At 71.9% G+C, this 57,671-nt stretch carries 43 protein-coding genes, 9 tRNA genes and 1 riboswitch (2 of these 53 cut by a window edge); of the genes, 23 read left to right on the forward strand and 29 right to left on the reverse strand.

The window, feature by feature from the left end; genetic code table 11:
• Positions 1 to 1,497, forward strand: the 3' portion of a protein-coding gene (locus ACZ4V6_RS09165) for a N,N-dimethylformamidase beta subunit family domain-containing protein (RefSeq protein ID WP_467824214.1). It extends 3 nt beyond the left edge of the window; only the last 1,497 of its 1,500 coding nucleotides appear in the window; its start codon lies beyond the left edge, outside the window; the stop codon is at positions 1,495 to 1,497.
• An 84-nt stretch (positions 1,498 to 1,581) separates the two neighbouring features.
• Positions 1,582 to 2,478, forward strand: a complete 897-nt coding sequence (locus ACZ4V6_RS09170; protein ID WP_467824216.1) for a phosphoribosylaminoimidazolesuccinocarboxamide synthase — start codon at positions 1,582 to 1,584, stop codon at positions 2,476 to 2,478.
• Positions 2,479 to 2,528: 50 nt separating this feature from the next.
• On the opposite strand, the gene ACZ4V6_RS09175 is transcribed toward ACZ4V6_RS09170, so the two are convergent.
• The 8 genes from ACZ4V6_RS09175 to ACZ4V6_RS09210 all read right to left on the reverse strand — a co-directional run bounded on the left by ACZ4V6_RS09175 (position 2,529) and on the right by ACZ4V6_RS09210 (position 7,202).
• Positions 2,529 to 2,604 (reverse strand) — tRNA-Gly (locus ACZ4V6_RS09175).
• Between the two features lie 34 nt (positions 2,605 to 2,638).
• Positions 2,639 to 3,253 carry a response regulator gene (locus tag ACZ4V6_RS09180; protein ID WP_467824219.1) on the reverse strand — a complete coding sequence of 205 codons (615 nt, stop codon included), beginning with the start codon at positions 3,251 to 3,253 and terminating at the stop codon, positions 2,639 to 2,641.
• A complete protein-coding gene (locus tag ACZ4V6_RS09185) occupies positions 3,250 to 4,509 on the reverse strand; it encodes a sensor histidine kinase (protein ID WP_467824222.1) in 1,260 nt (419 codons plus the stop codon). The genes ACZ4V6_RS09180 and ACZ4V6_RS09185 overlap by 4 nt, the downstream gene beginning before the upstream one ends.
• Positions 4,510 to 4,553: 44 nt before the next feature.
• Positions 4,554 to 5,369 carry an ABC transporter permease gene (locus ACZ4V6_RS09190; RefSeq protein WP_467824224.1) on the reverse strand — a complete coding sequence of 272 codons (816 nt, stop codon included), beginning with the start codon at positions 5,367 to 5,369 and terminating at the stop codon, positions 4,554 to 4,556.
• The gene (locus tag ACZ4V6_RS09195) at positions 5,366 to 6,337 is read right to left on the reverse strand and encodes an ABC transporter ATP-binding protein (protein ID WP_467824227.1); all 972 of its coding nucleotides are present in this window, start codon (positions 6,335 to 6,337) and stop codon (positions 5,366 to 5,368) included. Before ACZ4V6_RS09195 ends, ACZ4V6_RS09190 begins: the two co-directional genes overlap by 4 nt.
• 135 nt (positions 6,338 to 6,472) lie before the next feature.
• Positions 6,473 to 6,545 (reverse strand) — tRNA-Gly (locus tag ACZ4V6_RS09200).
• An 80-nt stretch (positions 6,546 to 6,625) separates the two neighbouring features.
• Positions 6,626 to 6,697 (reverse strand) — tRNA-Gly (locus tag ACZ4V6_RS09205).
• A gap of 187 nt (positions 6,698 to 6,884) precedes the next feature.
• Positions 6,885 to 7,202, reverse strand: a complete 318-nt coding sequence (locus tag ACZ4V6_RS09210) for an Lsr2 dimerization domain-containing protein (protein ID WP_127894179.1) — start codon at positions 7,200 to 7,202, stop codon at positions 6,885 to 6,887.
• A gap of 340 nt (positions 7,203 to 7,542) precedes the next feature.
• Between ACZ4V6_RS09210 and purS the strand changes: the two genes are divergently transcribed.
• The 7 genes from purS (at position 7,543) to purM (ending at position 15,243) form a co-directional block, all read left to right on the forward strand.
• Positions 7,543 to 7,815, forward strand: coding sequence for a phosphoribosylformylglycinamidine synthase subunit PurS (gene purS, locus ACZ4V6_RS09215; protein WP_467824229.1), 273 nt, complete (start codon positions 7,543 to 7,545; stop codon positions 7,813 to 7,815).
• Positions 7,812 to 8,492: a phosphoribosylformylglycinamidine synthase subunit PurQ gene (purQ, locus tag ACZ4V6_RS09220; protein WP_467824232.1), complete on the forward strand. Its 681-nt coding sequence runs from the start codon at positions 7,812 to 7,814 to the stop codon at positions 8,490 to 8,492. The genes purS and purQ overlap by 4 nt, the downstream gene beginning before the upstream one ends.
• On the forward strand, positions 8,489 to 10,747 hold the full coding sequence (gene purL / locus ACZ4V6_RS09225; RefSeq protein WP_467824234.1) for a phosphoribosylformylglycinamidine synthase subunit PurL: 2,259 nt from the start codon (positions 8,489 to 8,491) through the stop codon (positions 10,745 to 10,747). The genes purQ and purL overlap by 4 nt, the downstream gene beginning before the upstream one ends.
• 162 nt (positions 10,748 to 10,909) lie before the next feature.
• On the forward strand, positions 10,910 to 11,707 hold the full coding sequence (locus tag ACZ4V6_RS09230) for a maleylpyruvate isomerase family mycothiol-dependent enzyme (protein WP_467824237.1): 798 nt from the start codon (positions 10,910 to 10,912) through the stop codon (positions 11,705 to 11,707).
• A 36-nt stretch (positions 11,708 to 11,743) separates the two neighbouring features.
• Positions 11,744 to 12,532 (forward strand): META domain-containing protein, encoded by a 789-nt coding sequence (locus tag ACZ4V6_RS09235; RefSeq protein ID WP_467824240.1) that lies wholly within the window; start codon positions 11,744 to 11,746, stop codon positions 12,530 to 12,532.
• 62 nt (positions 12,533 to 12,594) lie between these two features.
• On the forward strand, positions 12,595 to 14,121 hold the full coding sequence (gene purF, locus ACZ4V6_RS09240) for an amidophosphoribosyltransferase (RefSeq protein ID WP_467824243.1): 1,527 nt from the start codon (positions 12,595 to 12,597) through the stop codon (positions 14,119 to 14,121).
• A 54-nt stretch (positions 14,122 to 14,175) separates the two neighbouring features.
• Positions 14,176 to 15,243, forward strand: coding sequence for a phosphoribosylformylglycinamidine cyclo-ligase (purM, locus tag ACZ4V6_RS09245; protein ID WP_467824245.1), 1,068 nt, complete (start codon positions 14,176 to 14,178; stop codon positions 15,241 to 15,243).
• Between the two features lie 83 nt (positions 15,244 to 15,326).
• Here purM and ACZ4V6_RS09250 read toward each other — a convergent pair whose 3' ends face one another.
• A complete protein-coding gene (locus tag ACZ4V6_RS09250) occupies positions 15,327 to 15,575 on the reverse strand; it encodes a DUF3073 domain-containing protein (RefSeq protein ID WP_077800314.1) in 249 nt (82 codons plus the stop codon).
• Positions 15,576 to 15,921: 346 nt separating this feature from the next.
• Entirely contained in the window at positions 15,922 to 17,016 is a 1,095-nt protein-coding gene (locus tag ACZ4V6_RS09255) for a Leu/Phe/Val dehydrogenase (RefSeq protein ID WP_467824247.1), read from the reverse strand.
• A gap of 219 nt (positions 17,017 to 17,235) precedes the next feature.
• Between ACZ4V6_RS09255 and ACZ4V6_RS09260 the strand changes: the two genes are divergently transcribed.
• Entirely contained in the window at positions 17,236 to 18,087 is an 852-nt protein-coding gene (locus tag ACZ4V6_RS09260) for a DUF8083 family protein (protein WP_467824249.1), read from the forward strand.
• Positions 18,088 to 18,619: 532 nt separating this feature from the next.
• On the forward strand, positions 18,620 to 18,826 hold the full coding sequence (gene bldC, locus ACZ4V6_RS09265) for a developmental transcriptional regulator BldC (RefSeq protein ID WP_003949541.1): 207 nt from the start codon (positions 18,620 to 18,622) through the stop codon (positions 18,824 to 18,826).
• Positions 18,827 to 19,296: 470 nt separating this feature from the next.
• On the opposite strand, the gene ACZ4V6_RS09270 is transcribed toward bldC, so the two are convergent.
• From ACZ4V6_RS09270 to ACZ4V6_RS09300, 7 genes are all read right to left on the reverse strand, one after another.
• Positions 19,297 to 19,533, reverse strand: coding sequence for a DUF6274 family protein (locus ACZ4V6_RS09270; RefSeq protein ID WP_467824251.1), 237 nt, complete (start codon positions 19,531 to 19,533; stop codon positions 19,297 to 19,299).
• Positions 19,534 to 19,853: 320 nt separating this feature from the next.
• A tRNA-Asp gene (locus ACZ4V6_RS09275) sits at positions 19,854 to 19,928 on the reverse strand.
• Positions 19,929 to 20,034: 106 nt separating this feature from the next.
• Complete coding sequence (gene hrpA / locus ACZ4V6_RS09280) at positions 20,035 to 24,003, reverse strand: ATP-dependent RNA helicase HrpA (protein WP_467824253.1); 3,969 nt, start codon at positions 24,001 to 24,003, stop codon at positions 20,035 to 20,037.
• Positions 24,004 to 24,135: 132 nt separating this feature from the next.
• A tRNA-Phe gene (locus tag ACZ4V6_RS09285) sits at positions 24,136 to 24,209 on the reverse strand.
• A gap of 24 nt (positions 24,210 to 24,233) precedes the next feature.
• Positions 24,234 to 24,308, reverse strand: a tRNA-Asp gene (locus ACZ4V6_RS09290).
• A gap of 34 nt (positions 24,309 to 24,342) precedes the next feature.
• A tRNA-Glu gene (locus ACZ4V6_RS09295) sits at positions 24,343 to 24,415 on the reverse strand.
• Between the two features lie 80 nt (positions 24,416 to 24,495).
• Positions 24,496 to 26,112, reverse strand: coding sequence for a metallophosphoesterase family protein (locus tag ACZ4V6_RS09300; protein ID WP_467824255.1), 1,617 nt, complete (start codon positions 26,110 to 26,112; stop codon positions 24,496 to 24,498).
• Between the two features lie 96 nt (positions 26,113 to 26,208).
• Between ACZ4V6_RS09300 and ACZ4V6_RS09305 the strand changes: the two genes are divergently transcribed.
• From ACZ4V6_RS09305 to ACZ4V6_RS09325, 5 genes are all read left to right on the forward strand, one after another.
• A complete protein-coding gene (locus tag ACZ4V6_RS09305; RefSeq protein ID WP_077800320.1) occupies positions 26,209 to 26,559 on the forward strand; it encodes a metallopeptidase family protein in 351 nt (116 codons plus the stop codon).
• 121 nt (positions 26,560 to 26,680) lie between these two features.
• Complete coding sequence (locus ACZ4V6_RS09310) at positions 26,681 to 27,244, forward strand: hypothetical protein (RefSeq protein ID WP_467824258.1); 564 nt, start codon at positions 26,681 to 26,683, stop codon at positions 27,242 to 27,244.
• Positions 27,245 to 27,540: 296 nt separating this feature from the next.
• Positions 27,541 to 29,694 (forward strand): DEAD/DEAH box helicase, encoded by a 2,154-nt coding sequence (locus ACZ4V6_RS09315; RefSeq protein WP_467824261.1) that lies wholly within the window; start codon positions 27,541 to 27,543, stop codon positions 29,692 to 29,694.
• 152 nt (positions 29,695 to 29,846) lie between these two features.
• The gene (locus tag ACZ4V6_RS09320; RefSeq protein ID WP_467824263.1) at positions 29,847 to 31,382 is read left to right on the forward strand and encodes an amino acid permease; all 1,536 of its coding nucleotides are present in this window, start codon (positions 29,847 to 29,849) and stop codon (positions 31,380 to 31,382) included.
• A 142-nt stretch (positions 31,383 to 31,524) separates the two neighbouring features.
• Positions 31,525 to 31,597: transfer RNA gene (locus ACZ4V6_RS09325), tRNA-Lys, on the forward strand.
• A gap of 617 nt (positions 31,598 to 32,214) precedes the next feature.
• On the opposite strand, the gene ACZ4V6_RS09330 is transcribed toward ACZ4V6_RS09325, so the two are convergent.
• The 6 genes from ACZ4V6_RS09330 to ACZ4V6_RS09355 all read right to left on the reverse strand — a co-directional run bounded on the left by ACZ4V6_RS09330 (position 32,215) and on the right by ACZ4V6_RS09355 (position 39,727).
• Complete coding sequence (locus ACZ4V6_RS09330; protein ID WP_467824266.1) at positions 32,215 to 32,721, reverse strand: hypothetical protein; 507 nt, start codon at positions 32,719 to 32,721, stop codon at positions 32,215 to 32,217.
• Positions 32,714 to 34,525 carry an alpha/beta hydrolase gene (locus ACZ4V6_RS09335; protein ID WP_467824268.1) on the reverse strand — a complete coding sequence of 604 codons (1,812 nt, stop codon included), beginning with the start codon at positions 34,523 to 34,525 and terminating at the stop codon, positions 32,714 to 32,716. Before ACZ4V6_RS09335 ends, ACZ4V6_RS09330 begins: the two co-directional genes overlap by 8 nt.
• 9 nt (positions 34,526 to 34,534) lie before the next feature.
• Positions 34,535 to 34,978, reverse strand: a complete 444-nt coding sequence (locus ACZ4V6_RS09340) for a hypothetical protein (RefSeq protein WP_467824270.1) — start codon at positions 34,976 to 34,978, stop codon at positions 34,535 to 34,537.
• A gap of 393 nt (positions 34,979 to 35,371) precedes the next feature.
• Entirely contained in the window at positions 35,372 to 36,643 is a 1,272-nt protein-coding gene (locus tag ACZ4V6_RS09345) for a M20 family metallopeptidase (RefSeq protein WP_467824272.1), read from the reverse strand.
• 60 nt (positions 36,644 to 36,703) lie between these two features.
• On the reverse strand, positions 36,704 to 37,360 hold the full coding sequence (locus ACZ4V6_RS09350) for a trimeric intracellular cation channel family protein (RefSeq protein WP_467824274.1): 657 nt from the start codon (positions 37,358 to 37,360) through the stop codon (positions 36,704 to 36,706).
• A 207-nt stretch (positions 37,361 to 37,567) separates the two neighbouring features.
• Complete coding sequence (locus ACZ4V6_RS09355; RefSeq protein ID WP_467824361.1) at positions 37,568 to 39,727, reverse strand: peptidoglycan recognition protein family protein; 2,160 nt, start codon at positions 39,725 to 39,727, stop codon at positions 37,568 to 37,570.
• A 455-nt stretch (positions 39,728 to 40,182) separates the two neighbouring features.
• Here ACZ4V6_RS09355 and ACZ4V6_RS09360 point away from each other — a divergent pair, with 455 nt between their 5' ends.
• The 5 genes from ACZ4V6_RS09360 to ACZ4V6_RS09380 all read left to right on the forward strand — a co-directional run bounded on the left by ACZ4V6_RS09360 (position 40,183) and on the right by ACZ4V6_RS09380 (position 45,358).
• The gene (locus ACZ4V6_RS09360) at positions 40,183 to 41,316 is read left to right on the forward strand and encodes a dihydrofolate reductase family protein (RefSeq protein ID WP_467824277.1); all 1,134 of its coding nucleotides are present in this window, start codon (positions 40,183 to 40,185) and stop codon (positions 41,314 to 41,316) included.
• A gap of 52 nt (positions 41,317 to 41,368) precedes the next feature.
• Positions 41,369 to 41,442, forward strand: a tRNA-Met gene (locus tag ACZ4V6_RS09365).
• Between the two features lie 179 nt (positions 41,443 to 41,621).
• Positions 41,622 to 42,806, forward strand: coding sequence for a PP2C family protein-serine/threonine phosphatase (locus tag ACZ4V6_RS09370; protein WP_467824280.1), 1,185 nt, complete (start codon positions 41,622 to 41,624; stop codon positions 42,804 to 42,806).
• A 261-nt stretch (positions 42,807 to 43,067) separates the two neighbouring features.
• A riboswitch (cyclic di-AMP (ydaO/yuaA leader) is annotated at positions 43,068 to 43,225 on the forward strand.
• Positions 43,226 to 43,235: 10 nt separating this feature from the next.
• Positions 43,236 to 44,276, forward strand: coding sequence for a M23 family metallopeptidase (locus tag ACZ4V6_RS09375; RefSeq protein ID WP_467824282.1), 1,041 nt, complete (start codon positions 43,236 to 43,238; stop codon positions 44,274 to 44,276).
• 137 nt (positions 44,277 to 44,413) lie between these two features.
• Entirely contained in the window at positions 44,414 to 45,358 is a 945-nt protein-coding gene (locus tag ACZ4V6_RS09380) for an aldo/keto reductase (protein WP_467824285.1), read from the forward strand.
• Positions 45,359 to 45,377: 19 nt separating this feature from the next.
• Here the strand turns inward: ACZ4V6_RS09380 and ACZ4V6_RS09385 are convergent, their stop codons facing one another.
• From ACZ4V6_RS09385 to ACZ4V6_RS09400, 4 genes are all read right to left on the reverse strand, one after another.
• Complete coding sequence (locus ACZ4V6_RS09385; protein WP_467824287.1) at positions 45,378 to 46,739, reverse strand: PrsW family intramembrane metalloprotease; 1,362 nt, start codon at positions 46,737 to 46,739, stop codon at positions 45,378 to 45,380.
• Positions 46,740 to 46,749: 10 nt separating this feature from the next.
• Positions 46,750 to 47,547, reverse strand: coding sequence for a tRNA (guanosine(46)-N7)-methyltransferase TrmB (gene trmB, locus ACZ4V6_RS09390; protein ID WP_467824289.1), 798 nt, complete (start codon positions 47,545 to 47,547; stop codon positions 46,750 to 46,752).
• Between the two features lie 150 nt (positions 47,548 to 47,697).
• Positions 47,698 to 48,933: an L-2-hydroxyglutarate oxidase gene (gene lhgO, locus ACZ4V6_RS09395; RefSeq protein ID WP_467824292.1), complete on the reverse strand. Its 1,236-nt coding sequence runs from the start codon at positions 48,931 to 48,933 to the stop codon at positions 47,698 to 47,700.
• 86 nt (positions 48,934 to 49,019) lie between these two features.
• Complete coding sequence (locus ACZ4V6_RS09400; protein ID WP_467824294.1) at positions 49,020 to 50,444, reverse strand: MFS transporter; 1,425 nt, start codon at positions 50,442 to 50,444, stop codon at positions 49,020 to 49,022.
• Between the two features lie 712 nt (positions 50,445 to 51,156).
• On the opposite strand from ACZ4V6_RS09400, the gene ACZ4V6_RS09405 reads away from it, so the two are divergent.
• Complete coding sequence (locus ACZ4V6_RS09405; protein ID WP_467824297.1) at positions 51,157 to 53,283, forward strand: asparagine synthase-related protein; 2,127 nt, start codon at positions 51,157 to 51,159, stop codon at positions 53,281 to 53,283.
• A gap of 108 nt (positions 53,284 to 53,391) precedes the next feature.
• Here the strand turns inward: ACZ4V6_RS09405 and ACZ4V6_RS09410 are convergent, their stop codons facing one another.
• Both ACZ4V6_RS09410 and ACZ4V6_RS09415 read right to left on the reverse strand, forming a co-directional pair.
• Entirely contained in the window at positions 53,392 to 55,314 is a 1,923-nt protein-coding gene (locus ACZ4V6_RS09410) for a sigma-70 family RNA polymerase sigma factor (RefSeq protein WP_467824300.1), read from the reverse strand.
• A 259-nt stretch (positions 55,315 to 55,573) separates the two neighbouring features.
• Positions 55,574 to 56,365: a TetR/AcrR family transcriptional regulator gene (locus ACZ4V6_RS09415; RefSeq protein WP_467824302.1), complete on the reverse strand. Its 792-nt coding sequence runs from the start codon at positions 56,363 to 56,365 to the stop codon at positions 55,574 to 55,576.
• A gap of 374 nt (positions 56,366 to 56,739) precedes the next feature.
• On the opposite strand from ACZ4V6_RS09415, the gene ACZ4V6_RS09420 reads away from it, so the two are divergent.
• Positions 56,740 to 57,671, forward strand: partial view of an NAD(P)/FAD-dependent oxidoreductase gene (locus tag ACZ4V6_RS09420; RefSeq protein WP_467824304.1) — the 5' portion only. Its footprint extends 442 nt past the window's final position; the window shows 932 of its 1,374 coding nt (coding positions 1-932); the start codon lies at positions 56,740 to 56,742; its stop codon lies beyond the right edge, outside the window.

Consider the following 57,671-nt stretch of genomic DNA (forward strand, 5'->3'; position numbering starts at 1 on the left):
GGGCCCGAGCACATCCGCCGCTGGGAGTCGGGAGCACTCGCACACGCCGTGACGGATCCTTTCGGCCAGGGACCCGTGCCCTGGCTGCGCGGCGGTGAGTCCTACTTCGGCGACACCGGCCAGGTCGTCCCCTGGTACGTGGACCCCGAGCCGGACCCGGCCGGGACCGGGACGGGCCGGCGGGGACCCGGGCGGCGCTCCGACACCGGCGGCCCCCGCGCCGCCGACGACGTCCGCCGCCAGATCAAGGGCTTCACCGCCACCGGGGCCGTGGCGCCCGGCGAGGCCATCGACTTCCACGTCACCGTCGACCCGCCGCAGGAGTTCGGCGTCGACGTCTACCGGATCGGCCACTACGGCGGTGACGGCGCCACCAAGATCACCACCAGCCCCCGCCTGTCCGGCATCGTCCAGCCCGCGCCGCTCACCGCCGACCGCACGGTCTCCTGCCACCACTGGTGGCTGTCCTGGCGGCTGCAGATCCCGTCGTACTGGAACATCGGCGCGTACGTCGCCGTCCTCACCACCGCCGACGGCTACCGCTCCCACGTCCCCTTCACGGTCCGCGACGACCACCCGGCCGACCTCCTGCTGCTCCTGCCGGACATCACCTGGCAGGCGTACAACCTCTACCCGGAGGACGGCCGTACCGGCGCCAGCCTCTACCACGCCTGGGACGAGGAGGGCAGGCTGCTCGGCGAGGCGGACGCCGCGACGACCGTCTCCTTCGACCGCCCCTACGCGGGCGCGGGCCTGCCCCTGCACGTCGGCCACGCCTACGACTTCATCCGCTTCGCCGAGCGCTACGGCTACGACCTCGCCTACGCCGACGCCCGCGACCTGCACTCCGGCCGCGTCGACCCGACCCGCTACCGGGGCCTGGTCTTCCCGGGCCACGACGAGTACTGGTCCGCGGCCATGCGCCGCACCACCGAGCGGGCCCGCGACCACGGCACGTCCCTGGTCTTCCTGTCCGCCAACACCATGTACTGGCAGGTGGAGCTGGCGCCCTCCCCCTCCGGCGTCCCCGACCGCCTGCTGACCTGCCGCAAGCGCCAGGGCCCCGGCCGGCCGGTGCTGTGGCGGGAGATCGACCGCGCCGAGCAGCAGCTGCTCGGCATCCAGTACGCCGGCCGCGTCCCCGAACCGCACCCGATGGTCGTCCGCAACGCCGGCCACTGGCTCTGGGAGGCCACCGGCGCCCAGGAGGGCGACGAGATCGAGGACCTGGTCGCGGGCGAGGCCGACCGCTACTTCCCGCGCACCCCGCTCCCCGCGCACGACGAGCGGGTCCTGCTCGCCCACTCCCCGTACACCGACGTCCACGGCGCCCGGCGACACCAGGAGACGTCCCTGTACCGGGCGCCGTCCGGCGCCTGGGTCTTCGCGTCCGGGACGTTCGCCTGGTCCCCGGCCCTGGACCGCCCCGGCCACGTCGACCCGCGCGTCCAGCGGGCCACCGCCAATCTCCTGGACCGCATCTGCAAACGCGACTGACCCCGTCCGCGGCCACCCCGCACGGAGGCCGGTCGCCGCGTACGGGAGAATCGACGTACTTGGACAGAACCACGGGGAGGAACCGTGTCCGGATTCGTCGAAAAGCCCGAGCCGCTGGAGGTTCCGGGCCTGGTGCATCTGCACACCGGCAAGGTGCGCGACCTGTACCAGAACGAGGCGGGCGACCTCGTGATGGTCGCCAGCGACCGCATGTCCGCCTACGACTGGGTGCTGCCCACCGAGATCCCCGACAAGGGCCGGGTGCTCACCCAGCTCTCCCTGTGGTGGTTCGACCAGCTCGCCGACCTGGCCCCGAACCACGTCCTGAGCACCGAGCTGCCCGAGGGCGCCCCCGCCGACTGGCAGGGCCGCACCCTGGTCTGCAAGTCGCTGCGGATGGTCCCCGTGGAGTGCGTGGCCCGCGGCTACCTCACCGGCTCGGGCCTGGCCGAGTACCGGCAGTCCCGTACCGTCTGCGGCCTCGCCCTGCCCGAGGGCCTCGTCGACGGCTCGGAGCTGCCCGCCCCGATCTTCACCCCGGCCACCAAGGCCGAGGTCGGCGAGCACGACGAGAACGTCTCCTACGAGGAGGTCGCCCGCCGGACCGGCGCGGACACCGCGGCCCGCCTGCGCCAGGCCACCCTGGCCGTCTACTCCCGCGCCCGGGACATCGCCCGCGAGCGCGGGATCATCCTGGCCGACACCAAGTTCGAGTTCGGCTTCGAGGGTGAGGACCTCGTCCTCGCCGACGAGGTCCTCACCCCGGACTCCTCCCGCTTCTGGCCCGCCGACCAGTGGCAGCCGGGCCGCGCGCAGCCGTCGTACGACAAGCAGTTCGTGCGGGACTGGCTGACCTCGGCGGAGTCCGGCTGGGACCGCACGGGCGAGCAGCCCCCGCCGGCACTGCCGCAGCAGGTCGTGGAGGCGACCCGCGCCAAGTACGTCGAGGCGTACGAGCGCCTGACGGGCGTGCGCTGGTAGGACGCGGAGACACGAGGAAGCCCCCGGTCGTGACCGGGGGCTTCCTCATGTGGAGCGAACGACGAGGTTCGAACTCGCGACCTCAACCTTGGCAAGGTTGCGCTCTACCAACTGAGCTACGTTCGCCTGCGCCGCGGGCTTCGCCGTGGTGCGTGAGCCACTATACCCAACCCCGCTCCCGTGCGAGGCGCACCGCCGCGTGCCGGTTCTCCGCGCCGAGCTTCGTGGTGGCCGACGACAGGTAGTTCCGCACCGTCCCCTCGGCGAGCGCGGCCCGCTCGGCGATCTCCGCGACGGGTGCCCCGTCGGCCGCGTGCTCCAGCACCTCGGCCTCCCGCGCGGTCAGCGGCGAGTCCCCGGCGGAGATCGCGTCCGCCGCCAACTCCGGGTCGACGTACCGGTTTCCGGCGTGCACGGTGCGGATCAGCTCGGCGAGCCGCTGGGCGCTGACCGTCTTGGGGACGAATCCGCGCACACCCGCCGCGAGCGCCCGTTTCAGATGCCCGGGCCGCCCGTGACCGGTCACGATCAGCACCCTGCAGCCGGGCAGCTCGGCGCGCAGGGATGTGGCGACCTTCACACCGTCCGCGCCGGGCATCTGGAGGTCCAGTACGGCCACGTCCGGTGCGTGCGCCCGCGCCATCGCCAGGGCCTCCGGACCGGTGGCGGCCTCGGCGACCACCAGGAGGTCGTCCTCCAGGGAGAGCAGGGCGGCCAGCGCACCGCGGATCAGGTGCTCGTCGTCGGCGAGCAGGACGCGTACGGGGCCCGTCACGACGCCACCTCCAGCACGGTGCCGACGGCCAGGGGCAGCGGCACCTCGGCCGTGAGCCGGAACACGCCCCTGCCGACGGGCCCGGCCTCCAGCGTGCCGTCCACGGCGGACAGCCGTTCCCGCAGCCCCGCCAGGCCGGAACCGCCGGAGGCGCCGGCGCCTTCGGGCGCGCCGGGGGAGCCCGCCGCCTCCGGCACCCCGTCGTTCTCCACCGTCAGCACCACACGTCCCTCCGACAGCCGCACCACCACGGCACACGTCCCCGCGTCCCCGTGCCGCAGCACGTTCGTCGTCGCCTCCCGCACCACCCAGCCCAGCGCCGACTGCACCTCGGCGGGCAGCCCGGCCGTGTCCCCGCGTACCTCGCAGTCGATCCCGGCCGCGCCCAGCACGCCCCGGGCACCGGCGAGTTCGGCCTCCAGGTCGGCCTCCCGGTAGCCGCGGACGACGTCGCGGACCTCCCGCTGCGACTCCTGCGCGATGCGCTGCACCTCGATCATCTGCTCCACCGCCTCGGGCCGTCCGCGCCGGGACAGCTGCACGGCCAGCTCGCTCTTGAGCGCGATCACGGCCAGGTTCCGCCCCATCACGTCGTGCAGGTCGCGGCCGAACCGCAGCCGTTCCTCGGCGACGGCGAGCCGGGCCCGGGTCTCCCTGGCCTCGTCGAGCGTGTAGACCGCGTTGAGCAGCCAGACGGAGAAGATCGAGGTGAAGGCGAGGAAGCCGCCGCCCACCAGCACGAAGCACGCCACCATGAGCGAGCCGAGGCCCGGCATGCCCAGGGGGAAGGACACGGCCCCGGCACCGAACGCGAAGCCGCCGACGACGGCGACCACCCGGCGCCGGTCGTGCACGCCGAGCGTGATCGCGCCCGCGCCGAAGCACAGCACGCCCCCGAAGGCCCCCCACGCCGTGGACTCCACGTCCGGTCCGCCCGGTCCGCGCTCGGCGAGACCGATCGCGCCGACGGCGATCACCGCGGTGAGCGCGGCGAGCGCCCACAGCAGCCGGACGGGCTGCGGGCGCAGCCCGCGCGTCCAGTCCAGTGCTCGCGAGGCGACCAGCGCGCAGAGCCCGGAGTGCGCGGCGATCAGCAGGGACAGCCCGGCCGCGAGCCGCGGCCCGACCTGGCCGAAGCCCGGCACCCCCAGCACGAGGAACTCGATGAGCCCGAAGAAGTGGAACGACCACCGCGTGTACGTCTCCACCTTCGCCGGCGTGCTCTTCCGCCGCCACCAGCGCTGCGGCCTGCGCATCTCCCCGCCCACCTCGCTCTTCCCGGACCGAGTCCGCCCGTACGTCAGCGTCGCGGTTCCCAGCGGAACCACCGCCGTACAGCAAACACCGCGACCACCGTCCAGGCCACCGCCGTGGCGAACGCGCCCAGTGCTTCGGACGCCGGCAGGTCGCCGGTCCAGCCGCCGCGCACCAGCGTGACGACGGGCGTCAGCGGCAGCAGTTCGCAGACGGAGGCCAGCCGGTCGGGCAGCAGTTCCAGCGGAACGAACAGGCCGGAGCCGAACATCGAGACGAACGTCAGCGGCAGCGGCGTCACCTGTGCGCTCTCGCCGGTGCGGGTGAAGCTCGCGGTGACCGCGGCGAGCGCGGCGCACATCACCAGGCCCAGCAGCAGGCCGACGACCGCGAGGTGGGGCGCGGGCGGGGCGGGCAGGTCCAGCAGGGCGAAGCAGCCGGCCGCGAGCAGCAGGCTCTGCACGAGCCCGCTCAGGACGGCGGGCATCGCGGACCCGCCGAGGATCTCCGCGTCCCGCAGCTCGCCGGTGCGCAACCGCTTGAGCACGAGTTCCTCGCGCCGGACGACGAAGACGCCGACGAGGGCCGAGTAGACGGCGAACAGCAGGGAGAAGCCGATCGCGGCGGGCAGCACGAGCGTGCCGGTGGTCAGTCCGGCCTCGCCGAGATCCATCTCCTCGGACGCCGAGTACACGCTGAACGGCAGCACCAGCGGCACGAACAAGGCGGCGAAGACGGTGCCCTTGTTCCGCCGCAGCAGGGTGAGTTCGGCACGGGCGAGCGCCGTCATCCGGCTCGTGGGCGTGGTGGCCGCCGGCCTTCCGGCGCGCGGCGCGGATGACTTCGTGTCCGTGGCGCTCATGCCGCGTACTCCTTCGTCGTCGTGGTCCCGGCCGTCCTCGCGGACGCCTCCTTCGCGATCCCGAGGAACGCCTCTTCCAGGGAGGCCGACCGCACGTCCAGGCGGCGCAGTTCCACCCCGGCCCGTTCGGCCCACACGAGCAGCCCGGTGGCCGTGCGCTGCAGTTCGCGGGTGCGCAGCCGGACGAGCCGGCCGTCGGTCTCGTGACCGCTCACGCCCAGCTCGCCGAGCGGCGGCAGGTCTCCCGGGAGGTAGCCCTCCGGCAGCTCGAAGGAGATGCGTGAGGGCTGCGCGGCGGTCACCTCGTCCGGGGTGCCGGTGGCGGCGATCCGGCCCTCGTGCATGATCGCGAGCCGGTCGGCGAGGTTCTCGGCCTCCTCCAGGTAGTGCGTGGTCAGCAGCACCGTCGTTCCGCCGTCGCGCAGCGCGCTCACCAACTCCCAGGTGGCCCGGCGGCCTTCGGCGTCCAGTCCGGTGGTGGGCTCGTCGAGGAAGAGCACCTCCGGGTCGCCGAGCAGGGCGAGCGCCAGGTCCAGGCGGCGCCGCTGGCCCCCGGACAGCTGCTTCACCCGGACGCCGGCCTTCGCTTCCAGTCCGACCAGCTCCAGCACCTCCGCCGGCGGCCGCGCCCCGCTCACGCAGCCCGCCCACATCCGCGCGGTCTCGGCGACGGTCAGCTCGGAGGGGAAGCCGCCCTCCTGGAGCATCACGCCGGTGCGGGGGCGTACGGCGGCCCGCTCGGTGTACGGGTCGTGCCCGAGGACGCGCACCTGTCCGCCGGCCGGTGCGGCGAGGCCCTCGAGGAGTTCGACCGTCGAGGTCTTGCCGGCTCCGTTGGTGCCCAGCAGCGCGAAGACCTCCCCGCGGCGCACGGAGAAGTCGATCCCGCGCACCGCCTCGAACCCGCCCCCGTACACACGCCGCAGGGCGGTGACCTCAATCACGTGTTCGCGTCCGTTCGCTCGCATGACTCGAGCATCCCGGTACCGAGGGCGCCGCGGCAGTGCGGGCCGTCACCGCTCGGCATGACAAATGTCAGACGACGGCCGGGAAGCCGGGACACGAAAAGACCCCGGTCCTGGAGGACCGGGGTCTGATTCCCGAGCGGACGACGAGGCTCGAACTCGCGACCTCAACCTTGGCAAGGTTGCGCTCTACCAACTGAGCTACGTCCGCATTGCCCCCGACCAGCTTTCACCGATCGGTGCGAGCACCAGCCTACCTGATCGACTTGCGTGATCGGTACGGCGATGCAGAGCGGGTGACAGGAATTGCACACTGCGCCTTCCCCCTGGAAGGGGGATGTTCTACTACTGAACTACACCCGCATGTTCCGTGAGCTGGGCTTTTCGGCCTCGCCCCTCGGCGTGCTCCAGACTTTAGCTGATCACCCGGGGTGCTGCGCAAGTCGGTTGCCGCGGGGAGCGGCTGAGCGGCCGTCGGCGGTCCGCGCGGGACCGCCGGCCGCCGTGCCGGGGGCACCCGTCCGCCGGGGCGGCCGCAGGCCGCGACCGCTCACTGCGCCTCGGCGAACGCCTCGTAGACCTTCTTCGGGATCCGGCCCCGCGCGGGCACGTCCATCCTGTTCGCCTGGGCCCAGGCCCGGACGGCCGCCGGATCGGGCGCGACCTCCGTCTGCCGGTACGCCTTCCCGGACCGCGAGCGCTTCCGGCCCGCCGACACGTAGGGCTCGAGGGCCTTGCGCAGTTTCCGGGCATTGGCTTCGTTCAGGTCGATCTCATACATCCGGCCGTCGACCCCGAAGGCGATCGTCTCCGCCGCTTCCGAGCCGTCGATGTCGTCGAAGAGAGTGACCACGACACGCTGCGCCACGAATATCGGTCCCTTCGTGCGGCACCTCCGCGATGACGTGCCAGGACACCACGATGATGCCGACTGTTCGCCTGTAATTGGGCAAAGTATCGGCTAATGACATTTCATTTGTACAGTGCCCGGCATTGCAATGGGAAGCCCGACTAAATCTCTCCGCGTGTCCGCCGCGCAATAGGCATCCGCGGCGGATCCGGGATCTTTCCCAAAGCTTTTCGCGCGGGACTCCCGCCGATGCCCGGCCGTGACAGGGGTCACGTACTTTCCTCCAAGGCTACGCGCGTAGAAATTTTGTACGGGTAGTCTGAAGGAACCTGCTCAGCACCACACACCGGGAGTGCCAGTGGCACGCGTCGTAGTCGACGTCATGCTCAAGCCGGAGATCCTCGACCCCCAGGGCCAGGCGGTGCAGCGCGCACTGCCGCGACTGGGTTTCGAAGGGATCTCGGACGTCCGCCAGGGAAAGCGTTTCGAACTGGAAGTTGACGGGCCGGTCGACGAGGCCGCCCTCGCCCGCATCCACGATCTTGCGGAATCCTTCCTCGCCAACACCGTGATCGAGGACTTCACCGTCAAGGTCGAGTCCGAGGACGTTGTCGCGGGGGCTGTGAAGTGACCGCTCGTATTGGCGTCGTCACTTTCCCCGGCAGCCTCGACGACCGGGACACGCAGCGCGCGATCCGCGTCGCCGGCGCCGAACCCGTGGCGCTCTGGCACAAGGACAAGGACCTCAAGCAGGTCGACGCCGTGGTGCTGTGCGGTGGTTTCTCCTACGGCGACTACCTGCGCGCCGGCGCCATCGCGCGCTTCTCGCCGGTGATGGACACCGTCATCGACCAGGCGAGGGCCGGCCTCCCCGTGCTCGGCATCTGCAACGGCTTCCAGATCCTCACGGAGGCCCACCTGCTGCCCGGCGGGATGCTCGGCAACGACCACCTGCACTTCATCTGCCGCGACCAGAAGCTGCGGGTGGAGAACGCGGACACCGCCTGGACCGGCGACTACAGCGCCGGCCAGGAGATCCACATCCCGCTGAAGAACATGGACGGGCGCTACGTCGCCGACCGGCGGACGCTGGACGAGCTGGAGGGGGAGGGCCGGGTGGCCTTCCGCTACCTCGACGTCAACCCGAACGGCTCGCTCAACGACATCGCCGGCATCACCAACGCCGCCGGCAACGTCGTCGGCCTGATGCCGCACCCCGAGCACGCCGTCGAGCCGCTGATCGGCACCGGCCGTACCGACGGCCTCCCGTTCTTCACCTCGATCCTCAAGAAGCTGGTCAACGCATGAGCCGGACGCCTCTGGACACGGTCGAGCACGCGGCCGCGACCCCCGACGTCGAGCTGCCCTGGGCCGAACTGGGCCTGAAGAAGGACGAGTACGAGAGGGTCGTGGAGATCCTCGGCCGCCGTCCCACCGGGGCGGAGCTGGCCATGTACTCCGTGATGTGGTCCGAGCACTGCTCGTACAAGTCCTCCAAGGTCCACCTCCGCCAGTTCGGCGAGAAGGCCCCCGAGAACGACGCCCTGCTCGTCGGCATCGGCGAGAACGCCGGTGTGGTCGACGTCGGCCAGGGCTACGCGGTCACCTTCAAGGTCGAGTCGCACAACCACCCGTCGTACGTCGAGCCCTACCAGGGCGCGGCCACGGGTGTCGGCGGCATCGTCCGCGACATCATCGCCATGGGCGCCCGCCCGGTCGCGGTCGTGGACCCGCTGCGCTTCGGCGCGGCCGACCACCCCGACACCAAGCGCGTCCTGCCCGGCGTCGTCGCCGGCATCGGCGGCTACGGCAACTGCCTGGGTCTGCCCAACATCGGCGGCGAGGTCGTCTTCGACGCCTGCTACCAGGGCAACCCGCTGGTCAACGCCGGTGCCATCGGCGTCATGCGGCACGAGGACATCCACCTCGCGAAGGCGTCCGGCGCGGGCAACAAGGTCATCCTCTACGGGGCCCGCACCGGCGGCGACGGCATCGGCGGCGCCTCGATCCTGGCCTCCGAGACCTTCGACGACGCCAAACCGTCCAAGCGCCCCGCCGTCCAGGTCGGCGACCCCTTCCAGGAGAAGCTCCTCATCGAGTGCACCCTGGAGGCGTTCCAGGAGAAGCTCGTCGTCGGCATCCAGGACCTGGGCGCCGCGGGCCTGTCCTGCGCGACCAGCGAGCTGGCCTCCAACGGCTCCGGCGGCATGCGCGTCACCCTGGACGACGTGCCCCTGCGCGACTCCACGCTCTCGCCCGAGGAGATCCTCATGAGCGAGTCGCAGGAGCGCATGTGCGCGGTCGTCGAGCCCGACAAGGTCGACCGCTTCCTGGAGATCTGCGACAAGTGGGACGTCATCGCCACCGTCATCGGTGAGGTGACCGACGGCGACCGCCTGGAGATCTTCTGGCACGGCGGCAAGATCGTCGACGTCGACCCGCGCACGGTCGCCCACGACGGACCGGTCTACGAGCGCCCCTACGCCCGCCCCGAGTGGCAGGACGCGCTCCAGGCGGACGACGCGAACAAGCTGCCCCGGCCGCAGTCCGGCGAGGAGCTGAAGGACCAGGTCCTGAAGCTGGTGTCCTCCCCGAACCAGGCGTCCAAGCAGTGGATCACCCAGCAGTACGACCACTTCGTGCAGGGCAACACCGTCCTCGCCCAGCCCGAGGACTCGGGCATGATCCGCGTGGACGAGGAGTCCGGCCTCGGCGTCGCCATCGCCACCGACGGCAACGGCCGCTACGCCAAGCTCGACCCGTACACGGGCGCGCAGCTGGCGCTGGCGGAGGCGTACCGCAACGTCGCCACCACCGGTGCGAAGCCCCTCGCGGTCTCCGACTGCCTGAACTTCGGCTCGCCGGAGGACCCGGCGGTCATGTGGCAGTTCGCGGAGGCCGTGCGCGGCCTGGCCGACGGATGCCGGCAGCTCGGCACCCCGGTGACCGGCGGCAACGTCTCGCTCTACAACCAGACGGGCGAGGCCGCCATCCACCCGACCCCGGTGGTCGCGGTCCTCGGCGTCATCGACGACGTGGCCCGCCGCACGCCGGTCGCCTTCCAGGAGGACGGCCAGCTGCTGTACCTCCTCGGCGACACGCGTGAGGAGTTCGGCGGCTCGGCCTGGTCCCAGGTGATCCACGACCACCTCGGCGGCCTGCCCCCGAAGGTCGACCTGGAGCGCGAGCGGCTGCTCGGCGAGATCCTGATCTCCGCCTCCCGCGACGGCATGATCGACTCGGCGCACGACCTGTCCGACGGCGGTCTGATCCAGGCGGTCGTGGAGTCGGCGCTGCTCGGCGGCAGGGGCGCGCGCCTGGTCGTCCCGGACGGGCTCGACGCCTTCACCTTCCTGTTCTCGGAGTCGGCGGGCCGCGCGGTCGTCGCCGTCCCGCGTTCGGAGGAGCTCCGCTTCACCGACATGTGCGGCGCGCGCGGTCTGCCGGTGACCCGCATCGGCGTGGTGGACGGCGACGCGGTGGAGGTCCAGGGCGAGTTCACCCTGCCCCTGGCCGACCTCCGCGAGGCCCACGAAGGCACGATCCCGGCGCTGCTGGCGTAGGCGCCGGCACGCGGCGACGGCGAGGCCCCGCCCGGATCCGTCCGGGCGGGGCCTCGCGGGCGCTTCCCGGCCCGGGGAACCGGTCACGGGCCCGGGATTCCCCGGGACCCCGCCTCCCGCGCCCCCGGCACGATCCGGCCGGCACGCCCTAAGCTCACCGTCATGCCGCCCGCCAGGAAACGCGCCCGCACCTACGACCCCGACCGCACCCGTGCCGCCGTGTTCGCCCAGCTCGGGCACGTCCGGGACGCCGTGCGCACCCTCACCCCCGAGCAGCTCGCACTGCCCACCCGCCTGGGCGACTGGACCGTACGGGAACTGGTGGCGCACATCGGGATGGCCCTGACCGCCCTCCACCGCGCCGTGGACCTGCCCGCCCCGCCCCGGCAGGACGTCCAGCTCGTCGAGTGGCCCTTCGCCACCGCCGGCGACTCCGCCGCGATCGCCGACTTCACCCGGCGGCTCGCCGCGGACCACCCCGACCCCGGCGCCCACCTCGCCGACATCGAGGAGAGCCTGCGCGCGCTGCTGGCGAAGCACCCCGGCAGTCGGCTCCTGGAGACCAACGCGGGCGCCCTGCCCCTGGACGACTACCTCGTCACCCGCACCGTCGAACTGGTGGTCCACACCGACGACCTGACCGCCGCCGTGCCCGGTCTCGGCATCCCCCACGACCGGCAGGCACTGGCCGCCGCGACCCGGCTGCTCGCCGACGCGCTCGCGGTGAAGGCGCCCGGCGGGTCTACGGAGGTGCGGGTGCCGCCGTACGCCGTCGTGCAGTGCGTCGAGGGCCCCCGGCACACCCGCGGCACCCCGCCCAACGTGGTCGAGACCGACCCGCTGACCTGGGTCCGGCTCGCGACCGGGCGGCTGGCCTGGAAGGACGCCGTGGCGGAGGCGAAGGTGAGCGCGAGCGGCGAGCGGGCCGACCTGGGAGGGCTGCTGCCGCTGATGAGCTGAGGGGAACCGGATCCCGCGAGCCTCCGTCGAAACGGCATGGACAGGCAGAAGCAGCAGCGCGGCATCACCCTGACCGCGGTGGCCGTCGCCGCGCTCGTCCCGCTCGCGACGGCCTGCGGCAGCGAGAAGGCGGGCGGCGCCGGCGGCTCCGCGGGAGCGGACCGGCCCTTCACCGGCGTCCGGTGGAGCATCGACAGCGTCACCGTCGACGGCACCACCCACCGGGCGCCGGACACCGCACGGGTCCGGATCGACGACGACGGGGAGGCGGCCGGCAGCACCGGCTGCAACACCTTCAGCGCCCGCGCCGACGTCGACGGCGAGCGCGTCCGGCTCAGCGACGCCGCGTTCACCGAGAAGTCCTGCGAGAAGACGCCCGTGGACTTCGAGAAGTCCCTCGGCCGCGTCCTCACCGACGGCCTCCTCACCGCCGACACGACGGGCGGCCGCCTGACCCTCGCCACCCCCGCCGGCGACACCGTACGGCTGAGCCGGTCCGAGGACGCGTCCCTGTACGGCACGGAGTGGACCGTCACCGCCCCCGCCGGGCAGGGCCGCGCCCACCTCACCTTCGACGAGGAGGAGGGCGCCGTCTCCGGCCGCCTCCCCTGCAACCACGTCGACGCCGGGGCCACCGTCCGCGACGGACATATCACCCTCGGCGCTCCGGTCACCACCCGAATGATGTGCGAAGACTCACTCATGGACGCGGAGAAGGCGATGCTCCGCTTCCTCGAGGGCCGCGTCGCCTACCGGATCGACCACGAAACCCTGACGCTGACCAGCGAAGACGGCACCACCGTCCGGGCCGTGGCCGACGAATGAGCCGCAGGTGAAACGGGATCCCCAATTCGGACCAGTGGTCGATCTCGCCTACACTCGGGAGCGTGCCACGTGGTGACGGTCGACTCAATCACGATCTACTCCCCGGCGAGAAGGGCCCCCAGGACGCTTGCGGCGTCTTCGGTGTCTGGGCTCCGGGCGAAGAGGTCGCAAAGCTCACGTACTTCGGGCTCTACGCCCTCCAGCATCGGGGCCAGGAATCCGCGGGAATCGCGGTCAGCAACGGCTCCCAGATCCTCGTCTTCAAGGACATGGGCCTGGTCTCCCAGGTCTTCGACGAGACCTCGCTCGGTTCGCTCCAGGGTCACATCGCGGTCGGTCACGCCCGCTACTCGACCACCGGCGCGTCCGTGTGGGAGAACGCCCAGCCAACCTTCCGGGCCACCGCGCAGGGCTCCATCGCGCTCGGCCACAACGGCAACCTCGTCAACACCGCCCAGCTCGCCGAGATGGTCGCCGACCTGCCCAAGCAGGAAGGCCGCTCCACGCGGGTCGCGGCGACCAACGACACCGACCTGCTGACCGCGCTCCTCGCGGCCCAGGTCGACGACGACGGCAAGCCGCTGACCATCGAGGAGGCCGCCCACACGGTCCTTCCGCAGGTCATGGGCGCCTTCAGCCTCGTCTTCATGGACGAGCACACGCTCTACGCCGCCCGCGACCCGCAGGGCATCCGCCCGCTGGTCCTCGGCCGCCTGGAGCGCGGCTGGGTCGTCGCCTCCGAGTCCGCCGCCCTCGACATCTGCGGCGCCTCCTACGTCCGCGAGATCGAGCCGGGCGAGTTCGTCGCCATCGACGAGAACGGCCTGCGCACGTCGCGATTCGCAGAAGCGAAGCCCAAGGGCTGTGTCTTCGAGTACGTGTACCTGGCCCGCCCGGACACCGACATCGCCGGCCGCAACGTCTACCTCTCGCGCGTCGAGATGGGCCGCAGGCTGGCCGCGGAGGCCCCCGCCGAGGCCGACCTCGTCATAGCGACCCCGGAGTCCGGCACCCCCGCCGCCATCGGCTACGCCGAGGCCTCCGGCATCCCCTTCGGCAACGGCCTGGTGAAGAACGCCTACGTGGGCCGCACCTTCATCCAGCCCTCGCAGACCATCCGCCAGCTCGGCATCCGCCTGAAGCTGAACCCCCTGAAGGAAGTCATCAAGGGCAAGCGGCTGGTCGTCGTGGACGACTCCATCGTCCGCGGCAACACCCAGCGGGCCCTGGTCCGCATGCTCCGCGAGGCCGGAGCCGCCGAGGTCCACATCCGGATCTCGTCCCCGCCCGTGAAGTGGCCCTGCTTCTTCGGCATCGACTTCGCCACCCGCGCCGAGCTCATCGCCAACGGCATGAGCATCGACGAGATCGGCACCTCGCTGGGCGCCGACTCCCTGGCGTACATCTCCATCGACGGCATGATCGAGGCGACCACCATCGCCAAGCCGAACCTGTGCCGCGCCTGCTTCGACGGCGAGTACCCGATGGAACTCCCCGACCCCGAGCTGCTCGGCAAGCAGCTCCTGGAGACCGAGCTGGCCGCCGGGCCCGCCGGTACGGCCGCCGCCGACGCCATCCGTCGCCCGTAGCCGTCCGTCCGCAATACCTGCCGTACGACACAAGAGTCAGAGGTTCTCATCGTCATGTCTGACACGACTGGTGCCAGCTACGCAGCCGCGGGCGTCGACATCGAGGCGGGCGACCGCGCCGTCGAGCTCATGAAGGAGTGGGTGAAGAAGACGCAGCGGCCCGAGGTCCTCGGCGGCCTCGGCGGTTTCGCCGGCCTCTTCGACGCCTCCGCCCTCAAGAAGTACGACCGCCCCCTGCTGGCCTCCGCCACGGACGGCGTGGGCACGAAGGTCGACATCGCCCGGCAGCTGGGCGTCTACGACACCATCGGCCATGACCTGGTCGCCATGGTCATGGACGACATCGTGGTGTGCGGCGCCGAGCCGCTGTTCATGACCGACTACATCTGCGTCGGCAAGGTCCACCCCGAGCGCGTCGCGGCCATCGTCAAGGGCATCGCCGAGGGCTGCGTGCTGGCCGGCTGCGCCCTGGTGGGCGGTGAGACGGCCGAGCACCCCGGCCTGCTCGGTGAGGACGACTTCGACGTCGCCGGCGCCGGTACGGGCGTCGTGGAGGCCGACCGGCTGCTCGGCCCGGACCGCATCCGCGAGGGCGACGCGGTCGTCGCGATGGCCGCCTCCGGGCTTCACTCGAACGGGTACTCACTCGTCCGCCACGTGCTGCTGAACGAGGCCGGCCTGGCCCTGGACGCGCACGTGGACGACCTCGGCCGCACCCTCGGCGAGGAGCTCCTGGAGCCGACGAAGATCTATTCGCTGGACTGCCTGGCCCTGATGCGCACCACCGAGGTGCACGCCTTCAGCCACATCACCGGCGGCGGTCTCGCGGCCAACCTGGCCCGCGTGATCCCCGACGGCCTGCACGCGACCGTCGACCGCTCCACCTGGACCCCGGCCCCGGTCTTCGACCTCGTCGGACGGACGGGCCGGGTCGAGCGCCTGGAGCTGGAGAAGACCCTGAACATGGGCGTCGGCATGATCGCCGTCGTGCCCCAGGAGTCCGCCGACGTGGCGCTGGCGACGCTCGCCGACCGCGGCGTCGACGCCTGGGTGGCGGGCGAGATCACCGACCGCGGCGACCACGGGACGGGCGCCACGATGACCGGCGACTACGCCGGCTGAGCCGGGACCGGCACGGCGATGCGGGTAGCACAGAACCCGGTCGGTGACGGAAGTCACCGACCGGGTGAGTGTTCAGTGCAGGGTCAAGCGCCGCGACGATGCTGCGGGGACTGGCCGTCCTCGTCCTCGTCGTCCTCGTAGAGGTCGGCGTACTTTGCGTACAGCTCGTCGTCCTGCTCATCGTCCTCGAACCGCCCGCCGTTAGGCGGTTGCGGACTCGACGTCGATGCGCCCAGCTCCTCGGCCAGGCGGGAGAGATCAGTCCCACCGCTGTTGTACTTCAGCTGGCGGGCGACCTTCGTCTGCTTGGCCTTGGCCCGGCCGCGCCCCATGGCTCGACCCCCTCAACGACGGGGCTCGACGGCCCCAGAGTCTTGACACGCGTTCATGGTCCGGAACGGGCTCTCCGCGGAGAGACCGGTCCGTAGGGCTTCCACGGTACCTGAGCCCACGCCCATACGGTACGTCGCCCGCAGGACGTGGCTACGCCCATGACCTTCGAGGCGCCCCGTCCTCGCTGGTCAACGGCGATTTTAACCACCTTTCGACGGTCGACCCGCCGGGATAAGTGAGAGTTCTCTCCAACTGCCTCCCGGCGGGTACCGGACAAATCTTCGAAGACCGCCTCCGGACCGCCCTCCGGATCACTCTCCGGAGGGCGCGGAGCGCCGTCTCCGGTCAGAGCCGCGCGCGTGCCTCCGACATCCGCTGCTCGGCGATCCGGTCGGCCGCGGCGGCCGGCGGAATACCGTCTTCCTTCGCACGTGCGAAGATGGCCAGCGTCGTGTCGTAGATCTTCGCGGCCTTGCCCTTGCACCGCTCGAAGTCGAAGCCGTGCAGCTCGTCGGCGACCTGGATGACACCGCCGGCGTTCACCACGTAGTCGGGCGCGTAGAGGATCCCGCGGTCGGCGAGGTCCTTCTCGACGCCCGGGTGGGCGAGCTGGTTGTTGGCCGCGCCGCACACCACCTTCGCGGTCAGCACCGGCACGGTGTCGTCGTTCAGTGCGCCGCCCAGCGCGCAGGGGGCGTAGATGTCCAGGTTCTCGACCCGGATCAGCGCGTCCGTGTCGGCGACGGCGATCACCGACGGGTGCCGCTCGGTGAGGGCCCGTACGACGTCCTTGCGCACGTCCGTGACGACCACGTTCGCGCCCTCGGCGAGCAGGTGCTCGACCAGGTGGTGGCCGACCTTGCCGACGCCGGCGATGCCGACCGTGCGGTCGCGCAGCGTCGGGTCGCCCCACAGGTGCTGGGCGGCGGCCCGCATGCCCTGGTAGACGCCGAAGGAGGTGAGCACGGACGAGTCGCCCGCGCCGCCGTTCTCGGGGGAGCGTCCGGTCGTCCACCGGCACTCGCGCGCCACGACGTCCATGTCGGCCACGTAGGTGCCGACGTCGCAGGCGGTGACGTAGCGGCCGCCGAGCGAGGCGACGAACCGGCCGTAGGCGAGCAGCAGCTCCTCGCTCTTGATCTGCTCCGGGTCGCCGATGATCACGGCCTTGCCGCCGCCGTGGTCGAGGCCGGCCATGGCGTTCTTGTACGACATCCCGCGGGCGAGGTTCAGCGCGTCGGCGACGGCCTCCGCCTCGCTCGCGTACGGGTAGAAGCGCGTACCGCCGAGCGCGGGGCCCAGGGCGGTGGAGTGGAGGGCGATGACGGCCTTGAGGCCGCTGGCACGGTCCTGGCAGAGCACGACTTGCTCATGACCCCCCTGGTCCGAGTGGAACAGGGTGTGCAGTACATCAGCAGGTGCGCCGGTTACGTCGGTCACGGTGGTGACTCCTGTGTAGGTGCGGCGGGTGGTGACGGTCCCCGTGCGGGTGGCGGGGACTGTGGCACGAGATTAGAGCCTGGTGGTGGCCGCCCGCCGCACAGTGCTCAGGATCACCTCCGCACGGAGTACGGACGTGCGACGATTTGCAGAGATTCCCGCGCGTTTGTGATCGGCTCCCGCAGGTTTTCGAAGCGGAGCGCGGGGGAGGGAGCAGGCGTGCCCAAGGTGTCCTCGGTGATCGTCCCCTACGCGGCGTACCTGCGCGTCTACGAGCCGCTGGCCGCCTTCCCCGAGCCGGAGCGCGCCCACTGGGCCCGTTACGCCCGCCGCACCGACCTGCCCTCCTACCAGGACGAGCTGCGCCGCTCCCTGGCCGACCTGCTGCCCACCCCGCCCGTGCCGGTCCCGGTGCACGAGAGCGGCGACGCCTTCGTGACCGAGGTCGACGGGGTGGTCTGCGTGTGTCCCTGGCGGACCCGGCTGCGCGGCTGGCAGGCCCTCGGGGAGCTGGCCGAGGACTTTCCCGAGCCCGTCCTGGACGCCCTGCTCCCGCCGGTCGTGCGCCGTCAGACCAGGCAGGACTACGAGCGCTGGCTGGAGGGCAATCCCGACGCCCGCCCCTGGATCCGCACGTCCACCTGGCAGGTGCCGATCAACTGGTTCGTGCTGGTCTCCGACGAGGAACGGGAGTACGACAAGGGCGGCGGCGGTGCCGGGGCGGCGGCGCCGGTGCTGCGCTACCGGACGCCGATGGTGCAGGCGCGGCGGCGGGTCGCCCGGGGGCTGCGGGCGCTGAAGGAGGCCATGGACGAGGGCCCGCTGATCGACGGTCTCGTGGACGTGGGGCGCTGGCTCGAGGAGTTCCACCCGCGCTCACTGGTGGAGCTGGACTACGGCGGACTGGTGCACGCCCTGCCGGCCGGAGAGCTGGAGGACGACCACTCGGCGGCGGACGTGGCCGAGGGCGTCGAGGCGCTGCGCGACGGGGACGGGGCGACGGCGGGCGCCGCGTACGGCCGGCTGGTGGAGCGGTGGCGGTCGGTGCGGGACCGGCGCTCGGCGAACTGACGTTTGACGTACCGCCCGATGTGGGGTTTCGTCTCTCGCTCCGACACCTGTTCGGTGTGACCTGATACGACGTCATCAGGGGACGTACGTCCCGATCCGGGCGTATGTGCCAAGCGTGACGGACCGCACGTACACCACTCTTGCGCCCCTTCCCCCTCCTCATGCCAAAATAGGACAAGGGGCCCGGGGAGGGCTCCATCCGTCCTGCTGTGGTGCACTGTGGGCGGAATATCAGCATTGCATGCTTTGGGGGGTCTGGTGGCGTCTGATCATCCTGTGACTGATCGTCACAGAGGCGTGACTGTCCGCTATGGCATGGTCCATCGGCATCCGTCGCTGATGAACACCTGGGAGGGCAATTCCATCGGTTTGGCCGACGCGGCTGGACGGATGGTGTAGTTGTAGTGCCGAGGACAAGCCGTTCGTCCTATAACCGACTCGACTCGCGTCCGCCATTTCGGGCAACGCGGGTCAAGGTGCAGAATTTAGAGGAAAGAACCGAGAAGGTTCGGTTCTCCCGAGGAGGCCGCTCATGACCGCTCGCACCCCTGATGCCGAGCCGCTGCTGACCCCGGCTGAGGTCGCCACCATGTTCCGCGTCGACCCGAAGACGGTCACGCGCTGGGCGAAGGCCGGCAAGCTCACGTCGATCCGCACGCTCGGCGGGCATCGCCGCTACCGCGAGGCCGAGGTCCGCGCTCTGCTCGCGGGCATTCCGCAGCAGCGCAGCGAGGCCTGAACAACCGCATAACCGGGCAGAACGGCAGGACCCCCAACCTGCCGGAGCGCCCGGAACCACAGCTCCAACCGACGCGGGTCCTGCCCCAACAGGCCCCACGCCCAAGCCGTCCGCACATGTCGGACGACCGACCGGGTACGTCGTGGATCGCGCTGGACTCCGCCGGGTCCAGCGCGATTTTTTTGTGCCGGTCGTCAGGTCGCCGAGAGCGGCCTTGTCGGACTCTGGGCGAGGCTGTCGGTTCGCTGTGGGCGGGCCGGGGAGGAAGGTGAGGAAGCACCCTCCGGGAGGGTGCAATTGCACATATTAAATCGTCCAGTTGTAGGAGGGGTGTAAGTGCCACCGTTTCAAAAACTCATGCGGTGACACCCGTCACATAGGCTGGCGCTTGTTGGCTCTGGCATATGTGCGCTAGTGGAGCCGGCGGCTCCAGCAGCCCGTCGGTGCATGGGTGTTGGGGCCGGGGAGGCTCACGCGTCGGCGGCGCTCTCGTCCTCGACGGTCTCTTGACGGTCCGTCGGAGGCGGTGACGGAGGCGGTGACGGAGGCGGGGGCGCGGGCTGGGCCGGCGGGGCGGCGGAGTCCCACGCGAGCCGCAGCAGCCGGTGGCAGATCGGACAGCGGCGCGTCAGGTGGCCGTACGACGCCGCGGCCGACAGGTGCGCGCGGAGCAGTGCCCGCGTCTCGTGCCTGGCCGCTGCCGCCATACGCCACCTCCAGGGCCGTACGGAGAACGTGCCCTGCCTCTGGAGTACCGAGCGATCGTGACGTCGTCAAGGCCGCGAGAGGGGCGCTGAGGGCTTCGCAGGCCCCCGGGGTCCCCGCGGGCGCCGGCGGCGGACGCGTGCGGAAGGCCCGCACCGATCGGTGCGGGCCTTCTTCCGTCGCGGACCTGACGGGAGCTGCTGTGCCCGATCGCGGCTGCGCCGCGGGCGCGGCCTCCGCCTCGACGGGGTGGCGAACGCGTCGGGGCGCGCAGGGACGAACGAAGAGGGCCCGCACCGATCGGTGCGGGCCCTCTTCACTGCGGTCCTGACGGGATTTGAACCCGCGGCCTCCACCTTGACAGGGTGGCGAGCACTCCAAACTGCTCCACAGGACCAGGTTTTGCGGCGCCCTTCGTGCGTTGCGCTGCGAGAAGGACTCTACAGGAGGGTGGGCCCGGGGTCGAACTCACCCTCCGTGCGCCTCTCGTCACGGCATCGCCGCTACGGCGCCAGCGCGTCGATCGCCTTCACGATCCGCTTGTCGGAGATCGGGTACGCCGTCCCCAGCGCATGCGCGAAGTAGCTGACCCGCAGTTCCTCGATCATCCAGCGGACGTCCAGGACCTGCCGCGGGACCGGCCGCCCCCGGGGCATCTGCTCCAGCAGCCACGCGTACTCGTCCCGCATCTCGTGGACCTTCTCCATCCGGGTCGTGTCCCGCTGGACGTTGGCCGGCATCTGCTGGAGGCGGCGGTCGGCGGCGACCAGGTAGCGCATCAGGTCCGGCAGCCGCCCGATGCCCGCCTCCGTCACGAAGCCGGGCTTCACCAGGCCGTCCAGCTGCGTCCGCACGTCCTGGAGGTTCGGCAGCAGCGCGGGGCTCCGCACGGCCTTCAGGCGGCGCTCACAGGCCTGCCAGGCGGCCAGCACCTGCTGCACCTGCCCCACCGTGCGGACGGTCGTGTCGACGATCTCCGCGCGGACCTTGTCGTAGAGCTTCCGGTACGACTCCTCGTCCCACGCCGGACCGCCGAAGTCGGCGATCAGCCTGTCGGCCGCCGCCATGGCGCAGTCGTCGAACAGGGCCTGGATCGAACCGTGCGGATTCGCGGACAGGCCCAGCTTCTGCTGGTTCGTCAGCTTCTCGGACGCGAACTTCGCCGGATTGACCGGGATGTTGCGCAGGATCAGCCGGCGCGTGCCCTTCCACATCGCCTGCGCCTGCTCGGCCTCGGTGTCGAAGAGGCGCACGGACACCGTGTCCCCGTCGTCGACCAGCGCCGGATAGGCCTTCACCGGCTGACCGGCCCGGCGCGTCTCGAAGACCCGGGACAGCGTGCCGATCGTCCAGTCCGTCAGGCCGGAGCGCTCCAGGGACTCGCCGCCGCTGCGCTCGGCGGTGGCCGCCGCGGCCTGGGACAGCGCCTTGCGCGCCTTCGGCTTCAGCCGGAGCTTCAGCGCCTCCAGGTCCTTGTCCTCGGCCAGCTTGCGGCGCCGCTCGTCGACGATCCGGAACGTGATCTTCAGATGGTCGGGGACCTTGGCCCAGTCGAAGTCCTCCGCGTCGAAGGGCACCCCCACCATGCGCTTGAGCTCCCGCGCCATGGTCACCGTCAGCGGCTCCTGCAACGGGACGGCCCGCTCCAGGAACGCCTGCGCGTAGTTCGGCGCCGGCACGTAGTTGCGGCGGATCGGCTTGGGCAGCGACCGGATCAGCTCCGTGACGACCTGCTCCCGCAGACCCGGGATCTGCCAGTCGAAGCCCTCGTCCGTGACCTGGTTGAGCACCTGGAGCGGAATGTGGACGGTCACGCCGTCCGCGTCCGCCCCCGGCTCGAACTGGTACGTCACGCGGAACTTCAACGGCCCCTGGCGCCAGGAGTCCGGGTAGTCGTCCTTGGTGACCGCCCCCGCCTTCTCGTTGATGAGCATCTCGCGCTCGAAGTCGAGGAAGTCGGGCTGCTCGCGCCGCTTGTGCTTCCACCACGAGTCGAAGTGCGCCCCGGAGACGACGTGTTCGGGCACCCGCTGGTCGTAGAAGTCGAACAGCGTCTCGTCGTCGACCAGGATGTCCCGGCGCCGCGCCCGGTGCTCCAGCTCCTCGACCTCGGTCAGCAGCCTGCGGTTGTCCGCGAAGAACTTGTGGTGCGTGCGCCAGTCGCCCTCCACCAGGGCGTTGCGGATGAACAGCTCACGGCTGACCTCCGGATCGATCCGCCCGTAGTTCACCTTGCGCTGCGCCACGATCGGCACGCCGTACAGCGTCACCTTCTCGTACGCCATCACCGCCGCCTGGTCCTTCTCCCAGTGCGGCTCGCTGTAGGTGCGCTTGAGGAGGTGACCGGCGAGCGGCTCCACCCACTCCGGCTCGATCTTCGCGTTGACGCGGGCCCAGAGCCGGGACGTCTCCACCAGCTCCGCCGACATCACGAAGCGCGGCGGCTTCTTGAACAGCGCCGAACCGGGGAAGATCGCGAACTTGGCGTTGCGCGCGCCCAGGTACTCGTTCTTGGCCGTGCTCCTCCCGCCCTCGCCCCCGGCGTCCTTCACGTCCTTCATGCCGACGTGGGAGAGGAGCCCGGCCAGCAGCGACACGTGCACGCGGTCCTCGGGCGCGTCCTGGTCGTTGAGGTGGATGCCCATCTGCTTGGCGACCGTGCGCAGCTGCGTGTAGATGTCCTGCCACTCGCGGATCCGCAGGAAGTTGAGGTACTCCTGCTTGCACATCCGGCGGAAGGACGACGAGCCGCGTTCCTTCTGCTGCTCGCGCACGTACCGCCAGAGGTTGAGGAACGCGAGGAAGTCGCTGGTCTCGTCCTTGAAGCGGGCGTGCTGCTGATCGGCCTGCGCCTGCTTCTCCGAGGGGCGCTCGCGCGGGTCCTGGATGGACAGGGCCGCGGCGATGACCATGACCTCGCGGACACAGCCGTTCTTGTCGGCCTCCAGCACCATCCGGGCCAGCCGCGGGTCGACGGGCAGCTGGGCCAGCTTGCGGCCGGTGTCGGTCAGCCGCTTGCGCGCGTCCTTCTGCGACGGGTCCAGCGCACCGAGCTCCTGGAGGAGCTGCACGCCGTCACGGATGTTGCGGTGGTCCGGCGGGTCGATGAACGGGAACTTCTCGATGTCGCCGAGGCCGGCCGCGGTCATCTGGAGGATGACGGAGGCGAGGTTCGTCCGCAGGATCTCCGCGTCCGTGAACTCCGGCCGCGCGTCGAAGTCGTCCTCGGAGTACAGCCGGATGCAGATGCCGTCGCTGGTGCGCCCGCAGCGGCCCTTGCGCTGGTTGGCACTGGCCTGCGAGATCGGCTCGATCGGCAGCCGCTGCACCTTGGTGCGGTGGCTGTACCGCGAGATCCGGGCGAACCCGGGGTCGATGACGTACTTGATGCCCGGCACCGTCAGCGAGGTCTCGGCGACGTTCGTGGCGAGCACGATCCTGCGCCCGGTGTGCTGCTGGAACACCCGGTGCTGCTCGGCGTGGGAGAGCCGGGCGTACAGGGGCAGGACCTCGGTGAACCTGTACTTCTTCTTCTCCAGCGCGTCGGCGGTGTCCCGGATCTCCCGCTCACCGGAGAGGAAGACGAGGATGTCGCCCTTCCCCTCGGCCATCAGCTCCTCGACGGCGTCGGTGATCGCGGTGATCTGGTCGCGGTCGGCGTCGTCGCCGTCCTCCTCCAGCAGCGGGCGGTACCGCACCTCCACCGGATACGTCCGGCCGCTGACCTCGATGATCGGCGCGTCGCCGAAATGCCGGGAGAAACGCTCGGGGTCGATCGTCGCCGACGTGATGACGACCTTCAGGTCCGGCCGCCTCGGCAGCAGCTGCGCGAGGTACCCGAGCAGGAAGTCGATGTTGAGGGACCGCTCGTGCGCCTCGTCGATGATGATCGTGTCGTAGGCGCGCAGCTCGCGGTCGGTCTGGATCTCGGCGAGCAGGATGCCGTCCGTCATCAGCTTGATGAACGTGGCGTCCGGGTTCACCTGGTCGGTGAACCGCACCTTCCAGCCGACGGCCTCACCGAGGGGCGTGTCCAGTTCGTCCGCCACCCGCTCGGCGACGGTGCGCGCGGCGATCCGGCGGGGCTGCGTGTGCCCGATCATGCCGCGGACGCCACGGCCGAGCTCGACACAGATCTTCGGGATCTGCGTGGTCTTCCCGGACCCGGTCTCACCTGCGACGATGACGACCTGGTGATCACGGATGGCCTCCGCGATCACGTCCTTCTTCTGGCTGACCGGGAGCTGCTCGGGGTAGGTGACGGCGGGCACGCGGGCCCGGCGCTCGGCGATGCGCTGCTCGGCCTTGGCCACCTCCGTCTCGATCTCGGCGAGAACGGCGGCACGGGCCTCCGGTTTACGGATCTTCCGCGCGCCCTCGAGCCTGCGGCCGAGCCGATGCGCGTCACGCAGGGACAGCTCGGTCAGGCGGGGGGCGAGGGCGCCGAGGGCAGGGGCGGGGTGCGTAGACATACGGGTTCCAGGATCGCATCCCCGGGAAATTCCTGGCGAACGCTTTTGCCCGGGCCCCGGTGCGGGGCCGGCCGGACCAGTGGGCCGGGCCGGAAACAACAAGGCCCCGATCCGAAGATCGGGGCCTCACTGTGGCTGGGGCCGGGGTCGAACCGGCGACCTATCGCTTTTCAGGCGATCGCTCGTACCAACTGAGCTACCCAGCCGCGAGGTTTCACGTGAAACCTCAGCGGTCCTGACGGGATTTGAACCCGCGGCCTCCACCTTGACAGGGTGGCGAGCACTCCAAACTGCTCCACAGGACCAAGCTTCGTACGACAGTGTCGCACATGTACTGCGTGCCCCCAACGGGATTCGAACCCGTGCTACCGCCTTGAAAGGGCGGCGTCCTAGGCCGCTAGACGATGAGGGCTATCGGCCCGCCTGGGCGCTTCTCAGCGCGTCGGGGACGTGAGAAGCATATGGGATGGCGGGAGGTATCGCCAAAACGGTTTACGGAGTGCCGGGAGTCGGGCCGCTCGGGAGGCCGGTGGCGTCCGTCGGCGACGGGCCCGTGCCGACCGGGGACGGAGTCGCGCCCGGCTGGTTCTCCTTCGGAAGGTGGCGGCTGACCTCGGCCGTCGTCAGGCCCAGGCCGCCGAGCCTGATCTCGTCCCAGGCCTGGAGGCGCCGGCTGTCCCGGTCGAAGTAGAGGATCGACGCCTGGACCGGGTCGGGGTGCTTGCCCTCGACGGCGCGCAGGCCGCTGCCGCCGGTGGAGCCCTCGACGCGGAGCCGGGTGCCGTACTTCATGACCTCCATGTCCTCGTGGTGGACGTGGCCGGCCAGCACCAGCGGGACCGTCCCGTCGACCTCGCGGGCCGCCGACGGTTCGTGGGCGACGGCGACGTCCACGGGGGCGCCGGCCCTGGCCTGGTCGCGCAGGGCGGACGCCAGACGGGCGCCGGCCAGTTCCTGGGAGGCCTCGGCGCCGGGCTTCGCGGAGCGGTCCGGGGTGTACTGCGGGTCGCCGACGCCGGCGAAGCGCAGGCCGGCGATCGTGCGGGCCCGGCCGTCGTCCAGGACGTGCACGTTCTTCAGGCCCTTCAGGTACTCCTGGGTGACGCGGGAGTCGTGGTTGCCGCGGACCCAGACGTAGGGGGCGCCGAGGTCCTCGATGGGGTCCAGGAAGCCGTTCTCCGCCGCCGTGCCGTGGTCCATGGTGTCGCCGGAGTCGACGATCACGTTCACCCTGTACTGCTCGACCAGCGAGGCGATGATCTTCCAGCTCGCCGGGTTGAGGTGGATGTCCGACACGTGCAGGACGCGGATCGTGGTCGGGTCGGGCTGGTAGGCGGGGAGCGTGGACGTGACGTCGTAGAGCTTGGTCACGTTCGTCACCAGGCGGGCCAGCTCCTTCTGGTAGACGTCGAACTCGGTGACGATGCTGCGCGCGTTGCCGACCAGGGAGGGCGCGGAGGAGAGCAGGCCGGAGAACTTCGGTTCCAGGACCGAGTCGGGGTTCCAGGTCGCGTACGCGGTGCCGCCGGAGGCGACCAGGAGGGTGAGGGCGAGTCCGCCGGCCCCCAGGGCGCGGCGGGGGCGCCGGTAGACGGCGAGGCCGAGGGCGGTGGCGCCGGTGACGACGGCGACGCAGGAGCGGACGGCCAGGTCGAGCGTGCCCTGCTCGACGTCCTTCGCGACCTCGTCCTGGAGGCCGGAGAGGCGTTCGGGGTGGTCGACGAGCGCCTGGGCGCGGTCCGGGTCGAGCTGGTCGACGTTGACGTCGAGGCGGACGGGGGCGATGTGGCTGTCGAGCTGGAGGGCGCCCAGCGGCGAGACGTTGATCTTCGTGCCGCCGGTCAGGGAGGGGCGCAGGGTCATCGTCGTGTTCATGGGGCCGACCGGGACGCGCACGTTGCCCACGACCAGCAGGCCGAGCCAGGCCCCGAGCAGGACGACGGCGACGAGGCCCAGGCCGCGGGTCCAGGGGCGGGAGCGGGGGGCGAGCTCCGGCGTCGGGGACGCCGGGCGGGCGCGCAGGCGGCGGGTGAGGGCGCGCGGGGCGCTGCGGATGCGGTTCATCACCTCGGTCGGGACGTGCCGGGCTGCGGCGGGGACGCGGGCCATTGGTCCCGTATGCCCAAGTCCCCGGGCGGTTATGCGAGGCGGGGCGGTGGGCGGCGGCGCTGTCGCACCCGATGTGTCGTACCCGACAATGGGCCTGTGCTGGAGATGACGCGCGAGGAGTTCGAGGAACTGGTCGCCGAGGCGCTGGACCGGATCCCGCCGGAGCTGACGCGGCTGATGGACAACGTCGCGGTGTTCGTCGAGGACGAACCGCCGGCGGACGATCCCGAGCTGCTCGGGCTGTACGAGGGGACGCCGCTGACCGAGCGCGGGGAGTGGTACGCCGGTGTGCTGCCGGACCGGATCACCATCTACCGGGGGCCGACGCTGCGGTTCTGCGACAGCCGCGAGGACGTGGTCGCGGAGACCGAGGTGACGGTGGTGCACGAGATCGCGCATCACTTCGGGATCGACGACGCGCGCCTGCACGCCCTCGGATACGGGTGAGGCCCCGGGGCGGCGGCCCGCGGTCCGGGAGCCGGGCGGCGGTCTTCGGCGCGGGGCGCGTGTCCTGTCGCGGGTGACGGGAGTTGGGCACGGCGACTCCTGACCCCCGGAGGTGGCCGCCGTGCGCCCCTTGCCCGTACCCGTCCGTCTGGCCGCCACGGTCGTCGCCGTCGCCGTCGCCGCAGGCTGTATGAGCGTCGGTGAGGAGTCCGGCGGGGACGCCGGGCCGTCGCACTCGGCCGGGGAGCGGGGCGAGGAGGCGCCCGGCGGCGGACCGGCGGCGTCGGACGGCGGGGCCGGGAACGGCCCGGCGGCGGCCGGTGAGGGGCGTGGACAGGGCAAGGGGAAGAAGGGCGAGGACGACCGCGGCAAGCGCGAGCGCAAGGGCGGGGGACGCGGCGAGGACGGCGAGGACGAGGGCGCGTCCGCCTCGGACCCGCCCTCCGCGCAGGCGACCGGATCCGCTCCGGCGAAGGGCGAGCCGGAGGATCCGGCGCCCCCGCGGACGGTGGACCCGGAGCCCCCTCGGACGGTGGACCCGGAGCCGCCGCGGACGGTGGACCCGGAGCCGCCCGCCTCCCCCACCCCGGAGCCGACGCCGGAGCCGTCCTCGTCGGCGCACGAGCCGCCGGGGCCCCAGTTGGCGCACCGCGAGCCGGCACCGGAGGCGGGGGTGCCGGTGTAGGCCGGGCGGCGCGGTCCGGGCCGGCCGTCAGGGGAGGGCGGACGGGGGTCCGGAGACGGGGCGAAGGACCGGCTGAGCTGGGCATGTGCTACCCGGTTTGCCATCGGGGGTGGTGGGTGCGTATGGTGGTAGATCGTTTGATCCCATTTGCCCGGCGCCAACGCAGAGCGCGCCGTGTGGCGCGTACTCTCTCCCTTGCCGTGGTGGACCGCATCGAGGCGGTCGTATTGCGAAACGCGATTCACGGAGTTGACGGGCGCGTGCCGACGAGAGACTCCGGAAGGTTTCGCATTCGCATGTCCATCATCAGTACCGATCACGCCGTCGTGCCCGAGAACGCCGAGGGCGTCTTTGAGGCCCAGCAGACCCCCGAGGCCGTCGAGACCTCCGAGGCCGCCGCCCCCGAGACCACCTTCGCCGACCTCGGTCTGCCCGAGGGCATCGTGCGCAAGCTCGCGCAGAACGGCGTGACCACCCCCTTCCCGATCCAGGCCGCGACCATCCCGGACGCGCTGGTGGGCAAGGACATCCTCGGCCGGGGCCGCACCGGCTCCGGCAAGACCCTCTCCTTCGGTCTGCCGACCCTGGCCACGCTGGCCGGCGGCCGCACCGAGAAGCACAAGCCGCGCGCCGTCATCCTGACGCCGACCCGCGAGCTGGCCATGCAGGTCGCCGACGCGCTGCAGCCCTACGGGGACGTCGTCGGGCTGCGCATGAAGGTCGTCTGCGGCGGTACGTCCATGGGCAACCAGATCTACGCCCTGGAGAAGGGCGTCGACATCCTGGTCGCCACGCCGGGCCGGCTGCGCGACATCATCAACCGCGGCGCCTGCTCCCTGGAGAACGTGCAGATCGCCGTTCTCGACGAGGCCGACCAGATGTCCGACCTGGGCTTCATGCCCGAGGTCACCGAGCTGCTCGACCAGGTGCCGCCGGGCGGTCAGCGGATGCTGTTCTCCGCGACCATGGAGAACGAGATCAAGACCCTCGTCGACCGGTACCTGGACAACCCGGTCAGCCACGAGGTCGACGCCGCCCAGGGCGCGGTGACGACCATGTCGCACCACATCCTGGTCGTGAAGCCCAAGGACAAGGCGCCGGTCACCGCGGCCATCGCCTCCCGCAAGGGCCGCACCATCATCTTCGTCCGCACCCAGCTGGGCGCCGACCGCGTCGCCGAGCAGCTGCGCGACGCGGGCGTGAAGGCGGACGCGCTGCACGGCGGCATGACCCAGGGCGCGCGCACCCGCACGCTGGCCGACTTCAAGGACGGCTACGTCAACGTCCTGGTCGCCACCGACGTCGCCGCGCGCGGCATCCACGTCGACGGCATCGACCTGGTGCTGAACGTGGACCCGGCCGGCGACCACAAGGACTACCTGCACCGCGCCGGCCGCACGGCCCGCGCCGGCCGCACCGGCACGGTCGTCTCCCTGTCCCTGCCGCACCAGCGCCGCCAGATCTTCCGGCTGATGGAGGACGCGGGCGTCGACGCCACGCGCCACATCATCCAGGGCGGCGCGGCCTTCGAGCCGGAGGTCGCCGAGATCACCGGTGCCCGGTCGATGACCGAGGTCCAGGCCGAGTCCGCGGGCAACGCGGCGCAGCAGGCCGAGCGTGAGGTCGCCCAGCTCACCAAGGAGCTGGAGCGGGCCCAGCGGCGTGCCGCGGAGCTGCGCGAGGAGGCGGACCGGCTGGTCGCCAGGGTCGCGCGGGAGCGGGGTGAGGACCCGGAGACGGTGCTGGCCGAGGTGGCCACCGCCGCCGCCGAGGCCGAGGTCTCGGTGCCGGCGCAGTCGGGCCCGCGGGATGCGGAGAAGACCGAGCGCACCGAGCGGAGCGGGAACGGCCGGGACCGTTTCGCGGACCGGGACCGTTCCTACGACCGTGACCGTGGCGGGCGTTCCTTCGAGCGTCGTGACGACCGCGGCGACCGTGGCGGGTTCCGCCGGGACGACCGTCGTGACGACCGGGGTGGGCGTTCCTTCGAGCGTCGTGACGACCGTCGTGACGACCGTGGCGGACGTTCCTTCGAGCGTCGTGACGACCGCGGCGACCGTGGCGGGTTCCGTCGCGACGACCGTCGTGACGACCGGGGTGGGCGTTCCTTCGAGCGTCGTGACGACCGTCGTGACGACCGTGGCGGACGTTCCTTCGACCGTCGTGACGACCGCGGCGGGTTCCGCCGTGACGACCGTCGTGACGACCGTGGCGGACGTTCCTTCGAGCGTCGTGACGACCGCGGCGACCGCGGCGACCGTGGCGGGTTCCGCCGCGACGACCGCCCCGGCCACCGCGGCAGCGACCGTCCGTTCAACCGCGACCGTCGTGACGACCGCCCCGGCTTCCGTGCCGGCGGTCACGAGCGTCCCTTCGGCCGCCGTGACGACCACCGCGGTTCGTCCTTCGGCCGCCGCGACGACAAGCCGCGCTGGAAGCGCAACGGCTGACGCCTGCCGCTGATGCCGAGGGCCGTGGCCCCCGCCCGACCGGGCGGGGGCCACGGCCTTTCCCGTGCCTGGTGGACTCTCCGACCGCGACAGCGCGCTTCCGGCCGCGGAGTGGCGCATGTCACGTGCCCGGTGTGGGAATTGCTGGGGGCATGACAGATGACGCCAGGCCGGGCGGGCCGTCGGACGAGGAACGGCTGGCCCAGCTCGGCTACACCCAGGTCCTGGCCCGCCGCATGTCGGCGTTCTCCAACTACGCGGTCTCCTTCACCATCATCTCCGTCCTCTCCGGCTGCCTGACCCTCTACCTGTTCGGCATGAACACGGGCGGCCCCGCCGTCATCACGTGGGGCTGGGTCGCCGTCGGCCTGATGACCCTCTTCGTCGGTCTGGCGATGGCCGAGATCTGCTCGGCGTACCCCACGTCGGCGGGCCTGTACTTCTGGGCGCACCGCCTGGCGCCCCCGCGCACGGCGGCGGCCTGGGCCTGGTTCACGGGCTGGTTCAACGTACTGGGCCAGGTCGCGGTCACCGCCGGCATCGACTTCGGCGCCGCGTCCTTCCTCGGCGCCTACCTGAACCTCCAGTTCGACTTCGAGGTCACCCCCGGCCGCACGATCCTCCTCTTCGCCGCGATCCTGGTCCTCCACGGCCTGCTGAACACCTTCGGCGTCCGCATCGTCGGCCTGCTGAACAGCGTCAGCGTCTGGTGGCACGTCCTCGGCGTCGCGGTCATCGTCGGCGCGCTGGCCCTTGTCCCCGACCACCACCGGCCGGCGTCCTTCGTGTTCGGCGAGTTCGTCAACAACACGGGCTGGGGCAGCGGCGTCTACGTCGTCCTGATCGGCCTGCTGATGGCCCAGTACACCTTCACCGGCTACGACGCCTCCGCCCACATGACGGAGGAGACCCGCGACGCCTCCACCGCCGGCCCGAAGGGTATCGTCCGCTCCATCTGGACGTCCTGGATCGCGGGCTTCGTCCTCCTGCTCGGCTTCACCTTCGCCATCCGGTCCTACGAGGGCGCCCTGGCGTCCCCGACGGGCGCGCCGCCCGCCCAGATCCTGCTCGACGCACTGGGCGCCACCGCGGGCAAGCTCCTGCTCCTCGTCGTCATCGGGGCGCAGCTCTTCTGCGGCATGGCGTCGGTGACGGCCAACAGCCGCATGATCTACGCCTTCTCGCGCGACGGGGCGCTGCCCTGGTCCCACGTCTGGCACACGGTGAACCCGCGCACCCGCACGCCGGTCGCGGCGGTGTGGCTGGCCGCGCTGGGCGCGCTGGTCCTCGGCCTGCCGTACCTGATCAACGTCACGGCGTACGCGGCGGTGACGTCGATCGCCGTCATCGGCCTCTACATCGCGTACGTCATCCCGACGCTGCTGAGGGTGCGCAAGGGCGCCGCCTTCGAACGGGGGCCGTGGCACCTGGGCCGCTGGTCCCGGGCGGTGGGCGTGGTCGCGGTGACGTGGGTCTGCGTCATCACGGTCCTGTTCATGCTGCCCCAGGTCTCCCCGGTCACCTGGGAGACCTTCAACTACGCGCCGATCGCCGTCCTGGTCGTCCTCGGCTTCGCCGCGACCTGGTGGCTGGTCTCGGCCCGCCACTGGTTCCTCGACCCCGACCACGAACGCACCCGCGCCCGAGCGGCGGCCCACGCGAACGCCCCCGAGCCGGCGGATCCGTGACGCCGCCCCTCGCCCGGCGCCGCCCGGGGACCGGCATCCGCACCCCACGACGCCCGCCGACGCGGCCGAGTCCCCGATACCCGATCGGCGTCCCGGCCGCGTCGGGCTATGCTCGGTGTGGCAACATCACGCAACACGCCCCGGGCCCTTAGCTCAATTGGCAGAGCAGTGGACTTTTAATCCATTGGTTGTGGGTTCGAGTCCCACAGGGCCTACCGTTCGACCCCTGGTCAGAGGCGCTTCGACCAGGGGTCTTCCTCGTTTCGGGAGCAGTGGCCCACCGGCTCCCTCCCTTGTGGCGAACGCAGTCGGGCGCCCCGCCGAAGTCGCTGTCCTTCGAGGGCTGGAGCCCCGGGGAGCGACGGACCCGGTCCGTGTCCGCGGTCAACGGGCCCTTGGTCCCGGCCGGAGCGCCGGCGATCCTCCGGAACACCTCGGTATGCGGGCGGGAGACCGCGTAGGACCGACCTTGCGGGGCGTGTCCCGCGCAGGTGCGAACATGGGGGCTCTCCGGCGGTCGGCGCGAGTTCGGCGGCCACATGGTCTTGGCGACGGAGTACGCAGGCGACTTCTGACCCGCCGCCTGTTCCGTACGGCGGAGAAAGCGCCCCGGCCACTGTGCCTGCCCCGGTCGGGCTGACCGTCGAAAACATCAAGAAGGCCCCAGCCAGTCCCGCCAAGACGGCGGAACCGGGCGGCCTCCTGCATGCAGCGGGGCCTCGGCGCGTTTGCCATCGAAGTTCTGCTTGACGGTGAGGGCATCCCGCTGTGCGGCAACGGACGACGATGGAGGAGCCGGTCGGTGCTGACCGCTGATGTGGATTAAAAACGGCTACTTGGATCGGTAGCAGGCTGACTGGACCGTTACTTCGATGAGTGAGGGGTCGTCGCCGTACTTTCGTTCATCGAGAAGTCGCACATCCACTGCGTACTCCTGGCCTTTGGACTCGGCGACGATCTGTGGGCTCTTGGCGGGACTGTCGTCCACGCCATCTTTCACGATCTTCCAGCCCTTCTCGGGCAGTCCGTCACGGAGGCGCGCCATGGCCTTTTCCATGTCGGACACGGGGACCTGGTAAACACTCCACGGATGGCGCGCACGGTAGACATTCTCATCCGATTCGTGATCCGAACAGCGAATGGTCATGGCGCCGGTGTCTGTCACCTTTCCCTTAAGTGCCATTATTTCCAAGATCCTGCTGGATGCCTGCTCAATCTGTGTTTTGACGGCTTCTTCGTCGCGCACTTCCATGTCGGCCGACTCGCTTCCCTGTGAACAGGCGGCCAGAAGAACGAAGGCCGCGAAGATATACAGAAACTCCGAAAGTCGCTTATTCAAGTTCAACCCTATGATACTTGCCGGAGATTACGGCGGCCTGATTGCGTAGACTCTGAGATTCGTCGTCCCAGAATCCACTGTGTCCATCCGAGTCGCTTTTCATGATGTTCCCGCCGAACGATTCGTCGGTGGGAATGGTCAGGTTGTCGCCAAGTCCCATCATGCGACCACCCTGACGGACGACCTGATCGTCCCATGGCGCACCCATCGCCCAAACGTGATCTGCCCCTGCCCCCAGGTCGGCTGCATGGTCCGCTTGGACGCCGGGGCTCCCTGCGAAGATGTAATCGTCGACGGCCTCAGGATCCTTCCAGCTTCCGCTTTGCGCCGATACGCCGACCACCGTGCTTCCATAGCTATGCCCGATGACCGTGGTGTGGGCAGTGCTTCCTGACGCGTTTTCGTGGGCTTCCCTATTTCCTTGCAGGAAGTCGTACAGGCGCGGACCGCCTTCTTCGGCAAATTTCCCGTTGGTCGCTTGCGGGATGATGCTATCTGGGGCGTTGTAGTCGAGCCAGGTTATTGTGGAAACGTTCTGGCCCGGTGAAAATTTACTGCTTTCTGTCCACAATTTCTCTCCGCGGCCGATGTCCCCGTGATCTTTGTTTTCCCCGATCTTCTCGAGACCGGCGTACGTTCCAGGGACATAGACGGCCACATGGTCGGCCGTGTCCGGATTTCCATTGGCGATGATGACCTTGCCGTCGCCAAGCCCCTTGGGATCGAACCCGAGAAGGTATGCCTCGGGCAGGCCCCTTATGCCGGTCCTGTCAAAACGGTCTTGGATGTAGCCCATGCCTTTTAGGGTCTGTTTCAGCTGCTCGGAGCGATCCCCGTACTGTCTGTGCCATTCCGTCCATTCGTCGGTGTGCACTTTGACCGGGTAAGGACCCGAGGTCATCCAAGTCCACTCGTTGGTGGGAGGCTTGGGTAACGAGTTCAACTCCATGCGAAGTTGTGCACGCGTCTCATCAAAAACGATACGGTTGGCCTCGTCTCGGATTGCGGACGGAAGCCCGTTCAGCCCTCCTACGTATTCGGGACTGGCAGATACCCATGCGGTCTGCTCTTCAGGGCTGAGTGATTTCCACCATTCAGCATTGTCCTCGGGGCTGCCCTCCTTGGGCGGTTGTGGCAGGGTGTCAAGGTATTTCTTGCCCGCCTCGCGTACCCCGGCCATGTCCGAGTGAGCGTCGGACCAGTCCACGTCGGATACGGTGAGGTCGTCGTCGGCTTTGAGTGCCCGTAGCTTGGGCGCCCATTTCCCGTCCGCCTCGGTCGCCTCCTTGAGTGCGGTAGCGATCAGGTCGGCGCAGTCCTGGGCGAGGCGGTGGTGGGGATTGGGGTCGAAGTTGGCTGCCTGTCGGCCGACGGCCGAGGCGGTGCTGTCCGTCAGGCCGCTCACTGTGCCACCGACAGGGATCTTGCCGTCTTCGTCCTTCTCGCCGCCGGGCGGGTAGGTGACCGATCCGTCGGAGTTCACGGTGAGGTTGGCCGCCTTGGCGTTTTCCAGGGCCGTGTCGAGTTTTCGCTTGGCCGCTTCCATCTCGTAGGAGAACGCTTCGAGAGCGGTGCTGACGAGGCCGCACTGCGTCTGGATGTAGTGGAAGTTCTGGCTCAGCTCCGCCAGCTGCTTGCCTGCCGCAGTGGCGGCCTTGCCCTTCAACTGGTTCCTCATGGCCACCGCTATCTGGTTGTCGATGCGGTCCTTGACCGTGCTCGCCATGTCGGAGGTGCTGCGGTAGCCGTCGGCCGCTTCGGAGTACTGGGTCGGCTTGAGGGCTTTGAGCGTCGCGAGATCCATGATGTCCGGTTACCGCCCCTTGTCCTGCCCGCCCACGGACGGCGTGTCCGCGTATGTCACCACGAGCTTGGCGAGCTCGGCCTCGACCGACTGGTCTGTCTTCAACTGGTCGTTGCCCGCCTTCACCAGTAGGCCCGAGAGCTTCCCGCAGCGTCCGCTGACCTTCTCGACGTAGGTCTCCCAGGAGCTGTAGACGTCCTTTTGGGCGGCGGCGGTCAGGCAGCCGGTGGCGCTGCCGAGGCCTGTCTGGCCATCCTTGAGTTTTGCCGTGGCCTTGCCGATGTCCTCACGCAGCGAGCCGATGTCCGTGCCGGCCCTGGTCCAGGCTGGCTTGTTCGAGATGAGGTCGCCGGTTCCGCCGCTCCGCTCGGCCGGTAACTGGTTCAGCTGCATCTGCGCGCTGCCGCGTTCGGCCGCTGCGGCCTTCAACTGTTCCCATTCGTCCCACGCCATGCGTGGCCCCCCTGTCGTGGGCTGTCGAGTGGATGTCTTCGTGAACGTGTGGCCGTGTGATGTCGGTGGCCGGGCCGTACGCTAATGACCGTCTTGTGACGGGGCATCAGTACCAGCCACCAGCGGGTCTGAGCACCCGTACTCAGGCCGGTGCCAGAAAGCGGTTCTCGTCCGGGTGGCCCACCGGTCTCGTGATGAGCCGGGTTCGGTGTCGACGTGCCGGGAGAGTGGTGTCCGCGGAGGGGATCCGGTTGTGCTGGAGGCCTGCGGGAGGGCCTTGCCGCCGGGTGGCCGGGCGATGCTCGCCACGTCCCTCGAGGCAGGCGTCCGCCTACCGCAGGCCACCTCTGCGGTGGGATCCCATTCCGTCGTGACGCCCCCCCCGCGCGGCGCTCAGTCGCCGCCGAGCCAGGCGAGGGCGGCGACCGTCACGGCGCTGACGCCGGTGTCCAGGGTGGGCTGGAGGACGGGGGCGAACAGGGCGCTGTGGTTGACCGGGATGTCCTGGGAGACGGTCCCCTTCTCGGCGGCCTCGACATAGCGCTCCGGGTCGATGCCGCCGATGCCCCAGTAGGTGAACGGCACCCCGAACGCCTGGGGGATCTCGCTCATGTCCTCACTGGCCGTCTGCAACCCGATGGTGTGGGCGTCGTCGCCGAAGTACGCGGCGAACGCGTCCGCGACGCGCCGGGTCGGCTCCTCGTCGTTGACGGTGGGCGGGAAGGACGTGATCCGTTCGAACTCGGGCTCCTGGGGCGACCCGGATGCCTGGCACTCGGCCGTGACGATCCGCTCGATCGCGTCCAGGACCTGGGTGCGCGTGGTGTCGTCGTACGTGCGGACGTTGAGCTGTAGGACGGACTGGTCGGGGATGACGTTGGGGCTGCTGCCGGCCCGGATGCTGCCCACCGTCACCACGGCGGGCGTGGTGGCGGCCAGTTCCCGGGAGACGACGGTCTGCAGGCGTACGACGATCATGGCGGCGATCACCACGGGGTCGACGGTGGCCTGGGGCGCGGAGCCGTGGCCTCCTCGTCCGTGGACGGTGACGCGCAGGCTGTCCGCGGCGGCCAGGAAGGAACCGGCCCGGGTGCCGACGTAACCGGCGGGGTAGGGCAGGACGTGCTGGGCCAGAACCACGTCCGGCCGGGGCGCCTTCGAGGTGAGGCCGTCCTTCACCATCGCGTCGGCGCCGTCGCCTTTCTCCTCCGACGGCTGGAAGAGCGCTACGAAGGTCCCCCGCCAGGCGTCCCGGTGCTGGGCCATCAGCCGTGCGCTGCCGACCAGGGAGGCCACGTGCACGTCGTGGCCGCAGGCGTGCATGACGGGCTGCTCGCCGTCGTCGTCGGTGACCGTGGCGGTGGAGGCGTACGGGAGGCCGGTGCGTTCGCGTACCGGCAGGGCGTCCATGTCGGCGCGGACCATGACGACCGGTCCGTCCCCGTTCGCCAGGACCCCGACGACACCCGTGCCGCCGATACCCTCGGTGACGTCGTAGCCGGACTCCCGCAGGGCGTCCGCCGCCTTCTTCGCCGTGCGGTGCTCGCGCAGGCCGAGTTCGGGGTGCTGGTGCAGGTCCCGGTAGAGGTCCTCCACGCCGGACCGGATCGCGTCGAGACCGGACAGCACGGTCTGGGCGGAGGCAGTCGTCGTATCGCTCGCCATGGGTCGAGCCTCGGCGACGGCCATGGATCCGGCCACTCGGACGGACACGGAGCGTGACCGCTAGACGTCGGCTCCCCGTGGATTCCTGCGGCCGCTGGTCTCGGGAGGTTCGGGCGCGTCGAGGCGGAAGCGGAGGCCGATGACACGGACCAGGAAGCAGGCCGTCGCCGCTCCCAGCGCGGCCGGGAGGCCGTAGAGGCCCGTCTCGATGGTGGTGACGGTCACCGCCGCGCCCACCAGGGCGGGGATGGCGTACAGGCCGCTGCTCAGCACCGTCGGGATCCGACGGACGAGCGTGTCGCGGATCGTCCCCCCGCCCACTGCGGTGATCACTCCCAGCAGGATCGCGGGCGCGACGCCCAGCCCGGCGTCCCGTGCCTTGCTCGCGCCGATCACCGCGAAGATGCTCAGGCCGACCGCGTCGAGCACGGTGATCGCCGCCTCGATCCGGCGCAGGTGCCTGCTGAGCGCGAAGGCGATCAGGCCGCCGGCGGCGGCGAGTGTGTAGTAGCGCCAGTCCAGGAGGGTGGCGGGTGGCAGCGAGTCGATGAGGACGTCACGGACGAAGCCGCCGCCCAGTGCGGTGATCATGCCGAGGACGACCACGCCGACCACGTCCAGCCGCGCGGCGCGCACCGCGGTCAGCGCCCCGTTCAGCCCGAACGCGAAGGTGCCGGTGAGGTCGAGGGCGAGCAGCGGCGCGGGTTCGGGGCTCATGCGGCAGGGGTACCCCGCGACGGCGTCCTGCGCCGGTGGATGTGGTTTCTCGAGCGGCTCCCCGGCGGCCGCCTGTTCCCGGTGCACGGCCGGTTGGGCGAACCGCTCATCCCGGCCCCCGGTCCTCCGGCCCTGGTCCCGCCTGGTTGACCAGGGCGGGACCAGGGCCGCTGTGGCGTCGGTCCCTCGTCGGACGAGGGACCGACGTCACTTGATGTAGACGAGACCGTCGGTGGTGATGGTGGGACGGCCGCTGGTGCCGACCACGACGATCTTGACGGTGTGCTTGGCGCTGCCGGACCAGGTCTTCGTCCAGACCGCCTGCCGGTACAGGGTGCTGGAGGACTTCAGGTCGACCGTGCTGACCTTGACGCCGTCGACGTAGACGTACGCCTGGCCCGAACTGGAGGCCCGGGAGACCACCCAGGAGGCGGAACGGCCGGTGAAGGTCCAGGTGAGCGCGGCACCCTTGGAGCCGCTGGAGTACGACTTGCCGCCCAGGTAGCTGGAGGAGGACCGGCTCGTCCAGCTGCCGGACCTCACCGCCGACGTCTCCTGCAGGATGACCGGCGTGTAGGAGGCGGAGGCGTTGCGGTAGTTGCCGGCGTAGTCGTATGCCTGCATCGACCAGCCGGTGGTCTTGCCGGACGCGGCGGTGCGGTTGGAGGCCGTGGTGGTCGGCCCGAAGGACGCGGCCGCCGGGGTCAGCAGCTTCACCCCGCGCAGCGCCTTGTCGTCGGCCGCCTTCCAGCCGAGCGTGACCGGGACGGCGGTGGTGTTGACCGTACCGGCGCGCAGGGAGAGCTTCGGCGTGGTGCTGAAGGTGGGCGCGGTCGTCTCCGCGACGACCTTCAGCGCGGCGGTGGTCACGGTCCTGCCGGACTGGTGCACCGCCCGCACCGCGACGGTGTGGCTGCCCACGGGCAGGGTCGTGCTCGCGGACGTGGCCGTACCGGAAGCGGTGACGACGGCCTTGCCGTCGACCAGCAGCTGGAAGTTCCTGACGAGCGACGCGGGCGTGGTGGCCGCCCACTTCACGCTGAGGGCGCCCTTGGTGTAGTACGTCGTGCCGGACAGGCCCGCGCCGCCGACCGAGGTCACCTTCAGCCCCTGCACCGGGCCGGCCGCCCAGGCGCGGATGGCCGGCAGCTGGGCGTAGAGGGAGTTGCCGGGGCACTGGGTGTTGTAGCCGTCGCGGTGGCCGGAGATCCGGTTGAAGGTGTACTTGGTGCCCGTGACGAAGCCGGTGCCGAAGTAGTTCTTCTGGCTCGCCCCGGCGCTGAGCTGGACCGTCCCGGCCGGATCGGCGCCGTACTGGCCGAGCTTCCAGGCGGCGACGCGGGCGACGGAGGCCAGCGCGGCGTTGGAGGCGGGGGTGGAGGCGTACTCGCCGAGGACCGCGATGCCGGCGGACTCGCGGTTCCAGCCGTAGGTGTGCGCGCCCAGCACCGGCAGGCCGGTGCCGCCCTTGCGGCCCTCGAAGACGGTGCCGCACTTGTCGACCAGGAAGTTGTAGCCGATGTCGTTCCAGCCGTTGACCTGCGTGTGGTACGCGTAGATGCCCCGCACGATCGACGCGGAGTCGGCGCAGGAGTAGTCGTTGGCCCCGTCGGTGTGGTGGACGAAGACGGCCTTCACGTCGGCGTTGTACTCGGACGGGTCCGGGCTGAGCGACTCGTCGGCGCCCCAGCTGGCGCGCGAGGTCACCGACGGCTCGGGCACCGTGGACGGCGGTGCGGACGGCGAGCCGGTGGGCGGCGGGCTGGTGGACGGCGGTGCGGACGGCGAGCCGGTGGGCGGCGGGCTGGTCTCCTCGGCGACGAACGCCGCCGGGCTGGTCTCCTCGGCGACGAACGCCGCCGGGCCGGTCGCCTCGGTCTCGGCCTTGGTCACCACGCCCGGATCGACCAGGTTGACCTCGAGCCCCTTGGGCAGCTTGCCGGTGGTGCCGTCCTCGTGGAGGACCTGGACCTGGACGCCGTCGGAGGGGCCGACCCACAGCGGCTCGGACGCGCCGCGCATTCCGGCCTCCGGGTCCTCCGGCGGGTCGATGTTCACCTCGAGGTCCTGCCAGGCGCTCCACTCACCGCTCTCCAGCTCGCGGGTGCGCACCTGCGCCGTGCCGTCGAGCCCCTCGACGGGCCCCGACCAGGAGACGCCGACCAGCGAGAACTGCCTGGTGCCCGTGCGCGGCAGCTCCCGCTTGCCGCTCATGGCCCCCTTCAGCGCGAGGTCGTAGACCTTCACGGGCCGCTTGGCCCGGCCCGTCGCACCGGGGTCGTCGGACGGGCTGGCGACCGCGTACGTCACGACGCCCCCGCCCCCCAGGACCACGGCGCCGAGCGTCAGCCACGCCCGTCTCTTCAAGCTCAACGGTCTGTACGCATGCGACGTACGACGACTCATGACACATCCACCCCATAGGAAGCCCGCGGAGGGCCTCGGAAAAAAGTCACGCGGGGCACACCCGTCACGCGGGTGACCCCTACCTACAGCGCGCCGCACACGGCGAACATCACGGGGACGCACGCCGCAGTGACCTGGATCACCGCGGTCGTGGACCCCGCTCTCCCCGGTGAAGCGAAGGAGCCCTTGCCGCGAACGGTGACGACGGGCCCTCGCCCGCGGAACTCCTGCGCAGCACGTCGAGCGGCGAGCCGAGCGACACCGTACTCGGCGGGCGGACCGGTCCTTTGGCGGGATGGCCGGTCCGGTGCCGGCCCCCCGTCGCCGGCGGGCGGGAACGGACGCCGGCGGCACGGGCGCCTAGGGTTGCCCCGTCGCACCCGGCGCCCGTCCGCCCGCCTCACCGGAGTACGCCCATGTCCCTCCCGTACGTCATCCTCTCCGCCGCCGTGTCCCTCGACGGCTACCTGGACGACACCGGTCCCGAGCGGCTCCTGCTGTCCTCCCCGGCCGATTTCGACCGGGTCGACGAGGTGCGGGCGTCCGTCGACGCGATCCTGGTCGGCGCCGGCACGATCCGGGCCGACAACCCGCGGCTGCTGGTGAACTCGGCCGGGCGACGGGCCGCCCGGTCCGCCGCGGGCAGGCCGGAGTACCCGCTGAAGGTCGCGGTCAGCGGATCGGGCGAGCTGGACCCGGCCGCGGCCTTCTGGCACACCGGCGGGGACAAGGTCCTCCTGACCACCGACGAGGGCGCCCGGCGGGCCCACGCGCTCGGGATCGCCGCCGACGTCGTGCCGCTCGGGGACCCGCTCGACTGGCGGGCGGCGCTGGAGTTCCTGCACGACCGGCGGGGCGTGCGGCGGCTGATGGTGGAGGGCGGGGGGACCGTCCACAGCCGGCTGGTGCAGCAGGGGCTCGCCGACGAGCTGCAGCTCGTCCTCGCCCCGCTGTTCGTCGGCGATCCGGGCGCCCCCCGGCTGTTCGGTCCCGGTGACTACCAGCGCGGGCGGCTCAGGCTGGTGGAGACGCGGCGGATCGAGGACGTCGTGCTCATGCGCTACCGGCCGACCGCCCCGGGCACCGTCGGTCACGTGTCCGCCGCCGACCGGCACTGGCTGGCGCTCGCCTGCGAACTGGCCGAGCTGTGTCCGCCGTCCGGCACGGCGTTCAGCGTGGGGGCGGTGGTCGTCGCCGCCGACGGCACGGAGCTCGCGCGCGGGCACTCGCGGGAGGGCGGGGACCCGGTGGTGCACGCCGAGGAGGCCGCGCTCGCCAAGGTCGATCCGGCCGACCCGCGGCTCACCACCGCCACGGTGTACAGCAGCCTGGAACCGTGCGCCCGCCGTGCCTCCCGGCCCGCGCCCTGCGCCCGGCTGATCCTCGACGCCGGGGTACGCCGCGTGGTCACCGCCTGGCGTGAGCCGGACACGTTCGTGCCGGGCGCCGACGGCAGCGGGGTGCTCGCCGACGGCGGCGCCGTCGTCGTCGTCCTGCCGGAGTACGAGGCGGCGGCGAAGGGCCCGAACCGCCACCTGCCGGGCTCCTGAGATACGCGTGTGCGTTCCGCCCCCGACATGACGTACACTGGAGACACAACGACGCGGGGTGGAGCAGCTCGGTAGCTCGCTGGGCTCATAACCCAGAGGTCGCAGGTTCAAATCCTGTCCCCGCTACTCAAGACCGAAGGCCGGAATCCTCGAGGATTCCGGCCTTCGGTGTATCCGGGCGCCCGTCACCCGGCCGGCCCTCACGACTCGCCCCCCGTCCGTCCTGCGGGAAATCTGGAGGACGGGACGGCAAGCGGCGTGGACGTGCAGGGGCGGCGGGAGACGAAGTGGTGCGGCCAGGTGACGTGGACGACGACGAACCCTGTGCCAGGGCCGGTGGCCGGATGCCCGGCGACCCGGTGCCCGACCCGGGCCTCGGTGCCGCCCCCGTGCCCGTGCCGCCCCCCGGGCGGAAGCGGTGGCGGGCCCCGTACGGCCGGACCCTCGTGCGTCTGCTCCCCGTCCTGCTGGTCGCCGTGGCCGTCCTGTACGACCTCTTCACCCCCCGGTACTTCACCGCGGGCCCCCTCTACACGGCCGCGCCCCTGGTCGCGGCCCCCGTCTACTCGCGGCGCGGCACCGCGCTCACCGGCGTCGCCGTGGTCGCGGCCGTCATCGGACTCCAGCTGAGCAAGGGCGTCATCCACTACGTGGACTCGCTCACCGAGCTGATCACCATCGCGACGGTCGCCGCCCTCGCCGTCCTCGTGAACGCCTTCGTCCGCCGCACCGACGCGCGCCTCGCCTCCGCCCGCGAGATCGCCGAGGCCGCCCAGCGCGCCGTCCTGCCCGAGCCCGCCGGGCGGATCGGCGGCTTCGAGATCGCCGCCCGCTACGAGGCGGCGCAGGCCGACGCCTTCATCGGCGGCGACCTCTACGCGGTGCAGGACAGTGCCCGCGGCGTGCGGCTGATCGTCGGTGACGTGCGCGGCAAGGGCATGGGGGCGGTGGCCGCCGTCGCCGTGGTGATCGGCGCCTTCCGCGAGGCCGCCGAGCAGGAGGCGACGCTGGAGGCGGTCGCGCAGCGGCTGGAGCGGGCGCTGGCGCGCGAGGGCACCCGGCGCGACGGGCTGGACGCCTTCGAGGGGTTCACCACCGCCGTCCTCGCCGAACTCCCGCACGGCGAGGGGACCGTGCGCATCGTCAACCGCGGCCACCCGCCGCCCCTGCTGCTGCACGCCGACGGCACCGTGCAGCCGGTGCAGGCCGGGGAGTTCGCGCTGCCGCTCGGGATGGGCGAGCTGGGGGTGTGGCCCGACCGTGCGGAGGTGACCGGCTTCCCCGGCGGTGCCACGCTGCTGCTGTACACCGACGGACTGTCCGAGGCCCGCGACGCCCACGGCCGGTTCTACGATCCCCCGGCGCGGCTGGCCGGCCGCGTCTTCCGGCATCCGGCCGAACTGCTCGACACCCTCGCCGACGAGGTGCGCCGGCACTCCGGGGGCGGCATGGCGGACGACATGGCGCTGCTCGCCGTGCGCCGGCACTGAGCGGCGCGGCGGTCCCGGCCGGCGTCACGGGTGGTGACGACGCGACCGCCCTCCGCATAACAACTGACACAACGTCAGAAACATGTGATGTGAAGTTGTTATCTGAAGGCTGTTCAAATCGCCCCGTTTCAGCACCTCGTGGGGGATAAGTCCGGGCCGGAATCCTTAATGATCAATCGGAACGGCTTGGAATCAACGCCCCCCGTCTATTAACGTTCGATAACGCAGCGCGGTCGTCCCAGCCGTCACAGAAGGCGGCTCCGTGCGCACGCGCCGAATCCCGCGAGGGAACCGGGGAACCACCACTCTGGGGTGAATCGGGCGTATGACGCCGTGGAGACACGGCGGGTATACGCGCGTAGGAGACCTTCCTGCTCCGAACCCGTCAGCTAACCCGGTAGGCGGAAGGAAGGAAAGGAGTACGCCCACGTGGCGTCCAACCGGCCTGCCCCCGAGGCCCCGTTCGTGCCGAGCCGGCGCGACACCGAACCCTTCGGCCACGACGTCCGCCGCGCCGAAGAGGGCCCCTGGGAGGAGTGGAACCCCACCGCGGAGTCCATCCGGCCCGTACGCGGCCGGCACCGCGTCGCCAAGCAGCGCGGCGGACTCGCCCGCAGCTCCACCGTCCTCGGCGTCGGCGTCATCGCGGCCGTCGGAGCGGGCGGCATGGCCAGCGCACAGACCGGCAAGCCGCCGATGCCGATCTCGATGCCCGATCTGCCGAACGTCGGCTCGCTGATCCCCGACATCTCCGCCGACGAGCCGGAGCCCCAGGGCTCCGCCACCCCGCTCAGCGGCATCGGCGTGACCACCACCGACGCCGCCGAGGGCTCCACCGACGCCGGTGAGGCCCTGCGGGCGCGCATCATGCAGCAGGCCGAGCAGCAGCAGATCCAGGTCGAGACCAAGGCCGCCGCCGAGGCCGCCGCCAAGGCCGAGAAGGAGGCCGCCGAGGCCGCCGCGAAGGCGGAGAAGGAGGCCGAGGCCAAGGCCGCCGCCGCCAGGAAGAAGGCGGAGGAGGAGGCCGCGAAGAAGGCCGAGGCCGAGCGGCTCGCCGAGCTGGCCAAGCAGTTCACGCTGCCGACCTCCTCGTACACGATCACCTCCACCTTCGGCCAGGCCGGTTCCATGTGGTCCTCCGGCCACCACACCGGCCTCGACTTCGCCGCGCCCACGGGTACCCTCATCAAGGCCGTCCACACCGGCACGATCACCGAGGCGGGCTGGGCCGGCTCCTACGGCTACCGCACGATCCTGACCCTGGACGACGGCACCGAGCTGTGGTTCTGCCACCAGTCGTCGATCAACGTCAGCGTCGGCCAGAAGGTCAACACCGGTGACGTCATCGGCCGCGTGGGCGCCACGGGCAACGTCACCGGGCCCCACCTCCACTTCGAGGTCCACGTCGGCGGTGCCGAGGGCGGGGTCGACCCGGCGGCATGGCTGCAGGGCAAGGGCCTCACCCTCTGAGGACAGGGCGTCCGACAGCGCCGTCCCCCGGGGACCGCGACAGTTCTGAGGGCACCCCCCGACGTCAGGGCTGCCGGTTCGCGCTTTTTCGCACCGCCCCGGAATGACCAGTTCCGGGGCGGTTGTTGTGGTAAGACATGACTTCTCTGCGCAAGCTCGGTTCCTCCGACCTCGAGGTCTTCCCCCTCGCCCTCGGCGGCAACGTCTTCGGCTGGACCGCCGACCGGGACACCTCCTTCGCCGTCCTCGACGCCTACACCGCCGCCGGCGGCAACTTCGTCGACACCGCCGACTCCTACTCCGCGTGGGTCGAGGGCAACAGCGGCGGCGAGTCCGAGACCCTCATCGGCGAGTGGCTCGCGGCACGCGGCAACCGCGCCGACGTGGTGATCGCCACGAAGGTCAGCCAGCACCCGGAGTATCCCGGCCTGTCCGCCGCCAACATCAAGGCCGCGGCCGACGCCTCGCTGCGCCGCCTGGGCACCGACCACATCGACCTCTACTACACCCACTTCGACAAGCCCGAGGTGCCGGTCGAGGAGATCGTCGGCGCGCTCGACGACCTGGTGCGCGCGGGCAAGGTCCGGTACATCGCCGCCTCCAACATCACGGCCGAGCGGCTCGCGGCGTCCCTGGAGTTCTCCGACCGCGAGGGCCTCGCCCGGTACGTGGCCCTGCAGCCCCACTACAACCTGGTCTCGCGCGACACCTACGAGGGCGGGCTGCGCGACCTCGCCGAGCGGGCCGGCCTGGCCGCCGTTCCGTACTACGCCCTCGCGTCCGGCTTCCTCACGGGCAAGTACCGGCCCGGCACGACCGTCGACAGCCCGCGGGCGGGCGGCGCCGCGAAGCACCTGGAGAGCGAGCGCGGCCGGCGGGTGCTCACCGCCCTGGACGAGGTCTCCGAGGCCCACGGCGTGCCGGTCGCCACGGTGGCCCTGGCCTGGCTGGCGGCCCAGCCGTCGGTGGCCGCGCCGATCGCGTCCGCGCGGACGGCCGAGCAGCTGCCGGCGCTGCTGGGAGTGGCGGACCTGGAGCTGACGGAGGCGGAGGTGCTCGGGCTGACGGAGGCGTCCGCCTGAGGGACCTTCTCGGCTGCCGCTACGTCCGGTACGGGTTCTGGGACGGGTACGCGGTGCGGGGGGCGTAGGCGGGCGTGGCGTACGAGGTGACGTACGGGGCCTGTGCGGTGTACGGCGTGGCTGCCGTGTGCGCCCCGTACGCCGGCCAGGGCGGTACGGCCACCGGGGCGGACGGCGCCGTGGCCCGGGCCGCGTGGTCCAGTGCCGGGCGCGCCACCTCCCGCCGGCGCCACAGCTCGCGCAGCAACTCCCCCTCCCGTACGACGTAGTCGGCGCCCGCCCGGCCCTTGCGCCCCCGTTGCCGCAGGAACGCCAGCGAGGTCGCGTACGCCTCGTACTCCGCCACCGTCCGCGCCGCCGGTTTCCCGGCGTGACGACGGGCGTGCTGCCGGGCGATGCGGCGCGCACGCATCGAGCCGAGCGCGAACGGTTCGGCCGGCGCCAGCCAGCCGGCCACCGCGTAGACGGGCAGCTCGGTCCGCACGGCGGCGAGTTCGCGTTGCCGGGTCCAGATCGCCAGCCAGGTCAGCAGGCCGAAGACCGGCACCATGAACGCCGCGTACACGGCGAAGAAGCCGTACTCGCCGAGCGAGGCCGAGCCGTTCCACAGCGCGTGCATGCCCATCGCGAGCAGCAGGCCGGACAGGGGGAGCAGGGCGCGGCGCAGGTGGTGGCGGTCGGCACAGAGCGCGGCGACGCCGAAGCCGATGCCGGTGAGCACGGTGAACAGCGGATGGGCGAACGGCGACATGACGACGCGGACGAAGAAGGTCGCCGCGGTCACGGAGGCGATGCCCCGGTCGCCGGTGAGCTGGTCGGTGCCGAAGGCGGTGCCCAGGTAGAGGATGTTCTCGGTGAAGGCGAAGCCGGTGGCGGTGACGCCGGCTATGACGACGCCGTCGACGATGCCGGTGAAGTCCCGCCTGCGGAAGAGGAAGACCAGCAGGACGGCCGCGGCCTTGGCGGACTCCTCCACGACCGGCGCTATCACGGTGGCGCCCAGGGTGTCCGCGCCGGTGGGGTCGGCGGTGGCCGTCGCTATCCATCGCGTCGCGAAGCTGTTGGCGATGATCGCTATCAGCGCCGCCGCGCAGGCGCCCCAGGCGAAGGAGAACAGCAGGTTCCGCCAGGGACCGGGATCGACCCGGTCCAGCCAGCGGAAGGCGGCTACGAGCAGCGGCACGGGAAGGACCGCCAGCCCCAGCCCCACCAGGAATCCCCGGGTGCCGGTCTGTTCGCGCACCAGGGCCAGGATCACCAGGCCGGAGAGCGCGAGCAGGGTGATCAGCGCGCCGTAACGCACCCAGGTGCGCTGCCACCAGTGCGGGTGCCTGTGCGGAGGCGCGGGCGGACGCGTCGGACACGGGGGACAGGTGGCCACGGCATGGACCCTAACCGGTGGGGGGGTGCTCCTGTACGCGACGGAAGAGCAGGTCGTTCACCACATGTCCCTTGTCCAGTCCCTGGCCCTCGAAACGGGTCAGGGGCCGGTGGGCGGGGCGCGGCGCGAAACCGCCGCCTGCCACGGTGTTCTCGAAGCCGGGGTGCGCGGTGAGGACCTCGAGCATCTGCTCCGCGTACGGCTCCCAGTCGGTGGCGCAGTGCACGACGGCGCCCGGCGCGAGGCGTGACGCGGCCAGGGTGAGGAACTCCGGCTGGATCAGACGGCGCTTGTGGTGCCGCTTCTTCGGCCAGGGGTCGGGGAAGTAGACGCGCAGTCCGGCGAGGGAGTCGGGGGCGAGCATCTCGCGCAGCAGGATGATCGCGTCGCCGTTGCCCACGCGGATGTTGGACAGGCCGTTCCGGTCGGCGAGACCGAGCAGGTTCCCCTGGCCGGGGGTGTGGACGTCGACGGCGAGGATGTTGGTGTCCGGGTCGGCGGCGGCCATCTGGGCGGTGGCCTCGCCCATGCCGAAGCCGATCTCCAGGACGACGGGGCGGGTGTTCCCGAACAGCTCGGTGAGGTCGATGACCCGCTGTCCGTCGATGTCCAGTCCCCACTTCGGCCACAGCCGCTGCAGCGCGTCCGCCTGTCCGGTGGTGACCCTGCTCCGGCGCGGCTGGAAGCTCCGGATGCGCCGCTCGAAGTGCGATCCGGCGGGGTCGGCCTTCGGCCCGTCGGGGAACCGGGGCTCACCCTTGGCGCGAACCGGCTGCGAGGTCTCGGGGGCATGGCGTGAATCAGACACAGTGAGTCGATTTTACGGCCGGACCGGGCATGCGAGCCGCCGTGCCGCCGGGGCGGCACGGGTGGGCGCCGGGGGCAGCCCTCCAGGGGGAAGCACCCCGTGGCGCCGGGCAGCGCGATCCGACCCGCCCCGCGTCCGGGCCGGGCACCGTCAGCGCCGGGCCACGGCATCCGCCCCCAGCAGAGCCAGCGCCCGCCGCCCCACCTCCCGCCCGATCGGCAGCGCCGCCGTCGCCGCGGGAGACGGCGCGTTCAGGACGTGCACCGCACACGCCCCCTCCTTGATCAGGAAGTCGTCCACCAGCGTCCCGTCCGCCAGCACCGCCTGCGCCCGCACCCCGGCCGGCGCCTTCACCAGGTCGTCCTCCGTCACCGACGGCAGCAGCCTGCGCACCGCCGAGGTGAACGCCCCCTTGGACAGCGACCGCCGCAGCTCCCCGGCGCCGTACCTCCAGTGCCGCCGGGCGATGCGCCGCGAGCCCGGCCAGGTGAGCGTGGCGCCCAGCTCGCGGGGCCGGACGACGCCCCAGCCGTAGCCCTCGCGGGCCAGGGCCGGCACCGCGTTGGGGCCGATGTGCACGCTGCCGTCGATGCCGCGGGTCAGGTGCACGCCGAGGAACGGGAACGCCGGGTCGGGCACCGGGTAGACCAGGCCCCGCACCAGTTCCGGCCGCGCCAGCTCGTAGTACTCGCCCCGGAACGGGATGATCCGCATCCCGGGGTCGTCCCCGGTCATCCGCGCGACCTCGTCGCAGTGCAGACCGGCGCAGTTGACCAGGACCCGGGCGCGGACCACGTCACCGGTACGGGTGCGGACGGCGACCCCGAGGTCCGGGCGCCGGTCGATGCGCAGGACCTCCGCGCCGTAGCGGATCTCCGCCCCGGACGCCCGGGCCAGCTGCCGTGCCACGCCGACGAAGTCGCAGACGCCGGTCGTCCCGACGTGTATGGCCGCCAGGCCCCGGACCTCCGGCTCGTACTCGTGGATCTGGGCCGTGCCCAGCTCCCGCACGGGGATGCCGTTCTCCCGGCCGCGCTGCACGAGCGCGTGCAGCCGGGGCAGCTCGGACCGCTCGGTGGCGACGATCAGCTTGCCGGTGATCGCGTGGTCGACGCCGTACTCGGCGCAGAACTTGACCATCTCGGCGGCGCCCCGCACCGCGTAGCGGGCCTTCAGCGAGCCCGGGCGGTAGTAGACGCCGCTGTGGATCACCCCGCTGTTGCGGCCCGTCTGGTGGCGGGCCGGCCCCGGCTCCTTCTCCAGCACCGTCACGCGCGTGCCCGGCGCGGTGCGCGTGATCGCGTACGCCGTCGACAGGCCGACGATCCCGCCGCCGATCACCAGCACGTCGCAGTCGTGTGCGACCCCGGTCCGCACGTGTCCCACCTCCCGGTCCCTTCCCGGTCCGTCTCCCGGCTCCGATAGTGCACTGCGCCACTGACAATGCCCTCAAACCCGTGCGGCACCGGACTTCAGGCCGGGGTCACCAGGAGCGGCCGGGCGCGCTCGCGGAGCTCGGCCACGCGCGGTTCGTCGCCGTAGGGCTCCAGGCGGTGCAGGAGGTCCTTGACGTACTCGGTGGTGCGGGCCGAGGAGATGCGCCCGGCGACCTCGACCGCCCGCACGCCCTGCTCGCAGGCCGCGTCCAGGTTGCCGGACTCCAGCTCGGCCACCGCCGAGACGACGAGCCGCAGCCCGTGCGAGCGGACGAACTCCTCCGTCGGCTGCGACAACGCCTGCTCGGTGAAGCGGCGGACCTGGCGCGGTGCCTTCAGGTCGCGGTAGCACTCGGCCGCGTCGGCGGCGAACCGGTCGTAGGAGTAGAAGCCCAGCCAGGTCGGATCGTTGTCGCCCGGGCGGGCGCGTTCCAGCCAGCTCTCGGCGGCCTTCAGGGCGGCGCCCGCCGCCGGCGCGTCGCCCGCGCGCGCGTGCGCGCGGGCCTCGACCAGGCGGAAGAAGCTCATCGTGCGGGCCGTGGCCAGGCCGCGGTTGCGCTCCAGGGCGGCCTGGGCGAGGTCCACGCCCTCGTCGCCGAAGCCGCGGTAGGTGGCCTGGAGGGACATGGAGGCGAGGACGTAGCCGCCCAGGGGGACGTCGGCCGCCGCGCGGGCCAGGCGCAGGGCCTGGATGTAGTAGCGCTGGGCCGCTTCCTGCTGGCCGGTGTCGAAGGCCATCCAGCCGGCCAGGCGGGTCAGTTCGGCCGAGGCGCCGAACAGGGCGCGGCCGACCTCGTCGGAGTAGGAGCCGAGCAGCAGGGGAGCCGCCTCGACGCGTAAGCACTCGGGGACCATCGACGAGCGCCAGTCGCCGCCGCCGTACTTGGAGTCCCAGCGGCGGGCGTCCTCGGCGGCCTCCCGCAGTTTCCGCACATCGCTGTGGCCGACTTTGATCGGTGCGCCGGAGCCCTCGGCCGGGCTCGCGTCGCGCGCCACCGAGCTGTCGGCCGGGGTTATCAGCCACCGCGAGGCGGGCGTTGCGTATGCGCTCACCGCGAACGACCCGGCGAGCGACTGCCAGATGCCGCCGGCGCCGGCCCGGCGCCCGGCGAGGTCGAGGCGGTACAGCTCGGTGGCGGACCTGACCGCCTGTCCGACGTCCCGCGGGAAGGCGAGACCCACTTCGGGGGCGGGATCCGCGTCCGCCAGGCCGATCTCGTGGAGCGGCACCGGACGGCCGAGCTTCTGGCCGATGGCGGCGGCGATCAGGTGCGGCGCCGCACCCTGCGGCACCATGCCCTTCGACACCCAGCGCGCCACCGACGTCTTGTCGTAGCGAAGCGTCAGCCCGCGTTGGGCGCCGAGATCGTTGACGCGCCGGGCGAGTCCTGCGTTGCTGATTCCCGCGAGGGCGAGAACGGCGCCGAGCTTTTCGTTCGGCCCGCGTTGCTCCCTGGACATGCGCCACCCCTCGACACAGACGGCTGCCGCACTGGCATAACCACGCGGCATTCGTAAACCCAGCGTAGTTCTCCGGATCCCATGCGTTAAGGGGCATTGTTCCGGTTGGCGGGATTGTGGTCCGTACCGAAGCGCGCCCCCTGTACGGAACGTCGCCGCGTGCTCCCGGTGTGTGGCCGTGCGCCCGTCCGTGCGCTCTTCTCCGGCCACCGGGGGAGCGATTCCATGGCGGTTGCGTGGGTCGGCCCGCTGTACTGGGTCCAGTGGGCTGGGGGACGCCGCCGCCTACATCCCCGCGGGCGGCGGACCGGTCCGGGAGACGTGGCCCGTCTCCCGGACCGCGCGACTCCGGGCGATGCGCAGAACCTGTACGGAGCGTGTCGGACGCTGTCCGTGCGGCGTCGATTTGGCCAAAAACGACCCCCCGCGAAGGCGGGGTTCCGGTGTCCTCACCATGGGACTTGCGGGCGCACGGGGGAGCCAAAGAGCGCGTTCCGGGGGCGCATTCGCGTCGTCGGAACGAGCCCCCGGGAAGTCCACGCGCCGTGACCGGCGCCCGGCCACCGGCAGTCGGCGTCCTCGCACGGGTATCCGCGGGGGCGCATTCAGGGGAGCACATGCGGCTCCGCCGACGCTCTGCGGCGTACCCTTCATGGCAGCATGGGGAACCAGTTCGTACGGTGCACTGGTTCCCCGGCCTGTGGAGGCGTCGATGCGGTGGTTGGTGGGGTGGAGCAGCACCACCGTGGGAGCCGCGGGAAGCGCGGGGGCCGGCGGCTCCGCCGGGGCCACCGGGTACGACGGTGAGACGGTCCAGCCCGTGGGGTCCCAGCTCCTGTGGGGCGACCCCGACCCCCTGTGGGCGGTCGGCGACTGGCGCCCCGACGAGGTGCGCGTCGTCAGCGTCGACCCCCGGACCAGGATCGCCGTCCTCGGCATCTGCGGCGCGTCCGACGAGCAGCTGCGCGTCGGTCTCTTCGCCGCGCGCGGCGGTGCACTGCGTCACCTGACCGCGTGGCCCGGCAGCTACACGGCGGTCGTCCAGGTCGGCCGGCGGATCACCGTCTGCGGCGACCTCGCGGGCGCGCGGCCCGTGTTCCACACCCCCTGGGCGGGCGGCACGGCGTACGCGACCGCCGCCCTGCCCCTGGCCGACCTCATCGAGGCCAACCTCGACTTCGGGCACCTCGCCGCGCTGCTCGCCGCACCGGACGTACCGGCCGCGCTGGACGACTCCACCCCGTACGACGGCGTGAAGCGCGTCCCACCGGGGCATGCGCTGATCCTGCGCGCCGGGGCACGTGAGATCGCCGGGTACGAACCGGTGGCCTCGCTCGCGGTGGCGGCCCCCGCCGCCGACCCGGACGGGGCCGTGGACGGCGTGCGCGACGCGCTGGTGGAAGCCGTACGGACGCGCCTCGCCGCGCCCCGGCACGTCCCCGGGGACGGCATCGACCCCGGCCCGGTGCCGGGCATGGGGCCCGCCGAACGCCGCGCCGCGCGCGGGATGCCGGTGCCCGGGATCGGCGCCGACCTGTCCGGCGGGCCGGCCTCGGGGACGCTGGCGCTGCTGGCCGCCGGGCTGCCGGGAATGCCGGGCACCGTGCTCGGGCACGGCACGGGCGCGGGCGAGCGGCTGCTCGCCGTCACCTTCAACGACCTGGCCGTCGGCGGACGGGAATCCGAACTGGAGCGGGCGGGCGCCCTGGCCGCCAACCCGCGGCTGCACCACGTGGTCGTCGCCGGCGGCGCGGAGGCCCTGCCGTACGCCGTGCTCGACGGGCCCCTGACCGACGAACCGGGCTCCTGCCTGGTGTCGGCGGCGCGGCACCGGGCCCGGCTGGCCGCCGGCAGCGCGGACCACTTCACGGGCTACGGGGCGCGGCAGGTGCTGGACGCCCACCCGGCCCGGCTGGCCGACCTGCTGATGGACCGCAAGCGGCGCCACCTCGTACGCCCGGTCGCCGCGCTCGCCAAGGCCGACGGCTCGGTGCTGGTCCCCGCGCGCGTGTACGCCGCGGCCCGGCGTCTGTCGCGCACGCCCTACCGCGCGGGCGTCGAGGGTCTCGCCGAGCGGCTGCTGCGCCGGCGCTTCGACGAGCCGGCCGGCGGGGGCGGCGGTGCCATGGAGGCGTCGCTCGCCGTGCTCACCTGGGCCGGGCCCGGGCCGGCGGCGCGGTGGCTGACCGGGGAGGCGCTCGCTGAAGTATCGGTTCGCCTCCAGGCGTCCATCCAGCGGTCCGGAACCGGGCCGGGGCAGCGGCCCGGTGACTTCCGCGCGCGGGCGGCACTGGCCCGGCAGGCGGCCGAGGTGCGGGTGCTGGAGCAGGCCGCGGAGATCCGCTTCCAGCGGCTGCACGCGCCGTTCCTCGACAACCAGGTCGTCCGCGCCTGCCGTGCGCTGCCGGAGGCGCTGCGCGTCCAGCCCGGGGCGCGGGCCGCGATCCTGCGCACGGTGCTGGAGGGCGCCGGGGTGAGCGAGTTGCCGAGCGGCTGGGGGGCGCCGACGCAGGCACTGGCCGTCTCCACCGCGCGGACGGGGCTGCGGGCCGCCGCCGACTCCCTGCTGGCGCTGTTCGACACACCGCTGCTCGCCGAGGCGGGGCTGGTCGAGGCGCGGGTCGTGCGCAAGGCGGTGCGCGGGGCGGCCGCGGGCGAGCCGCTGCCGCTGGAGGGACTGGCCGGCCTGATCTCCCTGGAGCTGTGGCTCCGCCGCCTCCTCGCCCGTCGGGGCACCTGCTGGACCGGCACCCCGGCACGGCAACGCGCGGTCCCCGCGGGCATCGCGCCGCAGCGGGGGGCGCTGGGGAGCGCGGGCGCCGTGGTGCGACGGGGCTGACGGGGTTGACGGGGCCCGCGGCGGCCTGTGCGGGTTCGGCGGGACGCGGTGCGCTCGGCGCGGCCGCGTCAACGGCGCGCGGGGCCGGACCGGACGCCACCGCGGCCCCTACGCGCAGGTGAAGCGCGACTGCGCCCAGTCCGCGAGCGCCGCCGAGTCGACGGGACCGTGCGGCTCGGCCACCAGACGTACGGTCCCGCGCCCGGACACGTCCACGTGGACGGGCACCGCCGGGTCCCCGCCCTCGACCGTCCCCGAGTCCCACAGCAGGACGCCGTCCGCGTACACCGAGAAGCGGACCCTTCCGAGCTTCGTCGTCAGGTCGTCGACGCCGGCCAGAGCGTCGTAGGACGAGCAGGAGCGGTTGAGGTCGACGGTGACGGAGGAGCGTCCGTTCACGGTGACGCCGTGCGCGTACCGCACGCCGGCGATCGACAGGGCGGTGCGCTGCCACACCCAGCTGCTCCCGGTGAGCCTCATCTCGGGCCCGGAGCCGTCACCGGTGACGTCGTACGCCAGCTCGTTCCACCGGTAGACGGCCGGGGCGGGCGGCGGCGTGGGCGCCGGAGACGGTGCCGGGGAGGGGGTCGGCGTGGGCTTCGGCGTGGGTGTGGGTGAGGGGGTCGGCGTCGGCTCGGGTGCCGGAGGGGGCGTGGGCGAGGGGGCCGGAGGGGGTGCCGGAGTGGGGGTGGGCGCGGGGGCCGGTCCGGGTGCGGCCACCGGCGGGCGCGGGGACCGCTCCGGCGGCGCGGGTGTGTCCGGCGCGGGCTGTGCCACCGATGCGGAGGCGGGCGGGGCCGCCTCCGGCGGTTCCTCGTCCGGGCCGTCGTTGCCGGCCAGGGCGAACACCAGCCCGGCCGCGACGGCCGCGGCGACCGCGCCGGCCGCGATACCGGCCTTCACCGGCGCGCCGAGCCCCTCGGAGGCCGCCGCGCCGCCCCCGGTGCCCCCGGCGCCCGCTCCGCCGGCCGCGCCACCACCCGCCGCGGCCGCGGCGCCCGCTCCGCCGGCCGCGCCCGCGCCCCCGGCGACGAGCCCGGCGGCCTTGGCGTACCCGGCGGCGCCGAACCAGCCGATGACCGCCACCGGCACCACGGCGGGGATACCGCTCGCGACCTCCTCGATCTGACCGGCGGCCAGTCGGCACCGGGCGCACTCCTCCAGGTGCTTGCGCAGGCCCCGCTCGGCCCGGGTGCGCAGCCTGCCGCGCGCGTAGGTGCCGAGCCGGTCGGCGTAGCGGGCGCACTCCTCGTCTGCGGCGAGGGCGTCACTGACGTGCGCCTGGAGGTAGGCCTGCTTCAGGCCCTCACGGGCGCGGCTGGCGAGCACGCGCGTGCCGTTGGCGTCCAGCCCGAAGAGCACGGCCACCTCGCTCGGCGACTCGTCCTCGACCTCGGTGTGCCACAGCACGGCCTGCCACCGCTCCGGCAGCGACCGGAACGCCCGCATGGCCATGGACTGCTCGGCCTCGTGCAGGGCGCGCACGTCGGCACCCAGTGCCAGGGTGTCGTCGTCCGGCAGCTCGGCGGTGTGCGCGGACTGCGCGGCGAACACCGCGAAGTCGTCGACCAGGTGCTCCCGCCTGGCCGACTGCGTCCAGCCCGCGGCGACGCGCCGGACGGCGGTCAGCAGGTACGCGCGTACGGCGTGCTCGGGTCCGGATCCGCCGCGCACCGCCTGGAGCACGCGGGCGAACACCTCCGCGGTGAGGTCCTCCGCGGTGTGCGCGTCGCGGCAGCAGGTGCGCGCGTACCGGCGCACCGCGTCCGCGTGGCGCCGGTACAGCTCTCCGTAGGCCGAGTCGTCGCCCGAGCGCATCAGCCCGATCAGCTCGGCGTCCGACCGCGGCACGTCGCGCGGGGGCGGCAGCACGCTGTCCTCGTGCAGCTCCCGCTGCGCCGGGACGCCGGCCCCCGCGGAGGCACCACCCCGCGGGACGTCCGCGGGACCGCCCTGCCCCGGTACCCGCGGTGGGTCACCGGGCCCGGCCCCACCGTCCCCGAGTGCACCGTCCCGCCCGTCAACGCTCATCGCGGAAAGCCCCCGCCACCTGCCCGACCTGACCCGAACACCGGGTCAGGCTGCCACAGGGGCTTCACGGCAGGAGCCCGCATGGTGGAGGGTCACTCGTCCGTGGCCACTTGCCGCAACGCGGTACCAGAGGTCAGCCGTTCGGGTAGAGACGCGTCCCCGGTCCCGGCGGTCCCGGAGCACGCCCCCGCCCCGACGGACACCGGGCGAGACACGCGGAGCGCCCCCCCCGTGGCCCCTCCCGACGCCGTCACCGGCCTCACGCGGGACGCGAACGCAGCCCCTCCAGCAGGATGTCCAGCAGCCGGGCCGAGGCCGCCGCCTGCTGTGCCGCGTCGGGCAGCGAGGGCGCCGCCGTGGCTATCACCAGCAGCACGTCCGACACCGACACGTCCGGCCGCAGCTCACCCGCCGCACGCGCCCGCTCCACGAGGCGGCCCACGACCTCCAGCAGCGCCGCCGCCCCGTGATCGTCCCCCGGAGCGGCGGGCGATCCCGCGCCCGGCACCAGCGGCACCGCCCCCTCAGGCACCAGCCGCAGCTCACCGGAGCCGGGCTGCACCCGCTGCTGCGGCACCCGCGGCTCGTCGGCCGTGCCGCCGGCGTCGCCGTCGTCCGGCACCCCGACCCGCAGCACCTGCGGCGGCAGCAGCCGCCCGGCCCCCGAGGCCACCGACGTGCGCAGGAAGCGCGACAGCGCCGACCACGGCTCGTCCTCCTGCCCGAGCGCCGCCCGGGCCTGGTCGGTCAGCCGGGCCGTCTCCTCCTCGGCGATCCGCCGCACCAGGACGTCCTTGCTCGGAAAACGCCGGTACACCGTGCCGACACCGACCCGGGCGCGCCGCGCCACGTCCTCCATCGGAGCGCCGTACCCCAGCTCGCCGAACACCTCGCGCGCCGCGCGCAGCACGTGCTCCAGATTGCGCTGGGCGTCCACGCGCAGGGGCGCCGTACGCCCGCCGTCGCCGCGCCCGCCGCCCACCGCCGCACCCATCACGCCGTCGGGCGCGACAGTGGACGCGGACGATCGATGAGAGTCCTGAACATGCATAGACAATCCCCCGGTAATGACGTCTCCCCCCGGAGACTCTCCCCGCCATTGACAGCCGGAGCGCGCACGGCGGACCCGGTTCGGCGGCCCGCCCGTCGCGGACCCCGTGAGCGCATCCCCCCACACTCCGTGGGGACGAACATAGTTGAGCGGGGGTCAATTCAGAAGGGGCAGGTTCCGCACGGAGCGCCCCCCGATCGGAGCACGAGCCGTATACGCCCGGAATGTACCCCCTCCCGTTCACTCCCCCACCCGCGCTGACCTGCGTCGGCGCCCCGCACGGCGACGATCCGGCCAACCCTGCGCCCGAGCGGTCTCCGGTCACACAAATCGCCGGGCCTGTGGACAAACGCAAGCGCCGGGTGCGTCATGGGATGGTGAAGGAACGTGCGCGCATTCTCGTTGTCGGCGGTGGCTACGTCGGGATGTACACGGCCCTGCGTCTGCAACGGAACCTGAAGGGCGAACTCCGGCGGGGCGAGGCGGAGATCACGGTCGTCACTCCCGACCCCTACATGACGTACCAGCCCTTCCTCCCCGAGGCGGCGGCCGGCTCCATCTCACCGCGCCACGTCGTCGTACCGCTGCGCCGCGTCCTCGACAAGTGCCACGTCGTCGTCGGCGAGGCGCACAGCATCGACCACACCGGTCGCACCGCCACCGTCACCACCCTCGCCACCGAGGAGGAGGGCACGGGCGCCCGCCGGCTGGCGTACGACGAACTCGTCCTCGCGCCCGGCTCGGTCTCGCGCACCCTCCCCGTCCCCGGCCTCGCCGACCACGGCATCGGCTTCAAGACCGTCGAGGAGGCCATCGGCCTGCGCAACCACGTCCTCGAGCAACTGGACATCGCCTCCTCCACCCGCGACCCCGCGGTCCGCGACGCCGCCCTCACCTTCGTCTTCGTCGGCGGAGGCTTCGCCGGGGTCGAGGCGCTCGGCGAGCTGGAGGACATGGCCCGCTACGCCACCCGCTACTACCACAACGTCACCGCCGAGGACATGAGGTGGATCCTCGTCGAGGCCTCGGGCCGCATCCTGCCCGAGGTCGGCGAGGACATGGGCCGCTACACGGTCACCGAACTGCGCCGCCGCAACATCGACGTACGCCTGGAGACCCGCCTGGAGTCCTGCGCGGACCGCGTCGCCGTCCTCAGTGACGGCGCCCGTTTCCCCACCCGCACGGTCGTCTGGACGGCCGGCGTCAAGCCCCACCCCGTCCTCGCCGCCACCGACCTGCCCCTGAACGACCGCGGCCGGCTCGTGTGCACCCCCCAGCTGGCCGTCGACGGCGCCCCGCACGCGTG

The sequence above is a fragment of the Streptomyces sp. NPDC029152 genome, assembly GCF_055564355.1.

Coding starts and splice junctions, on each gene's coding strand:
- ACZ4V6_RS09185 (WP_467824222.1), bottom strand. CDS start 4,509: ATGCGCAGGCCGCAGCGCTGGTGGCGGCGGAAGAGCACGCCGGCGAAG.
- ACZ4V6_RS09190 (WP_467824224.1), bottom strand. CDS start 5,369: ATGAGCGCCACGGACACGAAGTCATCCGCGCCGCGCGCCGGAAGGCCG.
- ACZ4V6_RS09195 (WP_467824227.1), bottom strand. CDS start 6,337: ATGCGAGCGAACGGACGCGAACACGTGATTGAGGTCACCGCCCTGCGG.
- purL (WP_467824234.1), top strand. CDS start 8,489: ATGAGCCGGACGCCTCTGGACACGGTCGAGCACGCGGCCGCGACCCCC.
- ACZ4V6_RS09230 (WP_467824237.1), top strand. CDS start 10,910: ATGCCGCCCGCCAGGAAACGCGCCCGCACCTACGACCCCGACCGCACC.
- ACZ4V6_RS09235 (WP_467824240.1), top strand. CDS start 11,744: ATGGACAGGCAGAAGCAGCAGCGCGGCATCACCCTGACCGCGGTGGCC.
- purM (WP_467824245.1), top strand. CDS start 14,176: ATGTCTGACACGACTGGTGCCAGCTACGCAGCCGCGGGCGTCGACATC.
- ACZ4V6_RS09250 (WP_077800314.1), bottom strand. CDS start 15,575: ATGGGGCGCGGCCGGGCCAAGGCCAAGCAGACGAAGGTCGCCCGCCAG.
- bldC (WP_003949541.1), top strand. CDS start 18,620: ATGACCGCTCGCACCCCTGATGCCGAGCCGCTGCTGACCCCGGCTGAG.
- ACZ4V6_RS09270 (WP_467824251.1), bottom strand. CDS start 19,533: ATGGCGGCAGCGGCCAGGCACGAGACGCGGGCACTGCTCCGCGCGCAC.
- hrpA (WP_467824253.1), bottom strand. CDS start 24,003: ATGTCTACGCACCCCGCCCCTGCCCTCGGCGCCCTCGCCCCCCGCCTG.
- ACZ4V6_RS09300 (WP_467824255.1), bottom strand. CDS start 26,112: ATGGCCCGCGTCCCCGCCGCAGCCCGGCACGTCCCGACCGAGGTGATG.
- ACZ4V6_RS09315 (WP_467824261.1), top strand. CDS start 27,541: ATGTCCATCATCAGTACCGATCACGCCGTCGTGCCCGAGAACGCCGAG.
- ACZ4V6_RS09320 (WP_467824263.1), top strand. CDS start 29,847: ATGACAGATGACGCCAGGCCGGGCGGGCCGTCGGACGAGGAACGGCTG.
- ACZ4V6_RS09335 (WP_467824268.1), bottom strand. CDS start 34,525: ATGGATCTCGCGACGCTCAAAGCCCTCAAGCCGACCCAGTACTCCGAA.
- ACZ4V6_RS09340 (WP_467824270.1), bottom strand. CDS start 34,978: ATGGCGTGGGACGAATGGGAACAGTTGAAGGCCGCAGCGGCCGAACGC.
- ACZ4V6_RS09345 (WP_467824272.1), bottom strand. CDS start 36,643: ATGGCGAGCGATACGACGACTGCCTCCGCCCAGACCGTGCTGTCCGGT.
- ACZ4V6_RS09350 (WP_467824274.1), bottom strand. CDS start 37,360: ATGAGCCCCGAACCCGCGCCGCTGCTCGCCCTCGACCTCACCGGCACC.
- ACZ4V6_RS09360 (WP_467824277.1), top strand. CDS start 40,183: ATGTCCCTCCCGTACGTCATCCTCTCCGCCGCCGTGTCCCTCGACGGC.
- ACZ4V6_RS09380 (WP_467824285.1), top strand. CDS start 44,414: ATGACTTCTCTGCGCAAGCTCGGTTCCTCCGACCTCGAGGTCTTCCCC.
- ACZ4V6_RS09400 (WP_467824294.1), bottom strand. CDS start 50,444: ATGTCCAGGGAGCAACGCGGGCCGAACGAAAAGCTCGGCGCCGTTCTC.
- ACZ4V6_RS09405 (WP_467824297.1), top strand. CDS start 51,157: ATGCGGTGGTTGGTGGGGTGGAGCAGCACCACCGTGGGAGCCGCGGGA.
- ACZ4V6_RS09410 (WP_467824300.1), bottom strand. CDS start 55,314: ATGAGCGTTGACGGGCGGGACGGTGCACTCGGGGACGGTGGGGCCGGG.
- ACZ4V6_RS09415 (WP_467824302.1), bottom strand. CDS start 56,365: ATGCATGTTCAGGACTCTCATCGATCGTCCGCGTCCACTGTCGCGCCC.